Consider the following 55,941-nt stretch of genomic DNA (forward strand, 5'->3'; position numbering starts at 1 on the left):
AGGGTCGCGCCGTAGGACGACGTGGCGATCCTGGAGCAGATCAACCAGACCACCGCGGTCAGAAGCACCGTGATCGCCAGGCGCACATAGGGATAGCCGTCGATGGTGAACTGGAACTCGAACGGCTTGACGATCGTCGTGAGGCCGAACGTGCCGCCGGTGATGTCGCGCCGGATGATGATGATCTGGCGCAGGATCTCCGCGAACGCGAAGGTGGTGATCAGAAAGTACTCACCGCGCAGCCGCAGTGCGGGCCAGCCGATCACGATTGCGACCGCGGCGGTGATGAGCCCCGCCCCGAGCATTCCCAGCGGCCACGCCAGCCCCAGCCCGGGCACCAGCGCGTCCGCCGAGGTGGTCAGCAGCACATACGAGTACGCGCCGACCCCGATCAGCCCTGCGATACCGAGATCCCACATACCGCCCCAGGCGGCTTCGAGATTCAGCAATTGGGCGGCCATCGCGAACACGAAGGCCAAGGTCGCGATGGTGACGAGGAACTCGACCGAGATCATGCCGCCGCCTCCTTACGGGACTGGAACGAGAACAGGCCCTGCGGGCGGATCAGCAGCACGCCGATCAGGATCGCGAACGCGACGATCGGCCGGTAGGCGGTGTCGATCACCAGCGAGCTCATGTCCATCACGATGCCGAGCACCAGTGCCGCGGCGATGACGCCGAGGATGTTGCCGGTGCCGCCGAGCACGGCCGCGGCGAGGACCAGAAGAATGTAGCCCCAACCGGATTCGGTGGACACCGAGCCGAGAATTCCGGTCATGATGCCTGCCACGGCGGCCAGCGCACCGGAGATCGCCCACACGGTGGTGCTCACCCGGCCGATCGCCACGCCACGGATCTGGGCCAGCTCCCGGTTGGACGCCACCGCGCGGATGTCGCGGCCCACCCCCGTGCGGCCGAGCAGCAGCCAGAGCCCACCGATCACGATGACGGCCACCAACAGCATCACGATCTCGCCGGGTGCGACGTTGAACGGCCCGACCTGGCGGGCGGCGCCGAGTTCGATCGAGAAGACCCGAAGGTCGGTGCCGAACACCGCGATCATGGCTCCGTACGTGACGAACGCCAGACCCACCGAGGTGAACAGCAGGACGTTGCCGCCCCGGTGCTTCACGGGGTCGAAGAACACCTTGCCCGACACGACGGCCAGTGCGGAGGTGATCGCGATCGCCGCGGCGATGCCGCCGACGACCCCGAGGGCTTCGCCGAGCGCGACCGCGAGCAGGGCGCCGAGGGCCATGAACTGTCCGTGCGCGATGTGCAGGAAGCGCTCGGTGTTGCGCAGCAGCGCGAAACCCGAGGTCGCCACCGCCAGCATGCTGCCGGTCAGTAACCCGAATAGCAGGTTGTCCAACGAATTACCTTTCCAACGGAGGACGGAGCCGGGGCGGTTGGGGGTGGGGGCACCGCCCCGGCGCCGTGGTCATTCTGGGCGGGTCATTCCGGGCGCAGCGCCGGATCGACCTCGACCTGCTCACCCGGTGTCCACACGCCGTCCTTGACCTTCAGGACCGCGAGGATCGGCGACTCCAGGTTGCCGAACTCGTTCATGTCGAGAGTGCTTGAGGCACCGTCGAAGTCGATCTCCTCACCGTTGGCGAGGGCTTCCTTGCCCTCGGCGAACGAGTACACCTTCTTGCCTGGGGCGCTGGCCACGTCGACGATACGGGCGGCGACGTCGGCGCCGTTGGTGCTCTGCGCGGCCTCCATCGCCAGCGCGAACAGCACGTACTGGTCGTAGTTGTTCGCGTCGTACATACCGGGTTCCGGGTCTCCGCCGGTCGCGGCACGGAACCGCTCCGCGTAGGACTTGTAGGCAGGGCTGTCGACGTCGAACGCCGTCAGCGCGGCGGTCAGCTGCCCGGCGTTGGGCAGCGCGGCGACCTCGTCGGTGATCAGGTCGGGTGAGACATAGATCGGGATGTCGTAGCCGCGCCGGTTGATCTCACGCAGGATAGGGATACCCGCTTCCACGCCGGCGGCCAGATACAGTGCGTCCGGCTGGGATTCGAGCGCCTTGGCCACCTCGCTGTTGTACGACGAGGCGCCTGGTTCGATGGTCACCGAGTTCACGGTGCCGCCCGCCTTCTCGAAGGCCTCGGTCGCGACCTCGGCGGGGCCGGACGCGCCTTCGGTGTTTTGCACGATCATCGCGAGCTTCTTGACCCCCGCATCGCGCGCCACCTGGGCGACGATGATGCCGGCATCGCTGTCGGAAGCGGTGACACGGAAGGAGAACTTGCCGCCGCGATCGTCGAGGAAGGTGGTGCCGCAAGAGGAGCAGATGTTGGGCAGTTGACGCTGCTGGATCTGGTCGAAAAGCGCGACCTGTCCGTCGGATTCGAGGCTGCCCATCACCATCGCCTTGTCGACGGTGGTCAGCTTCGAGAAGCCGGCGACGGCTCCGTCGACGGTCGAGCGGTTGTCCTCGGTGACGAGCACGACTTTGCGGTCCATCACCCCGCCCGCGTCGTTGATCTCGTCGACGGCGATCTTCGCGGCAGAGATCGCCGGCGGGGTGAACGGCGCATAGTCACCCGTGACGCCGATGAGCTGCCCGAAGACGATGTCACCGCTGGAGGATCCGCCAGAGGACTGGCCACCGCGGTCGTCTCCGTCGGCACAGGAAGTCAGGACGAGGCTCAACGCGGCCCCGACTCCGATGACGCGACAGCAAGATTTCAACTTCACTTCATGACCTCCGACGCTGGTTCGTGGAACACGGCTGGTCCGAACACGGCCCGCTGTGATGTCGCTGAGCGTACAATGGGATTGAAACTCACGCAGGATTTCGCGCATCTTTCGGTCCGAAGAACGGGTGACTTGCACACCTATAACTTCAAGTTGGTTGAAAGAATAGGTCAGTGTGACGCAGATCGCAAGGCTCTGCGGGCGGCGCGTCGGCCTGCCGTTTTGGCAGGTGACCGGCACTCACCGGACGTCGATCGCCAGGCGTTCGCGGCATGCACACGCGGGTGACGTCCCACGCCGATCGTCCGCGTTCGACTTCATCCGAACTGAAATGGTTACACATTTTTTACGTCGAGTGGGGCCTGCGGCACCACCGGGACGATCGAGGTACGCCGCCGGACTCCGGCAACCCTGCCGGTCAGCGGTCCGTACACCTCGATACCGGTGAAATCGACGGGGAACAGCCCTCACAGAAAGTCTCTGGTCGCGGCTCACCGCGTTCCTCGCAGCTGCGGCACAGGCCCGGGCCTACGGTTGCCGAGCGTCACGGCCTGCCATGCCGGACCGACTGGCGGATTGAGCCGGACTGAAGGTGGTGCGGCCCGCGCCACCGGCTCCGGTGTCCGACCGCCGACACCGGTCGAGCGCGCGCCGCAATGGCGACGAACGGCGCGCGCCGGCGTATCCGATGGTCCCGGGGTCCCGGGCATCGGCGGGTAGCGGGACTGCACTGCCACTGAAGGACCCGGGAGTGGGCAGGATGGGCACCGACATCAGTGCTGTTGAATCTTCTGGCGCGATCGCCGTATGTGAAGTGTCCGCGAAAACCACCGCCAGGCCATCGCGCCGACACAGCGACAGCACAAGCGATTGTCAGTTACAGTGAAACTCTCTTAGATAAGTTCAGCCTCGGTAAACAGCACGGGAGACATATGAGCGTGCCTGACGAGAGCCCGTTCCTCGATATCCAGGCCGCCTCGGAAATGACGAACCGCCGCCTGGGTGCCGAAATCCGGCGTATCCGGATGGAATCGGGTCTCACGCTGGTGGACATCGCAGCGGCGACGGGTTTGAGCGCATCGATGCTGTCGATGCTCGAACGGGGCAAGACCGGTGTGTCCGTCGGTTCGCTCGTCGCGGTGGCCTCGGCACTCGACGTGGCGATCGGGGACCTCTTCCATCCGGCCAGAGGTCCGGAGCTGTCGCTGGTACGCCATGCCGATCAACAGGAGCTCACCCTCGGACCCGGGGTCACGCGGCGGGTGATCCAGCGCAGCAGGAAGCACGGCCTCGAGGTGGCATCGTTGAAGCTCGCCGTCGGTGCGCACACCGGTACCGAACTCGTCCGGCACGAAGGCCAGGAGATCGTGGTGGTCCAGGCTGGACGCCTGACCGTGCAGAGCGGTACCGCGTCCCACGACCTGGACGCCGGCGATTCGATCCGGCTCGACGCCGACTGCCCGCACCGGTTCGCCAACGACGGCGCCGAACCCGCGGAAGCGCTGTTGATCGCGCAGGTGTCGGTGCCGAACAGTCACGGCCATTGACCGGCCGATCCGTTTCATTCAGTGGAGAGGTATGAGATGACTCAGACAGTGCGTGGTGTGATTTCGCGGGCCAAGGGCCAGCCGGTCGAGGTGGTCGACATCGTCATCCCCGATCCCGGACCCGGCGAAGTGGTCGTGGCCGTCCAGGCCTGCGGGGTCTGCCACACCGACCTGACCTACCGCGACGGCGGCATCAACGACGAGTTCCCGTTCCTGCTCGGCCACGAAGCCGCCGGCATCGTCGAAACCGTGGGCGAGGGCGTCACCAACGTCGCACCCGGCGACTTCGTCATCCTCAACTGGCGCGCCGTCTGCGGACAATGCCGCGCCTGCAAACGCGGCCGCCCCCAGCTGTGCTTCGACACCCACAACGCCACCCAGAAGATGACCCTGACCGACGGCACCGAACTGACCCCCGCCCTGGGCATCGGCGCCTTCGCCGACAAAACCCTCGTCCACCAAGGCCAATGCACCAAAGTCGATCCCGCCGCCGACCCCGCCGCCGCCGGCCTACTCGGCTGCGGCGTGATGGCCGGCCTCGGCGCAGCCATCAACACCGGCGCACTCACCCGCGACGACACCGTCGCGATCATCGGCTGCGGCGGCGTCGGTGACGCCGCCATCGCCGGCGCCGCACTGGTCGGGGCCAAAAAGATCATCGCCGTCGACACCGACAACCGGAAACTCGACTGGGCCCGCCACTTCGGCGCCACCCACACCATCAACGCCCGCGACCTCGACCCGGTTGCCACGATCCAGGATCTCACCGACGGGTTCGGCGCCGACGTCGTCATCGACGCCGTCGGACGCCCCGAAACCTGGAAACAAGCCTTCTACGCCCGCGACCTCGCCGGCACCGTCGTCCTGGTCGGCGTACCCACCCCCGACATGACCCTCGACATGCCCCTGATCGACTTCTTCTCCCGCGGCGGAGCACTCAAATCCTCCTGGTACGGCGACTGCCTCCCCGAACGCGACTTCCCCACCCTCATCGACCTCTACCTCCAAGGCCGCTTCCCCCTCGACAAATTCGTCTCCGAACGCATCGGACTCGACCACATCGAAGACGCCTTCCACAAAATGCACGCCGGCGACGACGACGCAGTGCTGCGCTCGGTTGTCGTATGGTGAAGCGCGCGTTCGGATGACCTCGCGGCTGGCCCGCCGTCACACCGCGCTGACCGCGACTCCCCTGCTGCTGATGGGCGTCGCACTGGCGGCGTTCAATCTGCGCCCGGCGGTCACCAGCATCGCGTCCGTGCTGGGCGAGGTCCAGGGCGACCTCGGCGCGTCGGTGGTCTGGGCGAGCGTGCTGACCGCTGTTCCCGCAGTGTGTTTCGGCCTCGCCGCGATCGCGGCACCGTGGTTGAACCGCCGGTTCGGACTCGCCAGGGCCATCGGTCTGGCCCTGGCGGTCCTGACCGCAGGGCTCGCGCTGCGCGTCGTCGGCGGGCCGTGGCTGGTGCTCGGCGGCACGTTCATCGCGACGTCGGGCATCGCGATCGGCAATGTGCTGATTCCGGTGGTCGTCAAGCAGTCCTTCCCCGATGCCGTCGGACGGGTGACCGGCATGTACACCGCGGCGCTGGCAGCCGGAGGCGGGATCGCCGCCGCCGCGACACCGGCCCTCGATTCGCTGCTCGGCGGCTGGCGGCCCGCGGTCGGGTCCTGGGCGATGTTGTCTGCGGCAGCGCTGATCCTGTGGAGCATCGGGGTCCGCCACGGTGAGGTGCCCGACCACACGGTTCCCACCGACGGTCCCCGCCGTTCGCTGCTCCGAAACCCGGTGGCCTGGGCGGTCGCCGGCTTCTTCGGTATGCAGTCGTGCTCGGCCTACATCCTGATGGGATGGCTGGTGGAATTCTTCGTGTCTCACGGAATTCCGCGGCCCGAGGCCGGACTCATGCTGGCGCTGATGAACCTGATGGGCATTCCGCTGAACCTCGTCGTCCCGATGTTCGCGCTGCGCAGGCCCTCCCAGTCCGGGTGGATCCTGGCCGTCACGTCGGCGACGATGATCGCGACCGTCGGGCTGTGGGTCGCACCGACCGCGGCGCCGTGGCTGTGGACGGTGTTGTTCGGCGTCGGGACCGCCACCTTGCCGATCGCGCTTGGCGTGGTCGCGCTCCGTGCCCGGGCCACCGCCGAGACCGCCGCGCTGTCGGCGATGTCGCAGGGTTTCGGCTACCTCATCGCGGCGACGGGTCCCCTGGCCTTCGGTGTGCTGCACGCGGTCTCGGCCGGCTGGAGGCTCCCGATCCTGCTGCTCGGCGCGGTCACGCTGATCCAGGGTGCTCTGGGGTGGGTGGCGGGCCGGCCACGGTCGGTGTGAGATCCCTTGGCGCACAGCACGAAGCGTTGCGGGGTTACTTCGCCGACTTGTCCGACTTCGCCGCCTTGTCCGACTTCACCGCCTTGTCCGACTTCGCCGCCTTGTCCGACGCGGTGTCGGTGCGGGACGTTCGGGCGCCGTCACGGTCCCTGGTCGGCTTCTTCGACGTCTGCGTCGCGGTGGTCTCGTCATCGGCACCGCTGAGCTTGTCGGCCGCGGCGTCGAGGGCCGCACCGACCGTGCTCGAACTGGGCATCGCCGCGCCCGGGGTGGCCTCGTCGACGGTGCGCTCCGTGGCCGCGATCTGCTCCCCGAGGCTGCGCTGTCCGTCCATCTCGGGGCCCGCCCCCGCGTCGATCTCAGCCTGCTGTTGCGCGGCGGCGGTCAGACCCAGGTTCACCCCGCCCGCGTCCTGGTCGCCCGCGTCGCGGGTGACGATGTCACGGATGCGCTGCGGCACATCAGGCCCGCCGAGGCGGGCCGCGACGTTGGCGGGATCGTTGCGACTGTAGGCGCGGTCAACCTGCGCGCGCAGCTCGGCTTCGCGCGGCGCCAGCCGCGGATTGGCCTGCACCAGGGGCAGAGTTTCGGCCGGGACCAGGTAACGAACCGTGGTGCCGCCCAGTGCATTCTCGGTGACGGTGGTGTTCTGCTTCGGCACGTCGGACAGGTCGGAGAACATCGTCTGAACGTGTCGCAGCACCGAACCCGTGATCGCGTTCGAGATCGCGGTCAGGTTGAAGCGATCCGGGAAGTCGGCCATACCGTCGTATTCGCCGGTCACCTCGACGGTGTCGTACACCGTGGCAGGAGGCCGCCGATAGGTGTAGTCATACTGCGGGTTATAGGTTTCCGTGTCGTCGATGATCTCCTGCCTGCTGGAGTCCGCGACGACGACGAAGTTGATCTCCTCGGCGGCTGGGTCGGCTTCACCGTCGTTCTGCCATCCGCGCAGGGTTTCGGTGACCACCAGTGACCCTGCCGACAACCCCACGACAGTCACCTGTTCCCCGTCGAGCAGGTTGCCGTCGGCGTCTCGCTCCAATTGCGCCAGCGCCTGGTCGATCTGCGCGTTCAGGTTCGCACGCCCGATTTCGATGGACTGGCCCAGCGTCCGGGTCTGACTGGCTTCGGCCGGCCAGTTGACGCTGACCCGCCGGTCGTAGTCCTGCAACGCCCCGCCCAGGAGCTGGGACATCACGACCTCGTGCAGGCTCGGTGTTCCGAGACCTCCGACGACCAGCGCGGTACTGGCCGCCCACCCCGACGCCGCGGTCGATACGGCTAGTGCCACCGACGCCGCGGCAGCGCCGCATGCAATGCCCGTGTCACGTGCTCCGCGTTTAGTGAATCGCATGAAGATTCCCCCATTGATCAGTAGATTTCGTCACATGTGCGCCGCGACCGGCGCGAATAAGGGATGTTCGTGGAACGAATAGACCAAACCAGCAATTCTCATCAACGCGCATGAGGCAAACGGCAGGGCCTTTAAGTCGATTTATCTCGCGGTGCATCGCCATGGCTTTCACCACCACGAGAGGCGGAGACCTGTCCACGCTCCGACATTGCTCTCACACGCGGTAGCTAATAATAATCTCCAATCATCGACACTGTCGTGAACTGGGAGCGGGTAATCGGATGCGGCGGCCGGCGCGGTCACTCGGCGCCCTCGGCCCGCGATGACCAGCACAGGATCCTCGCGATGATCTTGGTGGACGGGCGTTTGGATTTGACGAAGCGGGCAATACCACTGGCGCCAGCGTCACCCACCTACGCGATTGGAACTGACATGATCATCCTCGGAATCATCCTTCTGCTGATCGGCTACTTCACGCACCTGTCGATCCTCTACACGATCGGCGGCATCCTCGTGGTCGTCGGTGTGGTGCTCTGGATCCTGGGCGCGGTCGGACGTCCTGTCGGCGGTCGCAAAGTCTGGTTCTAGCGGCACCCAGCCGCTTCTGACGCACACTGAAAGCCCCTGTCCACAGGGGCTTTCAGTGTGCCAGGGGCCCTCTTCGCGCAGGTTTGCCCACCATTGCGCGCATCGGGCCAGCCGATTAACATCGTTGAAATGAGTTCAACTGTGCTCAACAGCGGTGTGGGCGGCGCCGCGTTCACTCCGGCGCAGCTGGGGCCGCTGCTGCTGCCGAACCGCTTCATCCGCGCGGGCACGGGCGAGTCGATGGCCGACAAGGACGGCCGGATCGGGCCGGGATATGCGGTGTTACACGAGAATTTGGCCCGCGGCGGCGTCGGGCTGGCGTTCACCGGGCACATCTTCTGCCATCCCCGGGGCAGATACGGGGAACTGCAGGCGGGACTGCACGACGACGACGCCATCCCGCAGTTCCGTGCGGTGACCGACGCGGTACACCGTCGCGGCGGGCGCATCGTCGCCCAGATCGCGCACGCCGGAAGCCAGTCCATGATCGCGGGGAACGACCCGCTGGCGCCTTCTGCGGTCGACAACGTGATGACGGGCAGGAAAGTGCGCGCAGCGCGCGTCGACGAGATCGAAGACGTCATCGATGCTTTCGCGCAGGCGGCGCGCCGCGCCGTCGAGGCCGGCTTCGACGGTATCCACCTGCACGGCGCCAACGGGTACCTGATCAGCCAGTTCCGTTCGCCGCTGACGAACCGGCGCGACGACGAATGGGGCGGCAGCCGGCAGCGCCGGGACCGGCTCGCGGTGGAGATCATCCGCGCGATTCGCGCCCAGCTTCCTCCCGGACGGTCGTTCACGATGAAGGTCGGCGTCGCCGACCTGGTCGACGAACCCGGCGGGTTGAACGTCACCGACGCGGTCGAAGGCATCGGGACGTTCGTCGACGCGGGCCTCGACGGGGTCGAGATCTCGTCGAATCTGATGAGCGACTACGTCAGTGCGTCGATCAGACCGTATGTCGCGGTCACCCGTCGCCGTGCGCTCGCCGACATACTCGTGCACCGACTCCACAAGTCACCCGAACCCGAGGCCTATTTCCTCGATTTCGCCGATGCGGTCCGCGCCCGGGTGGACACGAAGATCATCCTCGTCGGCGGTATCCGCCGCCTCGACACGGTAGAGCGCCTGATCGCAGGCGGCCGTGCGGATTTCGTGTCGATGGCCCGCCCGTTCATCCGGGAGCCCGACCTGGTCAACCGACTCGCCGCCGGTGCACAGACCTCACCGGCGTGCGTATCGTGCAACATCTGCCTGATGCACGACGAGCACCATCCGCTGAAGTGCTGGCGCATCCCACGCATGAACCTGCTGCGGCACGCCCGTTACCGGTTCACAGGCGGATTCGGGACCAAAGGGTCCGGCCGTAAGCCCTCGGCCGCCGAACTCTGAGATCCCCGACGCAGTGACACCGCGGCCACGACCCCGGCGCCGCCGAGCGTCACGACCACCAGGGGCCAGAACAGCAACTGCGCGAACGCGATCCGGCGTTGCACCTTCGCGCCGCGACGTGCCAGCGACCGCGAACTGCGGATCACACCCACGGAAGACTCCCCTGTGTCGGACGGACCTGCCTCGGACGGACAGCGGCTTTCGAGCGAACGGTACCCGTGCGCCTGATGGATGAAACCGTCACGCGCGCCTACCCCGGGACCGCCGCAACAGCCGGCCGCTCAACCGCGTCTTGTGCTCCTTGTCCCGGTTCTTCTCGATGACGCTGGTGTCCCGCAGCGGCAGTTGGAGGGTGTCCTCGGCTTTGATGCCGGCCTGCAGCTGCCGCCCGCGTTCGAGTTCGGCGTCGATCTCCGCGCCGAACAACAGCGCCAGGTTGGTCAGCCACAGCCAGAGGAGGAAGACGATGACACCGGCGAGGGCCCCGAACGTCTCGTTGTAGTTGCCGAAATTGGCGACATAGAGCCCGAATCCGAGGGACGCGACCACCCACGTCACGATCGCGATCGCCGCGCCGACGCTGATCCAGCGGAACTTCGGCTGCCGCACATTCGGACTGAAGTAGTAGAGCATCGCGACGCCGAGGATGACGAGGACCAGCAGACCCGGCCAGCGCGCGATGTTCCACACCGTCAGCCCGGTGGCACCGACGCCCAGGTATCCGCCGATCGCCTCGGCCACCGGCCCGCTCAGGGCCAGCGCGAGGGCGACGACCGCGGCGACCAACAACCCGACCAATGTCAGGACCAGCTGCTGCAGACGAAGTTTCCACCCCGGCCTGCCCTCGTCGACCTCGTAGATCCGGTTCATCGCGCGCCCGAACGCACCGACGAACCCGGACGCCGACCACAGCGCGCCGATGATGCCCACCACCAACGTGAACCCGGCCGAGGGGGCGTCGACGAGCTGCTGGATCGGGTCACGCAGGACGTCGACGGCGGCCCCGGGACTGATGTCGTCGACGATCTGCAGGATCGCGTCCGCGGTGCGTTCGCCTTGTCCGATCACCCCGAGCAGCGACATCACCACGACCAGTGCGGGAAACAGCGACAGCACCGCGTAGTAGGTCAGCGCGGCCGCCAGATCGGTGCACTGATCGCGGCTGAACTCATCGGCGGTCTTGCGCAGCACGAACATCATCGACGGCCGCGTGAGGTCGGTCGGTGAATCGGGCTTACCCGGATCGTCGGCCGGCGGCGCATCCTGCTGGGGCGACTCGGGCGGTTCGGATACGGGCGGCGCGCCGCCCTGACCGGTGTCCTCCCAGGGGCCCTCGCCGAGGTCCTCCCCGACGGCCGGTTCCCGCTTGGACCGCGTCAGCGCGCCGGTCGCCAACCCCGCGGCGAAGGCACCGGCGATCGCCGCGGGGCGCGCGACACTCACCTGCTACACGCGTGGCTGGGTGGTGCGGCGGCCGGTGACGGCGACGTATATGGCGATCAGCACCACGGCCACGACGATGCCCACCAGGAACGGAATGATCTCGAAGCCGCCGTTGGAGTTCGAGTAACCCAACTGATAGCACAGCCACGTGCCCAGGAACGAACCCAGCGCTCCGAGAACGATGGTCATGAGTACACCGATGTTCTGCTTGCCGGGCATGACGAGCCTGGCCAGAGCGCCGATGATGAGTCCGACGACGATTGCGCCGATGATGGTTCCGATCATGATCTGCTCCCTCACTTGGTCCCGACCCGGCACGGGTAACCGGGAAGCAGCAAACTAAACGCGGGATGGTCTTCGACCGGTTCGGCGTTGTCACCTGTCATGGCTGTTGACGACCTGTTCCAACCTCTGACCGTGCGCTCGCTGACGGTGCCCAATCGGTTCGCGATGGCGCCGATGACGCGCCAGGGCTCGCCGGGCGGGATTCCCGGCGCCGACGTCGCCGAGTACTACCGCAGGCGCGCTGCCGGCGGCGTCGGGCTGATCATCACCGAAGGGGTGCGCCTGCCCGACCCCGCCGCGGGGTATCCGTTCACGATCCCGACGATCACCGGTGACGAGGTTCTGACCGGGTGGAGGCGCGTCGTCGACGCGGTTCACGCCGAGGGGGCGACGATCGCCGCGCAACTGTGGCATCAGGGCGCCGAACGCGACGACGCCGACGGCGTGGTGACGGTGAGCCCGTCCGGCGTCGACGGGCTCGGCAACCCGAAGGGACGCGCGTTGCGCCGTGATGAACTCCCCTCGGTCGCAGCGCAGTTCGCGCAGGCGGCGGCGACCGCGCGCGAGCTCGGTTTCGATGCGGTCGAACTACACGGTGCGCACGGCTATTTGCTCGACCAATTCCTTTGGGAGAAGACGAATCTGCGCGAGGACGACTACGGCGGCGACCTGCAGGGGCGAACCCGGTTCCCCGCCGAGGTGGTCTCCGCGGTACGCGCCGCGGTGGGCTCGGACTACACGATCATCTTCCGCTTCTCCCAGTGGAAGGGCACCGATTACGGCGCGTCGCTGGCCGAAGATCCGGCCCAGCTCACGCAGCTGCTCACACCGCTGACCGCTGCCGGCGTCGACATCTTCCATCCCTCGACGCGCAGACATTACGTGCCCGCTTACCCCGCCGCCGACCCGGTGCGCAGCCTCGCGGGCTGGACCAAGGCCGTGACCGGATCCCCCGTCATCGCCGTCGGATCGGTCGGGTTGCAGACCCAGTTCCGCAGCGAAAAGCCCGGGCAGCTCATCGAACCCGAGTCTGCGGAGCGACTGGTCGCCCAGTTCGACGCGGGCGAGTTCGACATCGCCGCACTCGGGCGCGCACTGCTGGCAGACCCGGCATGGGTGAACCGACTGCGGGACGGGACACTCGACGGCTTCCAGGGTTACGACCCCGAGAAGGCGCTCTCGAAGCTGGCCTGAGCCTGTCGTTCACCCAATCACGTTGCATTTCAGCAATAACGGCGCCGTGCGATACGAGTGACGTGGAACGTCAAATCGCATGTCCGCGGCCTTTCCTGAGGGTTTAGTGAGACCTTGGGGCGCCTTCGAGGACAGAACACGAAGCACCGGCGACAAAAGCCCTGATCATGACATTCTCCCGGCTGATCTGGGCGGACGCCGTCCGAGGGCACCTCCTGGCTGAGGTTGCTTTCGGGGTGAGACGACGTATGGTCGTAATCAGGTGCAAAACGTGTGTCATCGCCGTGGTGACAACCCCCCGGGGGGCCGAACCCCACCCATGCCACGGCGAACAAATACTGCCGCAGCAAGCGCATGTCGAGAATCCGGCGTGATCCTTGGTCAGACGCCAATCGCAAGCCAGCGGCCCACGACGTACGCGACCGCTTGCCGCCGTCGAAGGCCCTGCCTGCTGAGGAGCAGAAGAATACGGGCCGTCGGTCTGAATGAGCTGACGACACCAGCGCTCATCAACCGAGTGCAAGCAACGCGAAACGTCTACGACACGGAAGCCGTGATCCCAAGTGCAAACCCAGACTCTTTCGCCCCGCGAAACCCCCACCCCCGCGCGCAGGCGCGATAGCTACCACGACGTGCTGGACATGTTCCGCGAGATGGGCGTCCTCGATCCCGAATCCGCCGCCTACCGGCGGCAGCGCGAAGCGATCATCGCACGCTGCCTGCCGCTGGCCGACCACATCGCCCGCCGTTTCCGCGGCCGCGGCGAAACCCACGAAGACCTGATCCAGGTCGCGCGCGTCGGCCTGCTCAACGCCGTCAACCGCTTCGACGTCGACAGCGCCAACGACTTCCTCGCGTTCGCGGTCCCGACGATGATGGGCGAAGTCCGCCGGTACTTCCGCGACCACGGATGGTCGTTGAAGGTGCCGCGCCGGCTCAAAGAACTCAACGTCCGGCTGAATTCCGCCCGCGCGGAGTTGACCCAACAGCTCAACAGGGCCCCCACTCCCAGCGAACTCGCCGAGTACCTCGGTGTGGACCGCGAAGAGGTCGTCGAAGGTCTGGTCGCCGCGAACGCGTACTCGACCCGCTCCACCGAACAGCCGACGCACGTCGGCAACGACGGCGAAGGACTGTCGTTGCAGGACACCTTCGGTGCGCCCGACGACAACATCCAGAAGGTCATCGACGTCAACACCGTGCAGCCACTGCTCGCGGCGCTGCCCGAGCGGGACCGGCTGGTGCTGAAGCTGAGATTCTTCGACGACCGGACCCAGAGCCAGATCGCCGAGCAGATCGGCGTCTCCCAGATGCACGTGTCCCGGCTGCTGGCCCGGGCGCTGGCTACGCTGCGCGATCAGGTCGGCTACGACGCCGACGGCATCGCGCGCTGAGTCGGGCAGGTTTGTCCACCGCTCTGTCGGGGTAAACCGCGCTACCTGGTTCAGGGACGAGCCGTAGTCGACCGATAGAGGAGCTGTTGAGTTGTCTGAGGCCCGCCGCGAGTACGCCGATGTGCCGAACATGATCCGTGAACTGCGTCAGTTGGACAGCACGTCGGCCGCATACCGCAGACTTCACGAAGACATCATCGCGCTGACCCTTCCACTCGCTGATCACACCGCCCGGCGCTTCCGCGGCCGCGGACAGTCGCACGACGACCTGTTCCAGGTCGCCAGCGTCGGGCTGGTGAACGCCGTCAAGCGCTTCGATCCGGACAGCGGATCGGACTTTCTGGCGTTCGCGGTCCCGACCATCATGGGTGAGGTCCGCCGCTATTTCCGCGACTGCGGCTGGGCGGTCAAGGTTCCGCGCCGGCTCAAGGACCTCAACGGCCAATTGGTCCGTGCGCGTGCGGAGTTGACACAGACACACGGTCGCGCGCCGACGGCCACCGAGGTCGCGGCCCATCTCGGCATCGACCGCGAAGAGGTCGTGCAGGCGACCATCGCCAGCAGCAACTACTCGACGCTGTCCACCGACAGCACGACGGGTCCCGATGGGGATTTCGTGGCACTGCGCGAAACGCTCGGCGAACCCGACGCCCGGCTGGACACCGTGCTCGACATGGAGACCATCCGGCCGCTGATCGAGAAGTTGCCGCCGCGCGAGCAGGCGGTGTTGAAGCTGCGCTTCTTCGACGAGATGACGCAGACCCAGATCGCCGAACGCATGGGTTATTCACAGATGCACGTGAGCCGGTTGCTGGCCAAGGCGCTGGGCACGTTGCGCAGCCAAGCGGTCAATGACGGTACGGCCGCCGAGCTGACGGCGACGCGCCGAAGCCAGGTCGCCTAGCGCGCCGTCGCGCCGCGGGTTCCCGACCCGTCAGCGCGTTTTGAACGCCCGCGCGCGGGTACGCAGGCTCGGCGTTCGCCTTCCGGACAGTACCGCGGTGTAGATCACAGCCGCCCTCCCGGAAAGGCCTTTACCGCAGAGGAGTCGTCGTTGCTGCGTGTCGCTTCCGTGCCCGCGTCGCACATCTACGTCCGTCACCTGTCCGATCCTTCGGTCGCAGACGTGGTCCGATTGGCCGACCCGGTGCCCGCCGACGGCCGCAAGGTACCCGGCGGGTGGTGGCCGCCGCTGATGCTCGAACCCGGATGGGTCAGTGAGAACCACGACCGTTTCGACGTGTTCCATATCCATTTCGGTTTCGACGCCGTCGACGCCGCCACGCTGACCGCGGTGATGCAGGAACTCAAGGCGCACGCCAAACCGCTCGTCTACACCGTCCACGATCTGCGCAATCCCCATCATCCCGACCCCGAACCGCACATCCTGCAGCAGGATGTTCTCGTCGCCGCCGCCGACGCGCTGATCACGCTGACACCCGGTGCCGCACAGGAGATCCGACGCCGATGGGACAGAGACGCCCAGGTACTCCCGCACCCGCATGTGCTCGACCGGGACCGGATCGAGGCACCCCGTGCTGCGACAGACACCTTCACCGTCGGTGTGCACGTCAAAAGTATCCGCGCGAACATGGATCCGCTGCCGGTGCTGGAGGCGCTGACCGAGACCGTCTCCGGACTGCCCGCCGCCGAATTGGTCGTCAACATCCACGACGAAGTCTTCTTCCCCGACAACCACTGGTACGCACCGGATATCGGGGATGCCATCCGCTCCTTCGGACGCCACGAGCACGTCCGTGTCGTCGAGCATCCGTACTTCTGCGAGGACGAGCTCTGGGATTACCTGTCCTCGCTGGCGGTCTCGGTGCTGCCATACCGGTTCGGCACCCACTCCGGATGGCTGGAAGCCTGCTATGACCTGGGCACCGCCGTCGTGGCACCCTCGTGCGGCTTCTACGCCCAGCAGCGGCCGTGCCGCGAGTTCACGTTCACCGACGATGCGTTCGACGCCGACTCCCTGCACACCGCGGTGGAAGAGGCGTACTCCGACTGGCTCGGCGGCGTCGCCGCGCCGCGGGCCACATGGCGGCAGCGGCACAGCGAACGCGCGATGCTGGCCGAGGCACACCGCGGCATCTACGAACAGGTGCTCAGATGAGCGGCCCGCTGCGGATCGCGCTGATCGGATCGTCTCGCTTCCCCATCCGCCAGCCGTTCGCGGGCGGGCTGGAGGCCCACGTGTGGCACCTGGCCCGTGCCCTCGCTCGGCAGGGGCACAACGTATCCCTTTACGCCGCACCCGGTTCCGAAGTCGGCCTGGACTGCGCTTCGCTGACCGTGCGCCGCCTCGAACTGTCCGACGCCGCGCGCGCCGACGTGTCCATGCCCGCCGCGGACTTCATGTCCGAGCACCACGCCTATCTCGCGCTGATGCTGCAGCTGGCCGGGCCCGACGCCGACAGTTTCGACGTCGTGCACAACCACAGCCTGCACTACCTGCCGGTCGCGATGGCCTCGACACTGTCCACCCCGATGCTCACCACGGTGCACACCCCACCGACGCCGTGGCTGGAATCGGCGATCCAGGCCTGCGGTGGACACGGAACCCGCTTCGCCGCCGTCTCCGAGCACACCGCCACGACGTGGGCGGCTGCCGGCGTCCCGTTCACCGTGGTGCCCAACGGAATCGACGCCCGCGGCTGGCCGCTGGGGCCGGGCGGCGACTCGGTCGTCTGGTTCGGCCGCCTCACCCCGGAGAAGGCGCCGCATCTGGCCATCGATGCCGCCCGGATCGCCCGACGACCCATCACGCTGGCCGGACCGATCTCCGATCGGGCGTACTTCGCCGATCAGGTCGAACCCCGCCTCGGGCCCGACGCGCGTTACGCCGGCCATCTCACGCACCGGGATCTGGCCCGTCTGGTCGGCGCCGCGGCCGTCGCGCTCGTCACCCCGGTGTGGGACGAACCGTACGGCCTCGTGGTGGCCGAGGCGATGAGCTGCGGCACGCCGGTGGTCGCGTTCGACCGCGGCGGGATCCCCGAACTGCTGTCCGAGGAATCCGGGCGGCTGGTACCGCCGGACGACGTGCACGCGCTGGCCGCCGCGATCCCCGAGGCGGCACGGCTGGCGCGGCCCGGGGTGCGGGCACACGCGCTGCGCCGCTGCTCGGCCGGCGCGATGGTCGGCGCCTACCTGTCCCTCTACCGGCAGATGATCGCTGCCAGGAGCGAAAACGCAGATGATCGGCTACTACATCCACCATCATGGCTTCGGGCATCTGGCCCGGGCCGTCAGCATCAGCGCGCACCTGCGAAGGCCCGTCACGGCACTGACGTCTCGACCTGTGCCCCAACCACATCCGTTCTCCGCGATCGTCAACCTTCCCCGTGACGACGACGCCGATCGCGTCCACGAACCGACCGCGCACGGTGGGCTGCACTGGGCACCGCACCACGATCCGGGATACAGCGCCCGCATGCACACCCTCGCCCGGTGGGTGGCCGAGGCCCGCCCCGACGTGTGCGTGGTCGACGTGTCGGTCGAGGTCGCGATCTTTCTGCGGTTGCTCGGTGTCCCGGTCGTCGTCGTGACCCAGCCCGGCGAGCGCACCGACCCGCCCCACGACGTCGTCTATCGGATCGCCGACCACATCGTCGCGTCGTGGCCGCGGGAACTGAACACACCGCACTGGCTGCGCCCGCACGCCGGCAAGACATCCTTCGTCGGCGGGATCAGCCGCTTCGAGGGGCGCCGCCGAATCGATGACCACCACCGCGGGCCCGGCGATCTCGACGTGCTGCTGCTCGGCGGGGCGGGCGGCGGCTTCGACGCGCCGGCCCCGGAATCCGGTGCGTGCCATATCACCTGGCGGAGCCTGGGCGGCGGTTCCGGAAGCTGGGTCGAGGATCCCTGGGAGGCGATCTGCACCGCCGACGTCGTGGTCACGCACGCCGGCCAGAACAGCGTCGCCGACGTCGCTGCCGCGCGGCGCCCGGCCGTCGTGATCCCGCAGGCCCGCCCGTTCGACGAACAGCATGCCACCGCCGAGGTCCTGACCCGCCACCGGCTGGCCGTCACCGCCTCGGCGTGGCCCGCCGACGACGAGTGGCCGCGGCTGCTCGCCCGCGCCCGGGAGACGGACCCGTCCCGGTGGGAGCGATGGCAGGTCGACGGGGCCGCCGCTCGCGCCGCGGCGGCTATCGAGTCCACCGCGAAGCGCTGCCGAGGGCAGACATCATGAGAACCGCGGTGGTGACGATCGCGCACGGCAGGCACGACCACCTCAGCGGCCAGCTCCGGGGTCTGAGGTCAGGCACGAACCACCCCGACCTGCACGTCGTCGTCGCCCTCGACGATCCCGCGATCGCCGGGGTCATACGCGCGCACCCCGGGTACGCCACAGGGCACGCCACCGTGATCGAATGTCCTGCCGGCGCGCATCTGCCGCTCGCCAGAGCCCGCAATATCGGCGCCGCGCACGCCCTCGAGGCGGGCGCGGACATGATCGTCTTCCTCGACGTGGACTGCATCCCGTCCCCGACGCTGGTGGCGCGCTACCGCGCCGTCGCCGCCGACCCGCGGCACCAGGACGCGCTGCTGTGCGGGCCGGTCACCTACCTGCCACCGGCCGGACCGTCGGGGTATGACCTGGGCAGGCTCGCCGAGGCCGTCGACCCGCACCCGGCCCGGCCGTGCCCGCCCGACGACGCCGTCCACGACACCGGTGACTATGCGCTGTTCTGGTCGCTGTCGTTCGCGCTGACCGCGCCCACCTGGCACACCGTCGGCGGATTCTGTGAGGACTACGAGGGTTACGGCGGGGAGGACACCGATTTCGCCCGCTGTGCCGAGGCCCGCGGCGTGCCGATGCGGTGGGTCGGCGGCGCGCACGCTTTCCACCAGCACCACGACGTGCAGAAGCCGCCGGTGGATCACCTCGACGACATCGTGCGCAATGCCTACGTGTTCCACCGGCGCTGGGGCCGGTGGCCGATGGAGGGCTGGCTGTCGGCGTTCGAGGAGCGCGGGCTGATCACCCGCGGTCCCGACGGGACACCGCGCCTGGTTCAGCTGAGCGGCTCCAACTGATCGTCGTCGAGGAATACCAACTGGCCGTCGTCGAGCGCGACCGCCCAGCGCCGGGAGCGCACGGTGTTCTGGGCATCGACGACCACTGGTGTGCCCGCCAGGTCTCCGAAGTCCTCGACGATCTCGCCCGTTGCCGGATCGTCTCCGACGGTGCGGACCCGACAACCGACGGCCAGGCCCGTCGTGTCGTCGCCGTTCACTTGTGCCATTTCTGCACTCTATCGCCGACGGGCCCCGTTGCGGGCAAATCTGTCGGCCGCGTCCGCGCAGGCCGCGTGGCTGCCACACTGGACGCGTGACGGAGATCGGCCCCTCGCCAGGGCTGCGGGAACGCAAGAAGGCGGCCACTCGGCTCGCCATCCGGCGGGAGGCGTTCCGGCTGTTCGAGATCCAGGGCTACGCCCACACCACCGTCGAGCAGATCGCCGAGGCCGCCGAGGTCTCGGCCAGCACGTTCTACCGGTACTTCCCGGTCAAGGAAGCCGTCCTGATCTCCGACGACCACACCCAGCCGATCGTCGACGCGTTCGTGGCCGCCCCCGCGGAGCTCAGCCCGGTCGCGGCGTACCGATACGCGGTCGGGCAGGTATTCGGTGGGCTCTCGGATGCCGAGCGGGAGAACGCGATCGTCGGTCAGCGGTTGCTCTACACGGTGCCCGATGCCCGGGGGCTGATCTACAGCGAGTACACCCGGCTGATCGATCTGGTCACCGACGCGTTGGTGCACCGGCTGGCCGCACCCACCGGCCGCACCGAACGCAGGGTGATCGCCGCCGCGATCGTCGGCGTGTTGATCGCGATGTCGGACAACAGCCCGCTACCGGGTGCGGACCTCGACCGCGCGCTGACGATTCTGGATAGCAGATTCGCTTAACGGATCGCGGCGGTTCCGATCTGTGCGAGAATGAGCACCCACTGAACCAGGTTCCGTGTTCGAGGGTTCCGGTTCGGGTTGTCGTTCAGCATTCAGCGCCAACACCACTGACATCGTCGCGCTCGCGCGACAGAAGGCATCGTCGCGCCCGCGCGAAAGAAGGCACTGAAGGGATCCTCATGACAGCCCCCACCCGATCGGTCGATGTCCTGCTCGTCGAAGACGACGCCGGCGATGAGCTGATCACCCGAGAAGCGTTCGAGCAGAACAAGATAGCCAACACCCTGCACGTGGCCCGCGACGGCCAGGAGGGACTGGACTTCCTGTACCGGCGCGGCGCGCACGAGACCGCGCCGCGGCCCGACCTGGTGTTGCTCGACCTGAACCTGCCCAAGTACGACGGGCGCCAGCTGCTCGAACAGATCAAGTCCGATCCGGAGCTGTGCGACATCCCGATCGTCGTGCTCACCACCTCCTCCGCCGAGGAAGACGTGCTGCGCAGCTACAAATTGCACGCGAACGCGTACGTGACCAAGCCCGTGGACCTCGATCAGTTCATGAGCGCCGTACGCCAGATCGACGAGTTCTTCGTCCAGGTGGTGCGCCTGCCCGGCCACTGAGGGCTACGGAATCCGTCGCGCTCGCGGCCAAGGATTGACGTAGGCGTCATTTAGAACACTGCCGGATATCCGAAAAGTCCGGTTAGAGCCGAGTTTCGGCAATTTGTCCCAAGTGTTTCGCATGCTTCGGATTTCGTACTACTCTGGATTCCGGTTGAGCTGCCAGCCAGCGGAAGCGCCATTCGGCGCGCCCTCCTGGCGGTAGACGACCTGCGAGGCTCCTTTCCGCACTGACCGTGAAAGTGAGAATGGTAGCCATCAAGACGGAACGGATCTTCAGCTCCCCCATCTCGGCCGACGACGACCAAATGCGTTGCGGCGCAGCAGTTTTCTCGGCCCGTTCGTGTTCCGATCACCGCCTCGCGGTGGCGGTGCAGGGCGAGGTGGACGCGGTCAACGGCCGAGATCTCGCACGCTACGTCGAACGGCACGCCCGGATCTCGCGGCAACTGGTGCTCGACCTGCGCGCCGTCGACTTCTTCGGAAGCCAGGGTTTCACCGCGCTGTTCTACATCAGCGTGCACTGCGCCCGCAGCGACGTGGACTGGGCGATCGTGGCCAGCCCGCCCGTGCGACGGCTGCTGGCGATCTGTGATCCGCAGTCAGAACTGCCGTTGGCCGACGATCTCGCGTCGGCGCTGGAGCGACTGGACCGGCTCGCGCATCGCCGCGCCCCGCTGGTGTGGTCGGGACGGTCGGGCTGGCGCACCGGCTGATCTTGTTTGCCGGAACCTGGTTTGGATGCGGCACCGGCTGGGCAACAAGTATCCCCATGACGCACGCGAAAGTTTTTCTGATGTCAGCGGTGGCGGCGATGGCTGTGCTCAGCGGCTGCTCCCAGGTCACGAACGATGGTGGCGACACCACGTGCGCCGACTTCGCCGGGGCCGACGAGAAGAAGCAGAACGAAGCCATCACCAAGATGCTCACCGACGAAGGCAAGAACGAGCCGGCCAACGCCGAGCTGACCGGAACCCGCCTGTCGATCACCGCGTTCTGCCAGACCGTCGGCAAGCAGGACAGCACCATCAAGGAAGCCCCCCACCTGTAGATGACGTCCGTCACAACCCGTGGGCCCCGGCGGGGTGAGCGGGTATTGGACGGTCAGCTCGAAAACCACCCACATGGCGAAAGGAAATCCGATGGGCGACAGCGGACCTGAGAATGCAGTCGAAGGCGTCGTCGAAGACGTCAAGGGCAAGGCGAAGGAAGTCATCGGCATCGTGACCGACAACGACGGCCTGCGCGAAGAAGGCCGCGCCCAGCAGGACAAGGCGGAGGCCGAACGCGACGTCGCGAAGAAGGAAGCCGAAGCCGAGGCGGCCCGCGCAGCGGCGAGTGCCGCGGAGGCCCGTCAGGAAAGCGCCGAGAGCGCCAAGTAGCACAGCACCGCGAATCGGGCCTCACCCTCATGGGTGGGGCCCGAGTTCGTCGGTCCCGGACTCCGGGGTGCAGCGCGCATCGGTTAAGGTCACCGTGGCCGGTCGGCCCGACCGGCCCCGATGAGCAGGCAGGAAGCCGGTGTGAATCCGGCACGGTCCCGCCACTGTGACCGGGGAGCGAACCCCGCCACGACCACGGCGCACAGCTGGAAGGTCGGGGTGAGCGCTGATCCGGGAGTCAGGATACTGCTCTCGTCGGCCCTCTTACTGGGACGTGGAAATCCCGGATGGAGCCGATATCGTGCTGTCTCGACCCTTTCGACTGACGGCAGCCCTGCTGTGTCTCATCTTCTTCGGCGCGGCGCTGACCGGGTGCGGTGCACCCGCCGGCGACGCGCCGCCCGCGGCCGCCGCGGACAACTGCGGCCGCGCGGTACACCTCGACGCCCCACCCGAGCGGGCGGTCGGCTACTTCCAGCACCCCGTCGAGTTGATGCTCGCGCTCGGCCTGCAGGACTCGATCGTGGCGACCGTCTACCCGGACAACCCGCCGCTGCCACGCTATGCCGAGGCCTACCAAACGATTCCACAGCTTTCCGACAAGGACGCGTCCTTCGAGCAGATCCTCTCGACGGCACCGGATTTCGTCTACGGCGGCTACGGCAGCGCGTTCGACGACACCGCGGGACGGTCACGACAGGCCTTCGACGACGCCGGGATCGCCACCTACCTGAATCCGGAGTACTGCGCCACGGGCCCCATCACGATGGACCATGTGTACGCCGAGATCACGACGATCGCAGGCCTTTTCGGCGTGCCGCACCGTGCCGACGGGCTGATCCAGGAGATGCGTGCCGCGGTCGAGGCGGGGCGGGCCCCGGTCGACGGGGTCGAGCCGGCCCGGGTGTTCGTCTACGACAGCGGAGAGGACACCGCGTTCACCGCGGGCCGGCAGGGTATCGGCGACCAGATCATCCGCCTCGCAGGAGGAACCAACGTCTTCTCCGACGTCGAGGACACCTTCGCCGACGTCTCCTGGGAACAGGTGGTACAGCGCGATCCTGAGGTCATCGTGATCTACGACTACTTCGGTACCCCGTCGATCGAGGACAAGAAGGCATTCCTGCGCAGCCGCCCCGAACTCGCGGACGTGGCGGCGATCCGCGACGACCGTTTCGCGGTGCTGACGCTGCAGGACGCGGTCCTCGGCGTGCGGGCGCCGTACGCGGTCGAAACCCTGGCCCGGCAGCTGCATCCGGACCGCTTCGCGTGACCGCGCCCGTTTCCTCCGGCGCCGACCGGGCACGGCGCGCGCTGAAGAAGGTCGGCATGATCGGCTCCTACTTCAGTGTCGGCGTGGGCGCCTGCGACGGCTTCGTGGTGGTCGACGAGTTCTGCGCGGCCGGGCATCTCGACGCCGCGCTCGCGGCTGTCGCGCATCGGATCGGCAGCGACGAGGCCCGGGTCGCCGCGTCATCGCTGCAATACGAATTCGCCGAACGGCTGTGGTCGATAAGCCTCGGGTGCTGGCATCTCGACGAGGTGGTCCCCGATCTGCGCTCGCTGGTCTGTCAGGCCGCGCCCAACGGCCGGATCAGGTTCCGGATCGCCGAACCCGACGGTGTCGAGCAGGCCGGCCCGGAACCCGCCCGCATCGCGAGGTCGATCGCCGCTCAGGTGATCCCGCACCTGAACACGGTGCATCACAGGCTGCGCGCGACCACCCGCGTGGCGGACGGGCTGCTGTGGGGCAACGCGGCCACCGGGGCCGCCCTGGCCACCCGGACCCTGACGGCGCGCGACGGCGACCGGCGGGTGGGAGAGGTGGCGAAGATGTTGCTGGCCTCGCCGCCGATGGCGGGTCACCTGCACGACAGCGAGATCCTCCGGCGGCGCACCTGTTGTCTGTACTACCGCACCGCGGCGCGCCGCACCTGTGGGGACTGTCCGCTCGCCGGATCCGTCGCCGCCAGCAGGCGCGCGCGCCGGTGAGCGTACGCCTGAGATACCCGGCCATCATCGCGGGACTGGCTGCGCTGCTGGTGATCTCGATGATCGCGGGCCTGGCCGTCGGCTCGATCGCGATTCCGCCCGGCGATGTCGCGCGCATCCTCGCGCATCAGATCGCCCCGGGCCTGGTGGATGCGAGCGGCCCGGCGCACTACCAGACCGTCGTCGCGCAGGTACGCGGGCCGCGGGTGCTGCTCGGCGCAACCGTGGGCGCCGGGCTGGCCGTGATCGGCATGACGTTGCAGGCGCTGGTGCGCAATCCGCTCGCCGACCCGTACCTGCTCGGCGTGTCCTCGGGCGCCTCCGTCGGGGCCGTCGGCGTCATCGTCTTCGGCGCGGCCCTCGCCGGAACGGTGACGACGTCCGTCGCGGCATTCGCGGGATCGCTGACGGCGCTGCTGCTGGTGTACGGGCTGTCGCGCTCCGGGGGCCGGATCACCACCACGCGGTTGGTGCTGGCCGGGGTGGCCGTCGCGTACGTGCTGTCGGCCGTGACCAGCCTGCTGCTGCTCACGGCCCGCACCGGAGACCAGGCGCGGCAGGTGCTGACGTGGCTGCTCGGCGGGCTGGGCGGGGCGCGGTGGGACACGCTGTGGCTGCCCGTCCTCGTCGTCGGTGTCGGCCTCGCGCTGCTGCTCGCGCACGGCCGGACCCTGAACGTGCTGTTGGCCGGCGACGATGCGGCGACGACGATGGGCGTTGACATCCAACGGTTTCGGGCCCGTTCGTTCGTGCTGACGTCGCTGCTGACCGGTGTGCTGGTGGCGGCCAGCGGGCCGATCGGCTTCGTCGGGCTGATCCTCCCCCATGCCGTGCGACTGCTCGTCGGCAGCGACCACCGCCGCGCCCTGCCCGCGGCCGCGCTGGCCGGCGCGAGCTTCCTGGTGGTGGCCGACATCGCCGCGCGCACACTGGCTTCGCCCCAGGAGATCCCGGTGGGGGTGCTGACAGCGTTGTGCGGCGGGCCGTTCTTCCTGTGGCTGCTGCGCCGCGACGCCCGCCGCGCCGCCACGGGCGGCCCGGCATGACGCCGGCCGGCCTGCGCGCCTCGCAGCTCTGCGTCGATCTGGGTGGCCGTCGCATCATCGACGATGTGTCGCTGGACGCGGCGCCCGGTGCGGTGGTCGGCGTCGTCGGACCCAACGGATGCGGTAAGTCGACCCTGGTGCGCACTCTCGGCCGGATCCTGCGCCCGACGTCGGGGACGGTGCACCTCGACGGCACCGACATCGCGTCGATGAGTGCGCGTCGCGTCGCGCAGACCGTTGCCGCCGTACTGCAGGACTCCACCGGTGATTTCGACCTTCGGGTGCGTGACGTCGTCGCGATGGGACGGGCACCGCACAAGCGGATGTTCGACGGCGACAACGCATCTGACGCACGCATCGTCGCCGAATCGCTGGCCGCGGTCGACGCCACCCACCTGGCCGAGCGACCGTTCGCGCTGATGTCGGGAGGTGAGCGACAGCGGGTGCTGGTGGCCCGCGCCCTCGCTCAACAGCCGCGGCTGCTGCTCATGGACGAGCCGACCAATCACCTCGACGTCCGGCACATCTTCGACGTGCTGGCATTGCCGGCGGCGATCGGCGTCACCGCCGTCATCGCCCTGCACGACCTGAACCTGGCCGCGCACTACTGCGACGTCATCCACGTGTTGTGCGAGGGCAAGCAGATCGCGGCCGGACCGCCGGCGGAGGTGTTCACCGGTGAGCTGATCGCCGATGTCTGGAACGTGAGCGCGACCGTGGTCGCGCACCCGGGGACCGGCAGGCCGCACATCTACTTCGACCCGGGGGCTGTACCGGTGCGGCCGTGAGAGCCGAAGACACCCCCTTTTTCTAACGAGAGCGTCATTTCTCTTTCGCGGGACCGGCAGGGACTGCATCCTGAAGGTGCCGCCGATGCCGAAACCGAGGTGGGGGTTCACTGATGCGCTCCGCGACCTCGTTGATCGTGTTTCCCCTCGTCTACGCCCTGTCGGTAGCCGCTGGGCGGGCGACCCGACTAGGTGGCGGCGAGGTTGCGCTGTTGTGGCCGGCGGCGGCGGTCGGAGTGATCTGGCTGCTGTCGGCGAGACAACGCGGCAGGCGGGCGTGGGTGGTGCACGTCGCCCTTCTGGCTGTCGCTGCGTTCATGACGAACCTGGCAACAGGAGCGTCGGTACCCCTGAGCCTGTGGTTCGTCCTTGTCAACGTTGTGTTGTCCGTCGTCACCGTCGAGACACTGGCTGCCGGCCGAGGAGAAGTCGAGCTTCGCGACCCTGCCGACTTCGCCCACCTCGTCGCCGCCGTGGCGGCAGGTACCTGTGCGGCCGCGGTGCTGGCGACGGGGTACTTCGTGGTCGCCTTCGAGGCACCGGTGTGGGAGACATTCGCCCTCTTCGCTGTGCGCAACGGCGCGACGGCGCTTCTCGGACTGTCGATCTGGCTGATTTTGCGCAACAGACCGCTACGACCGCGACGCTATAGTGCGGCATCGGTCAGCGAGGCGCTTCTGGTCAGCTGTGGGCTGGCTGTCGTGTTCTTCTGGACGTACTGGCTGAATTACGGCCAACCCATAGCTTTCATCTCGTTGGTGCCCGCCATGTGGGTCGCGCTGCGGTACAGCACGCCGGTCAGCACGGTGTTCCTGCTGGCTGCAGGCGCGTGGATCGTTTACACGACGCTGTCCGACAGGGGATTCACCGTCGACGATGTTCAGATGCGCGCGCTGCTGGCACAAGGGATGGTCTGCAGTCTGACTCTGGTCGTGCTGACACTGTCGCTCTACCGCGACTCGCGCGCACGACTGATCGCCGAACTCGAACAGGCGCGCGACAGGGCGGATCATCTCGCGTCGCATGACCCACTGACCGGATTGGCCAATCGCGCACTGTTCACTGAGCGGGTTGAGCGCGCCCTAGAGCGAGCACGGGAAGGCGTTTCGGGTGGCGTGGGTCTGATCCTCCTCGACCTCGACGGCTTCAAGGCAGTCAACGACACATGGGGACATGCCGAAGGCGACGACGTGCTTCTCGAAGTATCAGCGCGGGTGGCAGCGGCGATCGAACCGACCGACACCGCGGCCCGACTGGGGGGTGACGAGTTCGCGGTGTTGTGTCCTGCAACGTGCGACATTGCGCAAGTAGAGGTGATCGCAGAGCGGCTTCGAGCAGATCTTCGTCGACCCATCACACTCAGCGCCGGAGATAGCTACGACCAACTTTCGGTCAGCGTCGGCGTCGTGATAGGGCACGGCCAGTGTGACGCCCAGACCCTGCTGCGGCAGGCAGATACGTTGATGTATCACGCCAAACGAAGCGGCAAAGATTGCGTGAGTATCGGCTTTTCACCGCAGAAATGAACTTGCCCGTTGTGGCCCACATCGCGGGGCTACCGCGATGGTGTGTGGTGGTCCCGGCTGGGTTCGAACCAGCGACCTTCCGCGTGTGAGGCGGACGCTCTCCCACTGAGCTACGAGACCGGGTATTCGACAGAGCCGAACGAGGCAGAAGACTAACACGCGGCGGTTCCGTCCCGGGAATCCGCTGGGCGCGACCCGTCTTCGGCCGTATACGCCTCACAGGGTGTGGCTGGATTCCCGCAGCTGCGCCGGCGAACCCGCCGGCATACGGTTGTCGTACTCCGACGGGTACGGCTTCCTCCTCGCCCGCGAGGCATGCCAGCTGTTTTGACCAGGAGTTTCGGGCTGCGGCGCGCCGTGCGAACAAGGGATTTGTATATGCCGAGCTGCGTGGACTAATGTCGTGCATCGCGACGGACGACGAACTCGCCCGTAGCACGCGGATGTAGCGCAGTTGGTAGCGCATCACCTTGCCAAGGTGAGGGTCGCGGGTTCGAATCCCGTCATCCGCTCGAGGATGCGTGGCATCAATCCCAGCGGTGGAGTGGCCGAGTGGTGAGGCAACGGCCTGCAAAGCCGTGCACACGGGTTCGATTCCCGTCTCCACCTCCGAAGACGTCCCGGCGCGATTAGCTCAGCGGGAGAGCGCTTCCCTGACACGGAAGAGGTCACTGGTTCAATCCCAGTATCGCGCACCAGTATCGCCGCAGGTCAAACTATATATATAGTTTATCTAATTTGATCCATACCAGATGCCATACCAGATGTGGGTCAAAGTCACGGTGCATTACTCCCATCACCGCAGGTCAATGCCTGCGATACTGGGAGATTCCCAGTATCGCAATTTCAAGGGTTTCCCAGCAAAGTTTGCTGGGAAACCCTTACGGCCATGCGCAGCCTTCCGATGCTCTACACCATGCGGTCGTGACCGCGCGATACCGCCCGACTTTGACTACTACGGAACCAGACGTAGTGAATATCACAGTTACTTCCTCTGCGCGCGGAGTCGCGATGCACTCCAGGAGAGCGACGGACGGCCCCCACTCGATCCTGATCTCATGCCCAGGTGGTCCCTGTTCGCGCCAGACGAGCCGTATGACTGTCCAGGTGACTCACTGGTGGTTTACGGGCGTGTCATTGCTCTACAGCCTGCGTAGCGACCGCTCAGCGATCACTAGTCTTCCAAACTAGCTACGCGGGTTCGATTCCCGTCGCCCACTCCACCAGGACCAGCGCATGGCCGGTCGAACTCGGTTTCGACCGCCCATGCGGTCCCGCATCCGTCCCGTACACCGGGGCCGTTGCCGCTCCGCGACGCTGCGTTGTTGTTGGGATCAAAGAGCCTGTTGAGACCTGTGTGACGCATGTTGCGCCGACGTCAAATCCGGCGCGCAATGCAGCGGCGTGTCGTCTTGCCTGCGCAACCTCTACTCGTAACGTGATTCTCAGCCGAGCACAGGAAGGGAGGTCGGCAGCTGTGGACGTGGCAAAGGTGCTGAAAGACGCATGGCAGGCCGTCGAGGATTCCGGCGTCCCGAAGGAAATGCAAGAGATCGCCTTCAATCGCGCCGTCGACCTCTATGGGTACGCACCGTCCGTAGCGCAGCCGCCAATCACTGCACCTTCACCCGATGTGGCGTCGAACGGCTCGGGCAATACGACGGGTTCGGGTGCATCGACCGGCACCATCAAGTCGGAGTCAGCCTTCTACGAGTCAATGTGCAAGGCGACTGGCATTAGCGAAGACGCCCTATTAAGGCTCATCGACATCCATGAGGGCGCACCGCGCATCGCGCTGAAGGCATCCCAACTTCCGAACGCGGCCGCCAAGGCGCAGAAGGTTGTTTCTCTATTGATCATCCTCGCCAGGCATTACTACAACGACGAGAACGAAGTAGCGCTCTCCTACTGTTTGGCGGAATGCAAGCGCCTAAGTTGCCTCAACGACAACTTCAAGCGCGACGTTGGCCGCATCGACGACCTACTGCTCACCGGGACGGGCACCGATACCAAGGCGAAGGTGCGCGAGCCGCTTGTGAAGTCAGCGAAGGAATCGTTGAAGAAGCTCGGGGTTAGCGTCGAGTGAGTGCGGCTGGCAATCTTGCTGCAGTTGAGGCGGGATTCCTCGCAGCAGGACTGCCGGCAGCCGTTGTGACTGACCTGTTGGACGCCTACACCGAGGCAAAACGTCGTTTTCATCTTGACGATCTACGACCGAGCGCTGTTGAGGGAGGGCGCTTTTCAGAGGCGGCATTCCGCATCCTGCAATGGCAGACAACGGGAGCTTTCACCCCGTTAGGTGCGACGCTCACAAAAGTACCAACGCTTGTAAACCAACTGGAGAATCAGACGCATGCGCCCGACAGTGTTCGATTCCACATTCCCCGCACGCTTCGCGCGATTTATGACATCCGCAACAAGCGCAACATCGCTCACCTCGCGGATGGGATCGACCCGAACCGTCAGGACGCGACTTTCATAATCCACTCGATGGACTGGGTGCTAGCCGAACTGGTACGGCTGTACCACAGCGTAACCGCCGACGTGGCTCAGACCCTCATCGAAGATCTTGTCGCTAAAGAGATTCCAGCGATGCAGATGTTCGACGGTTTTCCCGTCTTCCTGAAGGACATGAGCCAACCCGACCAAGTGATGACGTTGCTCTATTGGCGCGGTGCCACGGGCGCGAGTCGGCCCGAACTGCTGGACTGGATGAGCGCGAAGAGCGCGAAGTCAAACATGTCTTCTACGTTGACTCGCCTCAAGCAAAAACACTACTTGCACGACGACGGTTCGCTGATCCGCATCACCATTGCCGGTGAGCAGTACGTCGAAACCAAGAAACTAATCGAGCCCACTTAACCCCAGAGCGGCACCACATTCGGGCCGTAGTTCGGTTCGGCCTCCATTGCTCCACGCGCGGCCATCGCGTCGCCGTGGTCGTCCTCGTACAAGTGGGGGTAGACGCCGAGCTTCGTGGTGACCTTCGCGTGGCCCATGAACCGCGCAACCTCCAACGGTCGCCGTCCCGCCGCGATCATCAGGCTCGCGTAGGTGTGCGGAGTCCGTGCCAGGTAGGCCCCGGGGGTAGCGCTCCGGCCTTGTCGCCACACATCGCCACGGCCCGAGTTGAGCCAGTACCGCAGCGCCTGCCGATTCGTTCGTCAATTGCGAGGTCAGCATCGGCGAGTCGCATCGTCCGGACTCCCGTGACACGGACTGACGGATTCCAGCAGGCTACTGTCGACTGCTGCGCCGGGGGCGGGCGCGAGTCACCCCCAGAATCTTCGGTTGCGCAGTTTGCTCTCCCGCGTCAAACGTGTCGGCCGTACCGCGCCACGGCGGTCGCGTGGGGTGGCAGTTTCATACCAGATACATACCAGATGAGAGTAGCGTTATTGGTAGCCATGTCCACTCCCGCGCGAGGAACTATTTCTTGAAATTGCAGCTAGAGACCTGTTTTCGCAGGTGAAACCAGTATTTTCTTGTTTGCTGCCGCCTGGTTCAATCCCAGTATCGCGCACCATATCTACGCACTTCAGGCCCGGTTTCCACCGGGCCTGAGTCGGTTCCGGACACCCCTCGCCCCAGCCCACGCTTCGAACATATGATCGAACAGTGGGAATGCAGGAGATCGGCCACGGCGGGCAACCGCTGCGCACGGTGTTCCGCCGCGTCCACCCGGCCCGGCCGGTGCTGATCGACCTGGTCGCCCTGTTTCCGCGCGAGCCGCACTGCGACGGGCGCTACCACCCCAAGGGTCTGCAGATGGACGTGATCGTCGAGGGCACGCTCAGCTGCTGGGGGCTGAGCGAACAGGGCCGCTGGTGGGGCCTGGTGACCTACCCGATCCGGCACGGCGGCGAGAAAGACCGCGTCACGCACTGGGTGCCCGCATCGGTCCTGCGGCTCAAGCGCCCCTGACGGCGCAAAACGACGGCCAAGAGCACGCAACTTTTCGCATGCAGACCCTAAGTGGCTATCAGGCCACTCTCAGGTTGGGCCCCTAATTTCAGTGGTGTCCGGTTGAAAGACCGAACTGAGAAACCAACCCCGATCGCTCGGCCCGCCACCATCCCCCCAGGTGGCGGGCCGAGATCTTTTTGCAGAGTCTCCACGGCACGGTTGCCGACCCGAAAGCTTCCAGCTCCCCCACCCCAGCGACTAATGTCGCAAGACGCCGGTTCGGCTGTCGACGACGTAGGGGTGGAACATGATCCGCAAGACTCTGCTGGCGACCTCGTTCGCCGTCGCCCTGTGCGGCGCCCCCGCCGCGACCGCCGAACCCGGACCGATGTACTGGGACGATCCCGGGCACTACGCCACCGACGTCCCGGGCATGAACTACGACGCCCACCTCACCGGCCCGTGCACCAACATGGACCGCTTCACCTTCGGCCGCGGGCCCGGCGGCGAAGCGCTGCAGTGCCGGTGGATCCCGAACCAGTGGCCGCCGATCTACACCGGCTTCTGGCAGACCAGCTACGAACTGGTCGGCGTCCGCGATATCGGCAGCCCGTGCCCCAAACCGCAGTCCGCCGCCCAGGCTCCGGACGGGCGGCCGCTGGTCTGCATGGGCGCCCAGGGCTGGCAGGCCGGCAAGTACAACGGTGTCGGCTTCACGCCGATGTGATCGGCCGATCGTCTAGGAGCTCCGCAACGTGCGGCTCGGCTCGGTGCCGAACACCTGTTTGTAGGCGCTGCTGAACCTGCCCGGGTGACTGAACCCGCAACGGCCCGCGATCGACGTCACCGTGTCGAACGCCGGATCGGCCGACAACAACTCGCGGTGGGCGCGCTCAAGCCTGATCCGCCGCAGATATTCCAGCGGCGTGGTGTTCAGATGCTCGCGGAACGCGTACTGGATCGCCCGTGGTGTCACGTCGGACGCCGAGGCGATGTCGCGAATCGTGATGTCGTAGTGCGAGTTGTCGTGGATGAAGTCCAGCGCGCGCCGCAGCATCCGTGGCTGCTGCGCTGTGGTCTTGTCGTTGCCCCGCATCATGCGGTTGAGTTCCCTGAGCGACTGCCCGACAAAACAGATCAGTGACTTATTCCACTGCATGACACCATCGACCCATGACCGACCGCATCGAGGTGTCCCGCATCATCGCCGCTCCCGCCGCCGACATCTTCGCCGTGCTGTGCGACCCCCAGGGGCACGTCGCGATCGACGCCACCGGGATGTTGCAGGACGCCGACGGTGACCCCGTACGCGGCGCCGGGGACTCGTTCGTCGTGCACATGGACCGCGAGGCCCTCAACGACTTCCCCGAACTGGGCCGCTACGACGTGACGGTGCAGATCACCGACTACGAGCAGGACCGCCTCATCGCGTGGACGATCCTCGGGCAGATCCGCCCGCAGATCGGGCACGTCTACGGTTACCGGCTCGGACCGGCCGACACGGGCACGCTGGTGACCTCGTTCTACGACTGGTCCGGCATCGACGAGCATTGGCGCGCGCTCGGCATCTTCCCTGTCGTCTCCGAGCTCGCGCTGCGCGGCACGCTCGGCATCCTCGACCGCACCGTCCGCCGCGGCTACCCCCAAGCGTCAACCCAGGGTTGACGCTTCGAGTTCGTCAACCTACGGTTGACGCATGGGCGATACACAGAAGATCCGCCACCCGGTCCGGCTCGACGACCTCATCGACGTCATCACCCAGGTGCACGACGAACCTCTCGACCAGCTGACCGATGCCGTGCTGGCCGCCGAAGCGCTAGGCGAGGTGGCAGACCACCTGATCGGTCACTTCGTCGACCAGGCACGCCGCTCCGGCGCATCCTGGACCGAGATCGGCAAATGCATGGGCGTCACCAAACAGGCCGCGCAGAAACGGTTCGTGCCCAAGACGCCCAGCGACACCGGGGCACTGGATCCGAACGCCGGGTTCAGCCGGTTCACCGACCGCGCACGCAGCGTCGTCGTCCAGGCGCAGAACGTCGCACACGAGGCCGGCAACACCGAGATCCGGCCCGCGCACCTGATCATCGGGCTCTTCGCCGACCCGACGGGGCTGGCCGCCCGACTGATCGCCGGGCAGGGCATCGACGTCACCGCGGTCGCCGACCGCATCACGTTGCCGCCCCGGGCCGAGCAGGTGCCCGCCCTGATCCCGTTCGACGCGCGCGCGAAGAAGGCGCTCGAGCTGACCTTCCGGCAGGCACTTCGCTTGGGGCACAACTTCATCGGCACCGAGCATCTGCTGCTGGCGCTGTACGAGGAAGAGGACGACGACGGGGTGCTGCACGGTCTGGGTATCGACATCGACCGCTTCGAGCGGGAACTGCGCGAGGCCCTCGACGCGCTCGCCGGGATGTGATCTCACATCCTGGCGCGCGGTGACGTCTTCATGATGTGAAGGTGCGCCCGTTCGAAGAAGTCGTCGCCCGCCACGGCGCCACGGTGCTGCGGGTGTGTCGCGCGGTGGTCGGCGCGTCCGACGCCGAGGACGCGTGGTCGGAGACGTTCCTGTCGGCGCTGCGCGGCTATCCCGACCTGCCCGAGGACGCGAACGTCGAGGCCTGGCTGGTGACGATCGCGCACCGGCGGGCACTCGATGTGGGACGGGCCCGATCCCGCCGCGCGGTACCGACCGCGACGGTGCCCGACCGCCACGACGAACGCGCCGACCCCGCCGCCCGCGACCCGGACCTGTGGGCCGCGTTGCAGCGCCTGCCGCTCAAACAGCGCCACGCGGTGGCCTACCACCACATCGCGGGCCTGCCGTTCGCCGAGATCGCCGTCATCCTCGGCAACTCCCCCGACGCCGCCCGCCGTGCCGCCGCCGACGGCATCAAGGCGCTACGCACGCACTACCGCAAGGACGAAGCCTCATGACCGACATCGCTTTCGACGCCCCCGACGAGGACGCGACGCTGCGGCGGCTGCACGACCGGCTGGCGGCCTCGGCGGAACCATCCGGGCTGCTCGACGTCGCGTACCGCACCGTCGACACCCCGGTCGGCACGCTGCTGCTGGCCGCCACCCCGGCCGGCCTGGTCCGGGTGGCCTACGACATCGAGGGCCACGACATCGTGCTGGCCCGCCTTGCCGAGGCGCTGAGCCCGCGCATCCTGCACGCACCGGCCCGCCTGGACGCCGTCGCACGACAAATCGACGAGTATTTCGCCAAGCGCCGCACCAGCTTTGACGTGACCGTCGACCTCAGCCTGACCCGCGGGTTCGGCCGCAGCGTCGTCGAAGCACTGCGGCGGATCGACTACGGGCGGCGGCTGAGTTACGCCGAGGTGGCCACCGCCGTCGGGAGCCCGCGCGCGGTGCGCGCCGTCGGCTCGGCGTGTGCCCGCAATCCGTTGCCGGTGGTCATCCCGTGCCACCGGGTGGTGCGCTCGGACGGCACCAGCGGGCAGTACGTCGGCGGACCGCGGGCCAAGACCGCACTGCTGGAGCTGGAAGCCGGCCGGGAATGAAAGTCCTCACCCAGCCGTAGAACGTGGCATGAAACTCAACGACGCCGCCCGTGACCTCATCGGCAACGGCGCAGACGCCACGCTCGTCACGCTCAATCCCGATGGCAGTCCCCAGGTCACGCTCGTCTGGGTGGCGTTGCAGTCCACCCCCGACGGCGACGAGCTGGTCACCGCGCACCTGAGCGAACACCAGAAGGTCCGCAACGTGCGCCGCGATCCGCGGGTGGCGCTGACGATCCTGTCACCCGGCGCGGTCGGCAAGGTGATGCGCCCGTACCTGTCGATCACCGGGACCGCGCGGATCGTCGAAGGCGGCGCGCCGGAACTGCTCGCCCAGCTGGCTCAGACGCTGGCCGCGCCGGACTCCGGCTTCCCGCCGCCCGACGCGCCCCCCGGTTACCTGACTCGGATCCGGATCGACAAGGTCGGCGGCGTCGGGCCCTGGCAGGACTGAGCCCTAAGACCATCCAGGGGCCGGCGGCGGTGTGCGATCATGCCAAGCATGCGTCGCTGGCTTGTGCTCCTGACCGTCACCCTGGCCACCCTCGCCGGGGTCGTCGCGTCCCCGGCGTCGGCGGCGGTCATCCCGATCGGTCGCCTCGGCGATGTGCTGCGCGTCGAATACGAGGGGCTGGTGGCCGACGTGTCGGTCAACAACATCGTCCCGACGCCCCCGCCGCCTGGGTTCGGTTATCCCCCGCGCGCGCCGCGCTACCAGGTGTACCGGGCCGATGTGACGATCACGCCGGTACAGGTGCCGACCCCGTACGCGATGGGCATCACGTTCGCGTTCCGCGGCGTGACACCGACCGGTGACGCCTACGAACCCCGCAACAGCGACGCCCCCGACGCGCTGCAGACGATGATGTTCACCGCCCAGCCCGGGCAGACGTTCACCGGCGGCGTGTGGTGGGACTGCTACCGCGATCTGGTCTCCAACGTGGTGCTGCTCGACAAGATCTCCGGAATCCGCCTGGCCCAATGGAACGTCGCCTAGACATCCAGCCCGCCGCACCGGATCAGCTGGCCGAACTCACCGACGTCGCCGCCCGCACCTTCCCGCTGGCCTGCCCGCCCGCGGTCGGGCCCGACGACGTCGCGGCGTTCATCGCCGAGAACCTTTCGCGCGAACGCTTCACCGACTACCTCGCCGACCCCGACCGCACCGTCCTGGTGGCCGTCGAGGGCGGCCGAATACTCGGTTACGCCATGATGATTCGCGGTGTCCCCGACGACCCCGACGTCACCGCGGCCGTCACCGCGCTGCCCACGGTCGAAGTGTCGAAGATGTACGTACTCCCCGAATCCCACGGCAGCGGCACCGCCGCGGCGCTGATGACCGCGGCGCTGCAACACGCGCACACCCTCGGTGTCGCGTCGGTATGGCTGGGCGTCAACCAGCGCAACGAACGGGCCCAGCGCTTCTACGCCAAGCACGGTTTCGGCGTGGCCGGCACCAAACGGTTCCGCCTCGGCGACCACTGGGAGCAGGACTACGTGATGGTGCGCCCGGCCTGACCGGCGGCGGTCAGGGCCAGCAGCCGCGAGGTCGCCCGCAGGTACTTCTTCCGGAACCCGCCGGCGAGCATCTCCTCGCTGAAGATGGTGTCCAGCTTGGTGCCTGACGCGATCACCGGGACGCCCGCGTCGTAGAGCCGGTCGGTCAGCGACACCAGCCGCAGCGCGACGTTCTGGTCGTCGATCGGGTGCACGCCGGTGATGAACACCTGCGAGACGCCCTCGATCAACGTCAGATACCGCGACGGGTGCATGGTGGCCAGATGCGCGCACAGCGCGTCGAAATCGTCGAGCGTCGCACCGTCGACCTCGGACGCCCACCGGGCCACCTCGTCGTCTCCGGGCGGCTCCGGCGCCGGCGGCAGGTCGCGGTGCCGGTAGTCCGGACCCTCAATGCGCACCGTGGTGAACATCGACGCCAGCGTGTTGATCTCACGCAGGAAGTCCTGGGCGGCGAAGCGCCCCTCGCCCAGCTGCTCGGGCAGCGTGTTCGAGGTCGCCGCCACCGACACGCCGCGCTCGACCAGCGCCGACAACAAGCGCGAGATCAGGGTGGTGTTGCCCGGATCGTCGAGTTCGAACTCGTCGATGCACAGCAGCACGTAGTCCGACAGCAGCTCGATGCACTCCATGAACCCGAACACACCCGCGAGTTGGGTGAGTTCGCCGAACGTCGCGAACGCCCGCTTGTAGTCCGACGACTCACCGACCGCGTAGTACGACGACGCCAGCAGGTGGGTCTTGCCGACACCGAACCCACCGTCGAGGTACACCCCGACGCCGGGCAGCACCTCACGCTTGCCGAACAGCTTCTTCTTGCCGGCGCGGCGCGCCACGGCCTGTTCGGTGAACTGGCGGCACGTCTGCACGGCCGCGGCCTGCGACGGCTCCCCCGGGTCGGGGCGGTAGGTGTCGAAGCTGACGTCGGCGAACGTCGGCGGCGGAACCAGCTGGGCGATCAGCCGTTCCGGTGTGACGCTGGGATGTCGATCGACCAGATGCCCGACATCGCTGGACCCGTGCATGCAGGCACCATAACGGCGTGCTGTGATTTCCCGTATGTCCGGCGACGGTGACGGGACGCACTTCACACTTCTGGGATCGGCCGGCGTGCTCGGCATCGACGACCTCGCCGACCGCTACCGGTATCCGGACGATCTGCGTTCGTGCTGGGTGCGCGCGAACATGATCGCCTCGGCCGACGGCGGCGCGACCAGCGCGGGCACGTCCGGCGCGCTCGGTGGCGACGGGGACCGCGCGGTGTTCGCGACACTGCGGGCGCTGTGCGACGTGATCGTCGTCGGCGCGCAGACCGTGCGGGTGGAGAACTACTCCGGTGTGCACTTCGGCGCCGCCGAGCGGCAGGCGCGGCAGCGCCGCGGCCAGGCCGAGGTGCCACCGATCGCGGTGCTCACCCGCACCGGGCAACTCGACCACACCGCGAAACTGTTCGCCGACACCGAGGTGCCGCCGCTGATCCTGACCTCGGCGCAGGCCGTCGAGGACACCCGCACCCGGCTGGGATCCTCGGCCGAGGTGATCGACTGCTCCGGCGCGGCATCCGATTCGGTGGACCCGCAGACCGCGCTCGCGCGGCTGGCCGAGCGCGGTCTGACCCGGGTGCTGACCGAGGGCGGTCCCGGGATCCTGGGCCTGCTCACCGCCGCCGGACTGCTCGACGAGTTGTGCCTGACGGTCGCGCCGCTGCTGCTCGGCGGCGCGGGCGGCCGCATCGTCGCCGGGGCCGGCGAGGCGCACACGGCGATGTCCCTCGAGCAGGCCCTGCGCGACGATCACGGCTACCTGTACCTGCGTTATGTCCGTCGGCGGGGCGGCGGGGCGGGGTGACCGCCATCAGTACTGTGGTGCCCATGCGTCGTGTGGTGCAGGCTGTCGTTCTGTCGCTGGCCGTCGTGCTCCCGGTGTCGGCGTGCTCGCCGGGCCTGGCCGCCAATCCGCGCTATGCGACCGACTCCGGCGCCCGCCCCCAGGGCGAACCGCCGAACACCGACCAGCCCCCGGGCCCGCCCGCCGTCGAGGTCCCGAAGAACGATCTGTCCTGGCGCGACTGCACCTCGCGGGTGTTCGCCTCGGCGGCCGTGCAGGCCATCCCCGGCGTGAAACTCGACTGCGCCAGCTACGACGCCGACCTGGACCCGATCAACGGCGCCAACGGCACCGTCAGCATCGGCGTCGTCCGGGCCACGTCCCAGCAGACCCCCGCCGACGCCGGCCCACTGGTGATGACCACCGGATCCGACCTGCCCTCCTCGGTGCAGTTGCCGGTCTGGCTGTCGCGCGCCGGCGCCGACCTGCTCAAGAGCAACCCGATCGTGACGGTGGACCGCCGCGGCATCGGCATGTCGGGTGCGCTGGACTGCCGCGATCTGTTCGACCGGCAGGAGATGTTCGAGCAGGCGCAGTTCCAGGCCGGCGACGACCCCGTCGCCAACCTCGGCGCCATCACGATGACGGCGACCACCAGCTGCACCGACACCATCGCCCCCGGTGACTCGGCCTACGACAACGCCCACGCCGCCGAGGACATCGAACGGCTGCGCACCACGTGGGACGTGCCCGCGCTCGCACTCCTCGGCATCGGCAACGGCGCCCAGGTGGCGCTGGCGTACGCCGGGTCGCATCCGAACAAGGTGGCCCGGCTGGTGCTCGATTCGCCTCTGCCGCTCGGTATCTCCGCCGAAGCGGCCACCGAGCAGCGCGTCAAGGGCGAGCAGGCGGCCCTCGACGCGTGGGCCACCCAGTGCGCGGCCACAGGCTGCCCGCTCGGCCCCGATCCGAAGGCCGCGGTCGACGAGCTGCTGTCCGCCGCCCGGGCCGGGCGCGGACCCGGCGGCGCGTCGGTGGCCGCGGTGGCCGACGCGATCTCGACCGCACTGGGGTATCCGCGCGGCGGCCGGGTCGACTCGGGCAACGAGCTGGCGCTCGCGGTCGCCGACGCCCGCTCCGGTGACACCAACCGGCTCAACAACCTGATCAACCAGGCCGAGACGCTGCGCCAGACCGACGGGCAGTTCGTCAACAGCTGCAGCGACGCGCTGAACCGGCCCACCCCGGACCGGGTCCGCGAGCTCGTCGTCGCCTGGGGCAAGCTCTACCCGCAGTTCGGCGCGGTCGGCGCGCTGGACATGGTGAAGTGCCTGAACTGGCCCAGCGGCAGTGCGCCGAAGGAGCCCGCCGGGTTGGAGATCCCGACCCTGCTGCTCGGTGTCGCCAACAACCCGATCGTCGGCAACGAAGGGGTGGCCGCGGTGGCCGCCACCGCGATCAACGCCGGTTCGACCAACCGGCGGGTGATGTGGCAGGGCATCGGGCACGGCGCGACCATCTACTCGCCGTGCGCGCTGCCCCCGGTGATCGAGTACGTCAAGACCGGTGAGCTGCCGGCCACCGACACGTACTGCCCGGCCTGACAGTTTCCGGGTGCGGCTGAGGTACGGTGCCTGGCGTGCGTGATCTTGTGCTGAGCGCGTTCCGGCCTCGCACCTCCCCCCCGACGACGGCGTCCGTGCTCCGGTCGATCCTGTGGCCACTGGCGATCATGGCGGTGATCCACCGCAGCTACGTGCTGGTGTTCAACCGCTACATCACCGACGATTTCGCGCCCGTCTACCGCGCGGTGATCAACTTCAAATTCGGCTGGGACATCTACAACGAGCACTTCGACCACGTCGACCCGCACTACCTGTATCCGCCCGGCGGCACCCTGATCATCGCGCCGTTCGGCTACCTGCCCGAGGTCGCGTCGCGCAACTGGTTCATCTTCTTCAACACCGTCGCGATCATCCTCGCCGGCTATTTCCTGCTGCGGCTGTTCGGTTACACGCTGTCCTCGGTGGCCGCGCCCGCCCTGCTGCTGGCGATGTTCTGCACCGAAAGCGTCACCAACACACTGGTCTTCGGCAACATCAACGGCGTCCTGTTGCTGCTGGAGGTGTTGTTCTTCCGGTGGCTGCTGGACGGCAACCGCAGCCACGAATGGCTGGCCGGAATCAGCATCGGGCTCACCCTGGTGGTCAAACCACTGCTGGCGCCGTTACTTCTCCTCCCTCTGCTCAACCGGCAGTGGCGGGCGCTGGTGGCCGCGTTCGTGGTGCCGGTCGTGTTCAACGCCGCCGCGTGGCCGCTGATCGCCGACCCGATGAACTTCGTCACCCGCACGGTGCCGTACATCCTGTCCACCCGCGACTACTTCAACAGCTCGATCCTGGGCAACGGCCTCTACTACGGCCTGCCGATGTGGCTGATCATGGCGCTGCGGATCGCGTTCATCGTGCTCGGCGCGGTGTCGCTGTGGCTGCTGTACCGCTACTACCGCGAGCGCGACCCGTTCTTCTGGATGCTGACGTCGTCGGGCGTGCTGCTGACGACGTCGTGGCTGGCGCTCTCGCTCGGGCAGGGCTACTACTCGATCGCGCTGTTCCCGTTCCTGATGACCGTGGTGCTACCCAACTCGGTGATCCGCAGCTGGGTGGCCTGGCTGGCCGCCTACGGCTTCCTGACGATGGACCGGTGGCTGCTGTGGCAGCTGCCCAGCACCGGACGCGCGCTGGAATACCTCAAGATCACCTACGGCTGGTCGCTGATGATGGTGGTGGTGTTCGCGGTGTTGCTGTTCCGCTATCTCGACGCCAAGCGGGACGGGCGCCTCGACGGCGGCATCGACCCCGTGTGGATGAAGCAGCTGACGCCGGCGGCCAAGCCGTCCGAGTAGCCTGGCGTGCATGACTGCTCCGAAGCTGGTGCTCAGCGACGACCAGTGGCGCGAACGCCTCACCCCGCAGGAATTCGCGGTGCTGCGCCAGGCCGGCACCGAACGTCCGTTCACCGGTGAGTACACCGACACCAAGACCCCGGGGATCTACCAGTGCCGCGCCTGCGGCGCCGAATTGTTCCGCAGCACCGAGAAGTTCGAATCGCACTGCGGGTGGCCGTCGTTCTTCGATCCCGCCGACTCCGACGCGGTGATCCTGCGGCCCGACGACTCGCTGGGCATGCGGCGCGTGGAGGTGCTGTGCGCGAACTGCCACAGCCATCTGGGCCACGTATTCGAGGGTGAGGGATATCCGACCCCGACGGACCAGCGCTACTGCATCAACTCGATCTCGCTGCGGCTGGTGCCGTCGGACTGACCGGCGGCAGCTACGGCAGCGTCGTCAGGAGCTGTTCCACCGAGACCCGCGGGCCGGTGAAGAACGGCGTCTCCTCACGCACGTGCTTGCGCGCGTCGGTGGCGCGCAGGTCACGCATCAGGTCGACGATGCGGTACAGCTCCGGCGCCTCGAAGGCCAGCAGCCATTCGTAGTCGCCCAGCGCGAACGACGGCACCGTGTTGGCCCGCACGTCCTTGTAGCCGCGGGCGGCCATCCCGTGCTCGGCCAGCATCCGGCGGCGTTCCTCGTCGGGCAGCAGGTACCAGTCCAGGGACCGCACGAACGGATACACGCAGATGTAGGCGCCGGGCTCCTCCCCCGCCAGGAACGCGGGGATGTGGCTCTTGTTGAACTCGGCGGGACGGTGCAGCGCGACGTTGCTCCACACCGGGGTGGACGCCCGGCCCAGCGCCGTGGTGCGGCGGAAGTCCTTGTAGGTGGACTGGAGCGCCTCGACCGTCTCGGCGTGCGTCCAGATCATGAAGTCCGCGTCCGCGCGCATCCCGGCGACGTCGTAGAGACCGCGCACGACGACACCCTTGTCCTCCTGCTGTTTGAGGAACGTCGCGGTCTCGTCGGCGAGCGCCGCGCGCGCGTCGCCGTCGGCAGCGAGTGCCCCCGGCGTCACCGCGAAGACCGAGAACATCAGGTAGCGGATCGTGGAGTTCAGTTCGTCGTAATCGAGCTTGGCCATACGGTCATCCTCCCACCGCGAGCAGCGCGGCCACCGCCCTGGTCGCCGACGCCACACATGCGGGCACCCCGATGCCGTCCAGGTACGCACCCGCCACCGCGAGCCCACGCGGAAGCCCGTCGCGCAGCTCCGCGACCAGTGCGGCGTGACCGGGCCCGTACTGCGGCATCGCGTCGATCCAGCGGACCACCCGGCTGTCCACCGGCTCCTCGCTGACCTCGAACAGGGTCTGCAGATCCTCGGCCGCCCAGCTGAGCAGATCCTCGTCGCCGGTACTGCGCGCCAGTTCGTCACCGAAACGCCCGTAGGACAGCCGGACCAGCTCGACGTTGCCGCGCCGTCCCCACTTGCGCGAGGACAGCGTCACCGCCTTGGTGTGCAGCCGCCCGCGGCCCGCGACCAGCACCCCGGACTGCTCGGGCAGCGGTGTGCCGCCCGGCAGCGCCAGCGCCACCACCGCGGCCGAGGCCACCGGGATCCGGCGCGCGGCGGCCGCGGTGCGCGGAGCCAGCGGTTCGACCAGCGCGGGCAGCCGGGGCGCCGGGACGGCCAGCACCACCGCGTCGGCGGGCCAGCGACCTTCCTCGTCGTCGACCAGTTCCCAGCCGCCCGCCACCTGGTGCACGCTGCGCACGGACACCTGCGCCCACCGCAGACCGGAGCGGTGCATCAGCTCGTCGAGCAGCACCTGGTAGCCGCCGTCGATCGCGCCGAAGACCGAGCCGGCGCGCGGCGGTGGCAGGGCCGCGGCCACCGCGGCGGTCAGGCTCGGGGCGCCGTCGTCGAGCGCCGCGGCCACCGTCGGCGCGGCGGCCCGTAGACCGATCGTCGCGGCCGAACCGGCGTACACCCCGGCCAGCAGCGGGTCGACGGAGCGGACCACGACCTGCTCACCGAACCGGTCACCGACCAGTTCGGCCACCGACGGGTCCGCACCCCGGCGCCAGCTCAGCGGGCGCCGCGGCTCGTCGAGCATGCGGCGCACGGTCGCGTCGTCGACCAGCCCGGCCAGCTCCGAAGGCCGCGACGGGATGCCGTTGACGGTGTCCTTCGGCAACTGGTGCAGGCGGCCCTCGCTGTAGATCAGCGGACGCGCTCCGGTGGTGGTGATCTGCTTACCCGACAGCCCCAGCTCGCCCAGCAGCGCGGGCATCTCGGGCCGGCGCGCGACGAACGCCTCGGCGCCGACGTCGATCAACTGCCCGCCGAGGCGCTCGGTGCGCAGGATCCCGCCGAGCCGGTCGGCGGGATCGAGCACGGTGATCGACGCGTCCGGGCCCGCCGCGACCCGCAACCGGTAGGCGGCGACCAGACCGGAGATACCGCCTCCGACGACGCAGTACCGGGGCGCGCCGCTCACAGCTCGTGCACCAGCGCCACCGCGTCGGTGATGATGGCCGGGTCGGTGGCGGGAAGCACGCCGTGACCCAGGTTGAAGATGTGCCCGACGGCGCCCGCGTCGACCGCGCGGCGGCCGTCCTCGACGACCGCGCGCACCGCCCGATCCACCACCGGCCAGCCGGCCAGCAGCACCACCGGGTCGAGGTTGCCCTGCAGCGCGCTGCCGCGCCGCACCCGCGCGGCGGCGTCGGTCAGCGAGGTGCGCCAGTCGACGCCGACGACGGCGGGCACTCCGTGGCCGGTGACCGCTTCCGACATCGCGCCGAGCAGTTCGGCGGTGCCGACACCGAAGTGCGTCATAGGCACGCCGTAGCCGGCCAGCGACGCGAACACCCGGGCGCTGTGTGGCAGCACGTAGGCGCGGTAGTCGGCCAGCGACAGCGTCCCGGCCCAGGAGTCGAACACCTGGATCGCGTCGACCCCGGCCTCGAGCTGCACGCGCAGGAACTCGATCGTGACGTCGGTCAGCGCCGTCATCAACGCGTGCCAGGTCTCGGTGTCGCCGAGCATCATCGCCTTGGTGCGTTCGTGATGGCGGCTCGGTCCGCCCTCGACCAGGTAGGACGCCAGCGTGAACGGCGCCCCGGCGAAGCCGATCAGCGGGACCTCGCCGAGCGCGGCGGTCAGCTGGCCGATCGCGGTGGCCACCGCGCCGACCTGGTCGTGTTGCAGTGGGGCGACCGCGCGGACGTCGTCGGCGGTGCGGATCGGGTGCGCGATGACCGGGCCGACGTCGGGGACGATGTCGAGGTCGATACCGGCGGCACGTAACGGCACCACGATGTCGGAGAACAGGATCGCCGCGTCCACATCGTGCCTGCGCACCGGCTGCAACGTGATCTCGGTGATCAGGTCGGCGTCGAAGCAGGCCTGCATCATGGTGTTCTTGGCCCGCAGTTCGCGGTACTCCGGCAGGGACCGACCGGCCTGACGCATCATCCACACCGGTACCCGGTGGGGTTTGCGACCGGCGGCGGCAGCCAGGTACGGAGATTCGGGCAGCTCGCGGCGCGTGTTCATCGCTCCCTATGCTGCCATGCCGCTATCGGCGCGCCTGCCGACAGACCTGCCCAAATGGACTACCGTCAAACGCCGTGACCACCGCCGAACCGGCTCCGTTCCGTGAAGCGGTGGCGGCGATGAATGCCACCACCGTCCGACCCGAGATCGAGCTCGGGCCCATCCGGCCACCGCAGCGCCTGGCGCCCTACAGCTATGCGCTGGGCGCCGAGGTCAAGCACGCCGAGGCCGCGATCGTGCCCGAGCGCTCCGAAGGGGATGCGTTCGGGCGGCTCATCCTGCTGCACGACCCCGAGGGCGCCGAGGCGTGGGACGGCACCATGCGGCTGGTCGCCTACATCCAGGCCGACCTCGATTCCACCGAGGCCGTCGACCCGCTGCTGCCCGAGGTGGCGTGGAGCTGGCTCGTCGACGCGCTGGAGCAGCGTGCCGAACAGCAGGTGACGGCCCTGGGCGGCACCGTCACCGCGACCACGTCGGTGCGCTACGGCGACATCTCCGGGCCGCCGCGCGCCCACCAGTTGGAGCTGCGCGCATCGTGGACCGCGACATCGCTGGACCTCGGCCCGCATGTGCAGGCGTTCTGTGAGGTGCTCGAGCACGCCGCCGGCCTGCCGCCGGCCGGGGTGACCGACCTGAGTTCGCGCACCCGCGCCTGAGGCCGATGTCCGAAGCTGAGAACACCGGCTCCCCCGTGGACGCCGATCCGGTCGAATCCGAGCTGCCCGAAGCCGAGCCGCTGCTGACACCACGCGACGGCGTGCCGGAGGTGTCGTCGAGCCGCGGCGAGATCGCCAGGGCCGCCGACCTGTTGGCGTCCGGAACCGGGCCGTTCGCGGTGGATGCCGAGCGGGCGTCGGGTTTCCGATACTCCAACCGGGCGTATCTGGTTCAGATCCGGCGCGCGGGCGCCGGCACCGTGCTGATCGACCCGGTCAGCCACGGCGGCGACCCGCTGCAGGTGCTGGCTCCGGTCGCCGAGGTACTGGCCACCGACGAATGGGTGCTGCACGCCGCGGACCAGGACCTGCCCTGCCTGGCCGAGATCGGCATGCGGCCCCCCGCCCTGTACGACACCGAGCTGGCGGGCCGGCTGGCCAACTACGACCGGGTCAACCTGGCCGCGATGGTGCAGCGGCTGCTCGGGCTGCAGCTGACCAAGGGCCACGGCGCCGCCGACTGGTCGAAACGCCCACTGCCGCACGACTGGCTCAACTACGCGGCCCTGGACGTCGAGGTCCTGCTGGAGCTGCGTGACGCCGTCGCCGCGGTGCTCGAGGAACAGGGCAAGTCCGAGTGGGCCCGCCAGGAGTTCGAATATCTGCGCACGTTCGAGGCGCCACCGACCCGGCGGGACCGCTGGCGGCGCACCTCCGGCATCCACAAGGTGCGGGACCCGCGAGCGCTGGCCGCGGTGCGGGAGCTGTGGGTCACCCGGGACCAGATCGCCCGCCGCCGAGACATCGCACCCGGGCGCATCCTGCCCGACAGCGCCATCATCAGTGCCGCGACCTCCAACCCCGACACACTCGAAAAGCTCACCGCACTACCGGTTTTCAGCGGTTCGAAGCAGCGGCGCAGCGCACAGGTGTGGTTGGACGCGCTGGCTCGGGCCCGCACCAGCGAGCCACCTGAGGCACAGGAGCCGTCCAACGGGCCGCCGCCGGCGTCGCGGTGGTCTCGGCGCAAGCCCGAGGCCGCGGTGCGGCTTGAGGCCGCCCGCGCCGAGTTGAGCGCGCTGGCCGAACAGGTTTCGGTGCCGATGGAGAACCTGCTGTCCCCCGACACGGTCCGCAGGCTGTGCTGGGACTGGCAGCCCGTCGAGGACGGGGAGGCGACCGCAGCCGCCGTCGACGCGTTCCTGCGCACCACCACCGCCCGGCAGTGGCAGCGCGATCTCACGGTGCCCGCGCTGGCGCGGGCGTTGGCTACTCCGGAGCGGTGACCCGGTCGATGTGGTCGGTGAAATGCCGCCACACCGCGTCGGGATCCTCCAGTTGGGGCCAGTGCCCGATACTTTCAAGCATGACCACGTCGGCGTCCGGGATCACCTCGCGGTAGCGCCGCGCCATGTGCGCGCCCGAGTTGGGGTCGAGCGCGCCGTCGATCAGGCGCATCGGCACCCGCGCCTCCCGCATCGCCCGCACCCAGCGGTTGCGATGCCGGTAACGGTCCTCGACGAACCGGCCGACCTTGTGCAGCACTGCTTTTCCGTCGTTGTACTCCAGGATCTGGTGGAACAGGTCCATCATGTGCGGCGTCGGCTGGGTGTCGGGGCCGAACATCTCCCTGATCGTCGGTTCCAGGAGCCGCCGCGAGACTCGGCTGCCCTGCAGCGGACTGAGGATGTCCCCCAACGGTGTCGCGGACATCAGCTTCTGCAGCAGCCGCGGCGTGTAGGACTCGTTGAACATCCCGCCGTTGAGCCAGGTGACCGACTCGATCCGCGGCGCGCCGTAGGCATGCTCGGACCACACCTGCCGGGCCAGCAGTTCCTGGCCGACCGAGTCCCCGAGATCGTGGGCGAGCACGTGCACGGTCTGCACACCGAGGTGCGCGAGCAACGCCTCGTGCACATCCGCGTGGTCGTGCACGCTGTAGCCGTACGCCTTCGGCTTCGCCGAGAAACCCATCCCGATCATGTCGGGCGCGATCACGGTGAACCGCGCGGTGAGCCTGCTCCACAACGGCTGCCAGTCGAAGGTGTTGAACGGATAGCCGTGGATCAGCAGCAGGTGCGGACCCTGCCCCTCACAGCGGTAGAAGATGTCGAAACCGAGGTAGTCGAAATACTGCCCGGCGTCGCGCCAGCGCTGAAGTTCGGCATCCACTCCGCCGACCCTAGGCGCTCAGCTGAAGGCGCGCGCCAGGAACTCGGTGGAATCCGGCATCGACACCAGCACGGTGCCGCTGTGGTCGGCCTCCGGGTACACCTTAAGGGTCACCTGCTGGCCGTTCGCGGTCAGCTGGTCGGCGAAGCGCAGCGTCAGATTCGGCGGCACGTCGCGATCGGCCATCCCGACGCCGAGGAACACCGGCCGGTCGTAACCCGACGGCGGGATGCCCATGTATGCGTCGATCGCCTCGACGGCACCCGGGATCGACGCGACCGGCGCGGTGAAGAACTCCGGGACCCGCAGCCCGGTCAGTGCGCCGGCCAGGTCTGCGGCACACAGGGTTTCGGCCTGATCGGCAGCTGCCCGGCCGGCAGGCGTCAACACCTGGTCCAGGTCGAGATCCGGACGGGCCTCACGCAGCGCGGCGACGATGTAGGCGGTGTAGGCACTGCCCATCGGCCCGAGTTCGGGCGGTACCACCATCTGCGGGCCGGCCTGCTTGACGATGGACTCGACCCCGGCGGGCGTGCCGGTGGCGACCACCCCGCGGTAGTCGAGGCCGGACCCCGCGGAGAACTCGGTGGCCCACCGCGCGGTGGCGACGGCCGCTCCCCCGCCCTGGGACTGACCGACCACCGCCCACTTCGGGGACAGATCGAGATCCATCTCGTGGGCGGCGATGACGGAGTCCACCACCCCGTGTGCGGTGGTGACGCTGTTCAGGTAGCTCATCAACCCGGGGGTGCCGAGGCCCGCGTAATCGGTGCCGACCACCACATAACCCTGGTCCAGCCAGTGCGAGAGGTACTCGTCGTCGCGGTCGCTGCGGCTCCTGGCCGACGGCGTGCAATCGTCACCGAGCCCGACGGTGCCGTGTGCCCACGCCGCCACCGGCCAACCGCCCGGTGGCGCAGGCGTTTTCGGCACGAACACCGCCGCGGTGCTGACCGCGGGCCGGTCGTGCTGGTCGACCGTCGAGTACAGGATGCGATAGGCACGGGCAGCCGCCGTCACCGACAGCGCCGGATCCAGCGCCACCGCGTCGATCAGCGTGCCCGGCGCCGGAACGGGTCCGTCGTAGGTCCGCGCGTCCAGGCCCGACCAGACCGGGACACTCGCCGTCGCGGCCGGTGCGACGCCCACCAGGGCGGCCAGCACCATCACGAGGGCGGTGAGAAATCCGCCGATACGTCTCATGGTGTCAGTCGACGCGCTCACTGACCTCGCGCTCACCGGCGGAGGCGCCGAGCGCGGCGATCCAGCCGGTGATCCGGCGGGCGAGATTCTGCTCGGTCAGCCCGACCTCGGCGAGCACCTCACCACGCGAGGCGTGTGCGAAGAACTCCTGTGGCAGTGCGGCGTCGCGGCACGGCACGTCGATCTCGGCGCCGCGCAACGCCGCCGACACCGCGGAGCCGACCCCGCCGTGCCCGCCGTTGTCCTCGAGCGTGACGACGAGCTTGTGCGCGGTGGCGAGTTCGCCGATCTGGGACGGAACCGGCAGCACCCAGCGCGGGTCCACCACCGTCACGCCGATGCCCTGATTGCGCAGCCGCTCGGCGACGCCGATCGCCATCGGCGCGAACGCACCGACCGACACGATCAGGACATCCTCGGAGAGCCCGTCGGCCGGGACCGCGAGCACGTCGACCCCGTCGCGCCGTTCCAGCGCCGGAATGTCGGCTCCCACATCCCCCTTCGGGAACCGGATGGCCGTCGGCCCGTCCTTGATCTCGACCGCCTCGGCGAGCTCCTCGCGGAGCCGCGCGCCGTCGCGGGGTGCGGCGACCCGCATGCCGGGCACGATGCCCAGGATCGACAGGTCCCACATCCCGTTGTGGCTCGCGCCGTCGGGGCCGGTGACGCCCGAGCGGTCCAGCACGACCGTCACCGGAAGGTTGTGCAGCGCAACGTCCATCAGCATCTGGTCGAATGCCCGGTTCAGGAACGTCGAGTAGATCGCGACGACCGGGTGCATCCCGCCCATCGCGAGTCCAGCCGCCGACGTCATCGCGTGCTGTTCGGCGATGCCGACATCGAAGAACCGGTCCGGGAACCGTTTACGGAACGCCGAGAGCCCGGTCGGACCCGGCATCGCGGCGGTGATCGCGACGATGTCGCGGCGCTTGCCGGCCAGGTCGATCAGCGTCTCGGAGAACGCCGACGTCCAGCCCGGACCGGGAACCGAAGTGGCCAGGCCGGTTTCGGGGTCGATGACGCCGCAGGCGTGCATCTGGTCGTCGACGTCGTTCTCCGCGGGTGCGTATCCCATGCCCTTGCGGGTCACGACATGCACGACGACCGGCGCGTTGAATGCGCGGGCGTGCCGCAGCGCGCCCTCCACGGCGGACTCGTCGTGTCCGTCGATCGGCCCGACGTACTTCAGGCCCAGATCGGTGAACATCACCTGCGGCGAGAGCGCGTCCTTGATGCCCGCCTTGATCGAATGCATGCACTGGTAGCAGAACTCGCCGATGACCGGGACGCCGCGCACCGCCTTGCGGCCCTCTTCGAGGACCCGCTCGTAGCCGGGCTGCAGCCGCAGCGCGGCCAGGTGCTCGGCGAAACCGCCGATCGTCGGGGCGTAGCTGCGCCCGTTGTCGTTGACGATGATCACCACCGGCCGCTTGGACGCGGCGATGTTGTTCAGCGCCTCCCAGCACATACCGCCGGTCAGCGCGCCGTCACCGACGACGGCCACCACGTGGCGGTTGCGGTGCCCGGACAGCTCGAACGCCTTCGCCAGGCCGTCGGCGTAGGACAGCGCCGAGCTGGCATGGCTGGACTCGACCCAGTCGTGCTCGCTCTCGCTGCGAGACGGATAGCCCGACAGGCCGTCCTTCTTACGCAGCGTCTCGAAGTCCTGGCAACGGCCGGTGAGCATCTTGTGCACATAGGCCTGATGACCGGTGTCGAACAGGATCGGATCATGCGGGGAGTCGAAGACGCGGTGCAGCGCAAGCGTCAACTCGACGACGCCGAGGTTGGGTCCCAGATGTCCACCCGTCGCCGCGACCTTGTGGATCAGGAAATCGCGGATCTCCGTGGCGAGCTCGTCGAGCTGCGCATGGGACAGGTGTGCCAGATCAGCGGGACCGCGGATCTGTTCAAGCATCAGGCCAGTCTACGCACCGCTATTGGGATCGGTCCTGTCGAGTCTGGTACACGTCGGGCACCCCGTCGCGGTCCTCATCCACCGTCTCTTCGAGGTGAATGCGCCGGTAGGCGGCATTTCTGGTGAGCAGCAGCACCGAAGCGAGCACCGCCGCCAACAGTGATCCGCACAACACGCCGACCTTGACGAATTCGTGACGTGCCGAATCGGGGCCGTACGACAGATCACCGATCAGCAAAGAGACGGTGAATCCTATACCCGCCAGCATCGCGACGCCGAGCACGTCGACCCAGCGCAGCGACGAATCGAGGTTCGCGCGGGTGAACGCGGCAAGCAACCTGGTGGTCACGAAGATTCCGATCGGTTTGCCGAGCACCAGGCCCAGCACGATGCCGAGGGTGATCGGATCGCTCAGCGCGCGCCCGAGCCCGTCGAGGCCGCCGAAACTCACTCCGGCAGCGAAGAACGCGAAGACCGGGATCGCGATCCCGGTCGACAGCGGACGGGTGCGGTGCTCGAAATGTTCGGCCATCCCGGCGTCGACCTCGACTCCTCCGCGTGTCGCCGATCGGCGAACCGGGACCGCGAACCCGAGCAGCACACCGGCCACCGTCGCGTGCACCCCGGACTCGTGCATCAGCACCCAGGTCAGCACACCGAGCGGGATCAGCACCCACCACGCCTGCACCCCGCGCTGCACGGCGACGGTGAACACCGCCAGTACCGCCAATGCCCCGCCCAGTGCCGCGACGTTGATCTCGTCGGTGTAGAACACCGCGATCACCAGCACCGCCAGCAGGTCGTCGACGACGGCCAGCGTCAGCAGGAAGGTGCGCAACGCCGAGGGCAGGTGGGTCGAGATGACCGCGAGCACCGCGACCGCGAACGCGATGTCGGTCGCGGTCGGGATCGCCCACCCGCGCAACGCACCGTCACCGGCCCGCGCGGCGACCGCGACGAAGATCACCGCGGGCACCACCATGCCGCCGACAGCGGCCGCGATCGGCAGCGCGGCCTGGCGCGGATCACGCAGATCGCCGGCGACGAACTCCCGTTTCAGCTCCAGCCCGACCACCAGGAAGAAGATGGCCAGCAGTCCGTCAGCGGCCCAGTGTCCGATCGACAATGACAGGTGCAGACCAAATGGACTGCCGCCGATCTCGGTGTCCCGCAGCGCGAAGTAGGCCTGCGACCAGGGCGAGTTCGCCCACACCAGCGCGGCGGTCGCGGCGATCAGCAGGATCACCCCGCCGACGGTCTCCTTGCGCAGGATCTCGCTGATCCGGCTGGTCTCCGACCAGGAGCCGCGGGAGAACAGTGCGGGCCGCAAGCCCCCAGGAGAGTCTGACGGCGGGGTGGGGGTCATGTCCTGCCTCGGGTCGGGGTCGACGATTCACCGCCGACCAGACTTCCCGGCACACCTGTGGTCATCCTAGGCGTCCGCGGGCCGCTGCAGCACGGCGACGCATTCGACGTGGTGCGTCAGTGGGAACGAGTCGTATACCCGCAGTTCCTCGACGTCATACCCGTGTTTGCGGTAAAGGCCCACGTCGCGTGCGAAAGAGGCAGCCTCACAACCGATGTGGATGATGCGCGGGACACCGGCGGCGGACAGCAGATCGATCACCTCGCGGCCTGCACCGGTGCGGGGCGGATCGAGCACCGCGACGTCGGCGCGGGCGGGCTGGGCCGCCAGCGCGCGGCGCACCGAATCGGTGCGCACCGACACGTTGTCCAGATCGGCCAGCGCGGCGCGCGCCGAGCGCGACGCCCCCCGGGAGGTGTCCACGGTCAGCACCCGCCCGCCGGGGCCGACGCCGCGTGCCAGAGCGGCGGCGAAAACGCCTGCGCCGCCGTAGAGGTCCCACGCCGTCATCCCGGCCTGCAGGTGCGCCCATTCGGTGATCAGCGCACTGTAGAGCGCGGGGGCGTCGCGGTGGGCCTGCCAGAACGCCGTCGCCGGCACCTGCCAGGTGCGGTCTCCGACGCGCTGCACCGCCTCGTAGTCGCCCTCGACGGCGGTCGTGCGTTGCCCGCTGCCCTGCGCGCCGGCGACCACGACGTGCCGGTGGCCGTCGTCGTCGAGCACGACGTGCACCGCCGAGTGCGGGTGCCAGCGCCGCTCGGCCAGGCCGTCGACCATTCCGGGCGGAAGCTGCGCACAGTCGAGCCGGTGCACCAGGTCGGCGCTGTGGTAGCGGTGGAAGCCGGCCCGGCCGTCGGCGGAGGTGTCCAGCCGCACCCGGGTTCGCCAGCCGGTCGCACCCTGTTCGCCGACCGGCTCGGCGGCGGCGTCGGCTTCCTCGCGCCAGCGGTAACCGCCAAGGCGGGCAAGCTGGTTGGCGACCACCGCACCCTTGATCCGGCGCACCGCGGCGGGGTCGGCGAAGGCTAGATCGCAGCAGCCCGCGCCGTCGACACCCGCGATCGGGCACAGCGAATCGATACGGTCCGCAGACGGCTCGAGGATCTCGACGGCATCGGCGTTCCAGTAGGAGCCACGGTCGCCGACCAGCCGGGCCCGCACCGTCTCCCCGGGCAGCGCGTAGCGGACGAACACCACCCGCCCGTCGTGGCGGGCGATGCAGCTGCCCCCGTTGGCAGGGGCCACCGTCGTCAACGTCAGTTCGTCGGCCAGTTCGTCGCCGCTCATTCGAGAAATCCTCTACGTGCGTCACCCGGCGCGGACTGCGGCGCCAGTTTCTTGAGTCGTTCCGACGACGACAGCTGCCACGGGACGGAGGTCACCATCACATTGGGCTCGAACAACAGCCGGCCCTTGAGCCGCAGCGCGCTCTGATTGTGCAGCAGCTGTTCCCACCAGTGACCCACCACGTACTCCGGGATGAACACCGTCACCACGGTGCGCGGGGAATCCTTGATCAGGCGCTTGACGTAGCCGAGTACCGGACGGGTGATCTCGCGGTATGGCGAGGCGATGACTTTCAACGGCACGCTGATGTCGCTGTGCTCCCATTTGTGCACCAGCTGGCGGGTCTCCGCATCGTCGACGCTGACCGTGATCGCCTCCAGCACGTCCGGCCGGGTGGCCCGGGCGTAGGCAAGCGCGCGCAGTGTCGGCATGTGGACGTTGGAGACCAACACGATCGCGTGGTTGCGGCTGGGCAGGACGAGGTCGTCGATCTCCTCCGCACGCGCCTCCAGTTCCGCGCTGACCGATGCGTAGTGGCGGTGGATCAGCTTCATGATCCCGAACAGCGCGGCCATCGCCAGGATCGCGATCCACGCGCCGACGACGAACTTGGTCACCACGACGATCACCAGAACAGTTCCGGTGCAGACGAATCCGATGGTGTTTGTCACCCTGGCCCGGACCATCCGGCGCCGGGCGCCCGGGTCGGTCTCGGTGCGCAGCAGCCTGGTCCAGTGCCGCACCATGCCGATCTGGCTCAGCGTGAACGACACGAACACCCCGACGATGTAGAGCTGGATCAGCGCGGTCACCTCGGCCTGGAACGCCACCACGAACGCGATCGCACCGAACGCCAGGAACAGGATCCCGTTGGAGAACGCGAGCCGGTCCCCGCGGGTGTGCAGCTGGCGCGGCAGGTAACGGTCTTGGGCGAGAATCGATCCCAGCACCGGGAATCCGTTGAAGGCGGTGTTGGCGGCCAGCACCAGGATCAGCGCGGTGACACCGGCGATCAGATACAGCCCGACCGGGAAGTCGTGGAACACCGCATCGGCCAGCTGCGCGATCAGCGTGCGCTGATGGTAGTCGGCCGGCGCCCCGCCGAGTTGTTCGAGCGGGCGTTCGGCGATCTGCACCCCGGTCGCCTTGGCCAGCATGATGATGCCCATGAACAGCGAGATCGAGATCGCGCCGAGCATCAGCAGCGTGGTGGCGGCGTTGCGGGACTTCGGTTTCCGGAACGCCGGCACGCCGTTGCTGATCGCCTCGACACCCGTGAGCGCGGCGCTGCCCGACGAGAACGCCCGCGCGACGAGGAACACCAGCGCGAACCCGAGGATGTCGCCGTGCTCGGAGTGCATCTCGAAATCGGCGGACTCGGCGCGCAGCGGCGTGCCGAGTGCGTAGATCTGGAAGAACCCCCAGCCCAGCATGATGAACATGCCGATCATGAACGCGTATGTCGGGATCGCGAAAGCGGTTCCGGATTCCCGTATACCGCGCATGTTCAGCGCCGCCAGCACCAGGATCGCGATGATCGCGAACCACACCTTGTGCTGGTTGACGAACGGCACCGCCGAGCCGATGTTCGACATCGCCGACGACATCGACACCGCGACGGTCAGCACGTAGTCGACCAGCAGCGCGCTGGCCACGGTCAGCCCCGCGGTGGGACCGAGGTTGGTGGTCACCACCTCGTAGTCGCCGCCGCCGGACGGGTAGGCGTGCACGTTCTGCCGGTAGCTGGCGATCACGACCAGCATCACCCCGGCGACGGCCAGCCCGATCCACGGCGCCATCGAGTAGGCGGCCAGGCCGGCCACCGACAGCACCAGGAAGATCTCCTCGGGTGCGTAGGCGACCGAGGAGAGGGCATCAGAGGCGAAGACCGGCAGCGCTATCCGCTTCGGGAGCAGCGTGTGCGACAACCTGTCGCTGCGGAACGGCCGGCCCAACAGCAACCGCCGGGTGACGGTCGAAAGCTTGGACACGACTGCCAAGAGTAAGCCTGACGGCCACCGGCCGTCGGAAAGCGGTAGCGTTCGGGTGCACTGGTTTGCAGCAGGCCCGGTCGGAAAGGACCCACAGAGTGCGCGTAGTGGTGATGGGGTGCGGCCGCGTGGGCGCGTCCCTGTCTGACAGCCTGGCCAGGATCGGGCACGACGTCGCGGTGATCGACCGCGACAGCACCGCGTTTCACCGGCTCTCCCCCGACTTCTCGGGCGAACGCGTGCTCGGTATGGGATTCGACCGGGATGTGCTGATCCGAGCCGGCATCGAGGACGCGGCCGCGTTCGCCGCAGTGTCCTCGGGCGACAACTCCAACATCATCTCGGCGCGGGTGGCGCGGGAGACGTTCGGCGTGCAGCGGGTGGTGGCCCGCATCTACGACGCCAAACGCGCCGCGGTCTACGAACGGCTCGGCATCCCGACCGTGGCCACGGTGCCGTGGACCACCGACCGACTGCTCAACGTGCTGACCCGCGAGACCGAGACCACCAAATGGCGCGACCCCACCGGCAACGTCGGGGTGACCGAGCTGGCGCTGCACGAGGACTGGGTCGGCAGACGCATC

59 protein-coding genes, 4 tRNA genes and 1 riboswitch (2 of these 64 running past the window's edge) are annotated in these 55,941 nt (G+C 68.1%); of the genes, 43 read left to right on the forward strand and 20 right to left on the reverse strand.

The genetic code is table 11. From position 1 onward, the window contains the following. From NTM_RS23385 to NTM_RS23395, 3 genes are all read right to left on the reverse strand, one after another. Positions 1-515, reverse strand: the 5' portion of a protein-coding gene (locus NTM_RS23385) for a branched-chain amino acid ABC transporter permease (RefSeq protein WP_163768287.1). 514 nt of this gene lie to the left of the window's left edge; only the first 515 of its 1,029 coding nucleotides appear in the window; it begins with the start codon at positions 513-515; its stop codon lies beyond the left edge, outside the window. After that, positions 512-1,372, reverse strand: coding sequence for a branched-chain amino acid ABC transporter permease (locus NTM_RS23390; RefSeq protein WP_104865574.1), 861 nt, complete (start codon positions 1,370-1,372; stop codon positions 512-514). Before NTM_RS23390 ends, NTM_RS23385 begins: the two co-directional genes overlap by 4 nt. Positions 1,373-1,455: 83 nt before the next feature. Next, positions 1,456-2,709, reverse strand: a complete 1,254-nt coding sequence (locus NTM_RS23395) for an ABC transporter substrate-binding protein (RefSeq protein WP_163768290.1) — start codon at positions 2,707-2,709, stop codon at positions 1,456-1,458. A gap of 932 nt (positions 2,710-3,641) precedes the next feature. Here NTM_RS23395 and NTM_RS23400 point away from each other — a divergent pair. The 3 genes from NTM_RS23400 to NTM_RS23410 are packed head-to-tail and all read left to right on the forward strand — an operon-like array spanning position 3,642 to position 6,588. Next, positions 3,642-4,256, forward strand: a complete 615-nt coding sequence (locus NTM_RS23400; protein WP_163768293.1) for a helix-turn-helix domain-containing protein — start codon at positions 3,642-3,644, stop codon at positions 4,254-4,256. Between the two features lie 36 nt (positions 4,257-4,292). Then, positions 4,293-5,387 carry an S-(hydroxymethyl)mycothiol dehydrogenase gene (locus tag NTM_RS23405; protein ID WP_163768296.1) on the forward strand — a complete coding sequence of 365 codons (1,095 nt, stop codon included), beginning with the start codon at positions 4,293-4,295 and terminating at the stop codon, positions 5,385-5,387. A gap of 13 nt (positions 5,388-5,400) precedes the next feature. Next, positions 5,401-6,588, forward strand: a complete 1,188-nt coding sequence (locus NTM_RS23410) for an MFS transporter (RefSeq protein ID WP_163768299.1) — start codon at positions 5,401-5,403, stop codon at positions 6,586-6,588. A gap of 34 nt (positions 6,589-6,622) precedes the next feature. Here NTM_RS23410 and NTM_RS23415 read toward each other — a convergent pair whose 3' ends face one another. Then, positions 6,623-7,882 carry a PE-PPE domain-containing protein gene (locus tag NTM_RS23415; protein ID WP_232079820.1) on the reverse strand — a complete coding sequence of 420 codons (1,260 nt, stop codon included), beginning with the start codon at positions 7,880-7,882 and terminating at the stop codon, positions 6,623-6,625. A 495-nt stretch (positions 7,883-8,377) separates the two neighbouring features. On the opposite strand from NTM_RS23415, the gene NTM_RS28630 reads away from it, so the two are divergent. Both NTM_RS28630 and NTM_RS23420 read left to right on the forward strand, forming a co-directional pair. After that, a complete protein-coding gene (locus NTM_RS28630; RefSeq protein WP_110781975.1) occupies positions 8,378-8,533 on the forward strand; it encodes a hypothetical protein in 156 nt (51 codons plus the stop codon). Between the two features lie 129 nt (positions 8,534-8,662). Continuing rightward, positions 8,663-9,925 carry an oxidoreductase gene (locus tag NTM_RS23420; RefSeq protein WP_163768306.1) on the forward strand — a complete coding sequence of 421 codons (1,263 nt, stop codon included), beginning with the start codon at positions 8,663-8,665 and terminating at the stop codon, positions 9,923-9,925. A gap of 240 nt (positions 9,926-10,165) precedes the next feature. Here the strand turns inward: NTM_RS23420 and NTM_RS23425 are convergent, their stop codons facing one another. Next, complete coding sequence (locus tag NTM_RS23425; protein WP_163768309.1) at positions 10,166-11,368, reverse strand: YihY/virulence factor BrkB family protein; 1,203 nt, start codon at positions 11,366-11,368, stop codon at positions 10,166-10,168. 3 nt (positions 11,369-11,371) lie between these two features. Continuing rightward, positions 11,372-11,653 carry a GlsB/YeaQ/YmgE family stress response membrane protein gene (locus NTM_RS23430; protein WP_104861588.1) on the reverse strand — a complete coding sequence of 94 codons (282 nt, stop codon included), beginning with the start codon at positions 11,651-11,653 and terminating at the stop codon, positions 11,372-11,374. A gap of 99 nt (positions 11,654-11,752) precedes the next feature. Between NTM_RS23430 and NTM_RS23435 the strand changes: the two genes are divergently transcribed. From NTM_RS23435 to NTM_RS23465, 7 genes are all read left to right on the forward strand, one after another. Then, on the forward strand, positions 11,753-12,847 hold the full coding sequence (locus NTM_RS23435) for an NADH:flavin oxidoreductase (RefSeq protein WP_104861470.1): 1,095 nt from the start codon (positions 11,753-11,755) through the stop codon (positions 12,845-12,847). Between the two features lie 641 nt (positions 12,848-13,488). Further along, on the forward strand, positions 13,489-14,241 hold the full coding sequence (locus NTM_RS23440; protein ID WP_104861587.1) for a SigB/SigF/SigG family RNA polymerase sigma factor: 753 nt from the start codon (positions 13,489-13,491) through the stop codon (positions 14,239-14,241). Between the two features lie 91 nt (positions 14,242-14,332). After that, positions 14,333-15,145 carry a SigB/SigF/SigG family RNA polymerase sigma factor gene (locus NTM_RS23445; protein WP_163768312.1) on the forward strand — a complete coding sequence of 271 codons (813 nt, stop codon included), beginning with the start codon at positions 14,333-14,335 and terminating at the stop codon, positions 15,143-15,145. Positions 15,146-15,295: 150 nt separating this feature from the next. Continuing rightward, a complete protein-coding gene (locus NTM_RS23450; protein WP_163768314.1) occupies positions 15,296-16,360 on the forward strand; it encodes a glycosyltransferase family protein in 1,065 nt (354 codons plus the stop codon). Further along, on the forward strand, positions 16,357-17,595 hold the full coding sequence (locus NTM_RS23455; protein ID WP_163768318.1) for a glycosyltransferase: 1,239 nt from the start codon (positions 16,357-16,359) through the stop codon (positions 17,593-17,595). Before NTM_RS23450 ends, NTM_RS23455 begins: the two co-directional genes overlap by 4 nt. Continuing rightward, entirely contained in the window at positions 17,549-18,445 is an 897-nt protein-coding gene (locus tag NTM_RS23460) for a glycosyltransferase (protein ID WP_163768320.1), read from the forward strand. Before NTM_RS23455 ends, NTM_RS23460 begins: the two co-directional genes overlap by 47 nt. Further along, entirely contained in the window at positions 18,442-19,293 is an 852-nt protein-coding gene (locus NTM_RS23465; RefSeq protein ID WP_163768323.1) for a glycosyltransferase family 2 protein, read from the forward strand. Before NTM_RS23460 ends, NTM_RS23465 begins: the two co-directional genes overlap by 4 nt. Here NTM_RS23465 and NTM_RS23470 read toward each other — a convergent pair. Then, a complete protein-coding gene (locus NTM_RS23470) occupies positions 19,272-19,502 on the reverse strand; it encodes a hypothetical protein (protein ID WP_104861586.1) in 231 nt (76 codons plus the stop codon). The two genes, NTM_RS23465 and NTM_RS23470, sit on opposite strands and share 22 nt — an antisense overlap. An 86-nt stretch (positions 19,503-19,588) precedes the next feature. Here NTM_RS23470 and NTM_RS23475 point away from each other — a divergent pair, with 86 nt between their 5' ends. The 10 genes from NTM_RS23475 to NTM_RS23520 all read left to right on the forward strand — a co-directional run bounded on the left by NTM_RS23475 (position 19,589) and on the right by NTM_RS23520 (position 27,521). Further along, entirely contained in the window at positions 19,589-20,167 is a 579-nt protein-coding gene (locus NTM_RS23475; protein ID WP_232079821.1) for a TetR/AcrR family transcriptional regulator, read from the forward strand. Between the two features lie 179 nt (positions 20,168-20,346). Continuing rightward, positions 20,347-20,787: a response regulator gene (locus tag NTM_RS23480; protein WP_104861463.1), complete on the forward strand. Its 441-nt coding sequence runs from the start codon at positions 20,347-20,349 to the stop codon at positions 20,785-20,787. Between the two features lie 248 nt (positions 20,788-21,035). Then, positions 21,036-21,503 carry an STAS domain-containing protein gene (locus tag NTM_RS23485; RefSeq protein ID WP_104861462.1) on the forward strand — a complete coding sequence of 156 codons (468 nt, stop codon included), beginning with the start codon at positions 21,036-21,038 and terminating at the stop codon, positions 21,501-21,503. Between the two features lie 80 nt (positions 21,504-21,583). Then, positions 21,584-21,838, forward strand: a complete 255-nt coding sequence (locus NTM_RS23490) for a hypothetical protein (RefSeq protein ID WP_232079822.1) — start codon at positions 21,584-21,586, stop codon at positions 21,836-21,838. A gap of 91 nt (positions 21,839-21,929) precedes the next feature. Further along, positions 21,930-22,169: a microaggregate-binding protein 1 gene (gene mbp1, locus NTM_RS23495; protein WP_104861461.1), complete on the forward strand. Its 240-nt coding sequence runs from the start codon at positions 21,930-21,932 to the stop codon at positions 22,167-22,169. A 129-nt stretch (positions 22,170-22,298) separates the two neighbouring features. After that, positions 22,299-22,418: riboswitch (cobalamin riboswitch) on the forward strand. 52 nt (positions 22,419-22,470) lie between these two features. Beyond that, complete coding sequence (locus NTM_RS23500) at positions 22,471-23,442, forward strand: ABC transporter substrate-binding protein (protein ID WP_232079823.1); 972 nt, start codon at positions 22,471-22,473, stop codon at positions 23,440-23,442. Then, positions 23,439-24,161, forward strand: a complete 723-nt coding sequence (locus NTM_RS23505) for a (2Fe-2S)-binding protein (RefSeq protein ID WP_104861460.1) — start codon at positions 23,439-23,441, stop codon at positions 24,159-24,161. Before NTM_RS23500 ends, NTM_RS23505 begins: the two co-directional genes overlap by 4 nt. Further along, positions 24,158-25,207, forward strand: a complete 1,050-nt coding sequence (locus NTM_RS23510) for a FecCD family ABC transporter permease (RefSeq protein ID WP_272955240.1) — start codon at positions 24,158-24,160, stop codon at positions 25,205-25,207. Before NTM_RS23505 ends, NTM_RS23510 begins: the two co-directional genes overlap by 4 nt. Then, complete coding sequence (locus NTM_RS23515; RefSeq protein WP_104861584.1) at positions 25,204-25,995, forward strand: ABC transporter ATP-binding protein; 792 nt, start codon at positions 25,204-25,206, stop codon at positions 25,993-25,995. Before NTM_RS23510 ends, NTM_RS23515 begins: the two co-directional genes overlap by 4 nt. A gap of 113 nt (positions 25,996-26,108) precedes the next feature. Beyond that, positions 26,109-27,521 carry a GGDEF domain-containing protein gene (locus NTM_RS23520; RefSeq protein WP_163768338.1) on the forward strand — a complete coding sequence of 471 codons (1,413 nt, stop codon included), beginning with the start codon at positions 26,109-26,111 and terminating at the stop codon, positions 27,519-27,521. Positions 27,522-27,566: 45 nt separating this feature from the next. Here the strand turns inward: NTM_RS23520 and NTM_RS23525 are convergent. Continuing rightward, a tRNA-Val gene (locus tag NTM_RS23525) sits at positions 27,567-27,641 on the reverse strand. A 319-nt stretch (positions 27,642-27,960) separates the two neighbouring features. On the opposite strand from NTM_RS23525, the gene NTM_RS23530 reads away from it, so the two are divergent. The 5 genes from NTM_RS23530 to NTM_RS23550 all read left to right on the forward strand — a co-directional run bounded on the left by NTM_RS23530 (position 27,961) and on the right by NTM_RS23550 (position 30,383). Next, positions 27,961-28,033: transfer RNA gene (locus NTM_RS23530), tRNA-Gly, on the forward strand. Between the two features lie 26 nt (positions 28,034-28,059). Then, positions 28,060-28,130, forward strand: a tRNA-Cys gene (locus tag NTM_RS23535). A 14-nt stretch (positions 28,131-28,144) separates the two neighbouring features. Continuing rightward, positions 28,145-28,219, forward strand: a tRNA-Val gene (locus NTM_RS23540). 785 nt (positions 28,220-29,004) lie between these two features. Continuing rightward, positions 29,005-29,607 (forward strand): hypothetical protein, encoded by a 603-nt coding sequence (locus NTM_RS23545; RefSeq protein ID WP_163768341.1) that lies wholly within the window; start codon positions 29,005-29,007, stop codon positions 29,605-29,607. A 65-nt stretch (positions 29,608-29,672) separates the two neighbouring features. Then, a complete protein-coding gene (locus tag NTM_RS23550; protein WP_163768344.1) occupies positions 29,673-30,383 on the forward strand; it encodes a hypothetical protein in 711 nt (236 codons plus the stop codon). Here the strand turns inward: NTM_RS23550 and NTM_RS23555 are convergent. Further along, a complete protein-coding gene (locus NTM_RS23555; protein WP_163768346.1) occupies positions 30,380-30,562 on the reverse strand; it encodes a hypothetical protein in 183 nt (60 codons plus the stop codon). The genes NTM_RS23550 and NTM_RS23555 overlap by 4 nt on opposite strands. A gap of 583 nt (positions 30,563-31,145) precedes the next feature. On the opposite strand from NTM_RS23555, the gene NTM_RS23560 reads away from it, so the two are divergent. Next, entirely contained in the window at positions 31,146-31,445 is a 300-nt protein-coding gene (locus NTM_RS23560) for a hypothetical protein (protein ID WP_104861458.1), read from the forward strand. Positions 31,446-31,734: 289 nt separating this feature from the next. After that, a complete protein-coding gene (locus NTM_RS23565) occupies positions 31,735-32,154 on the forward strand; it encodes a hypothetical protein (RefSeq protein WP_104861457.1) in 420 nt (139 codons plus the stop codon). 12 nt (positions 32,155-32,166) lie between these two features. Here NTM_RS23565 and NTM_RS23570 read toward each other — a convergent pair whose 3' ends face one another. Further along, on the reverse strand, positions 32,167-32,526 hold the full coding sequence (locus tag NTM_RS23570) for a helix-turn-helix transcriptional regulator (RefSeq protein WP_163768351.1): 360 nt from the start codon (positions 32,524-32,526) through the stop codon (positions 32,167-32,169). A 74-nt stretch (positions 32,527-32,600) separates the two neighbouring features. Here NTM_RS23570 and NTM_RS23575 point away from each other — a divergent pair, with 74 nt between their 5' ends. From NTM_RS23575 to NTM_RS23605, 7 genes are read left to right on the forward strand one after another with little or no spacing between them, the layout of a single operon-like run. Continuing rightward, positions 32,601-33,092, forward strand: coding sequence for an SRPBCC family protein (locus NTM_RS23575; protein ID WP_163768354.1), 492 nt, complete (start codon positions 32,601-32,603; stop codon positions 33,090-33,092). Between the two features lie 31 nt (positions 33,093-33,123). Then, on the forward strand, positions 33,124-33,846 hold the full coding sequence (locus NTM_RS23580) for a Clp protease N-terminal domain-containing protein (RefSeq protein ID WP_163768356.1): 723 nt from the start codon (positions 33,124-33,126) through the stop codon (positions 33,844-33,846). A gap of 35 nt (positions 33,847-33,881) precedes the next feature. After that, positions 33,882-34,364, forward strand: a complete 483-nt coding sequence (locus tag NTM_RS23585) for an RNA polymerase sigma factor (protein WP_179963980.1) — start codon at positions 33,882-33,884, stop codon at positions 34,362-34,364. After that, complete coding sequence (locus NTM_RS23590; RefSeq protein WP_104861454.1) at positions 34,361-34,957, forward strand: methylated-DNA--[protein]-cysteine S-methyltransferase; 597 nt, start codon at positions 34,361-34,363, stop codon at positions 34,955-34,957. Before NTM_RS23585 ends, NTM_RS23590 begins: the two co-directional genes overlap by 4 nt. Positions 34,958-34,985: 28 nt before the next feature. Then, positions 34,986-35,411: a PPOX class F420-dependent oxidoreductase gene (locus NTM_RS23595; RefSeq protein WP_104861453.1), complete on the forward strand. Its 426-nt coding sequence runs from the start codon at positions 34,986-34,988 to the stop codon at positions 35,409-35,411. 48 nt (positions 35,412-35,459) lie between these two features. After that, complete coding sequence (locus tag NTM_RS23600; RefSeq protein WP_179963981.1) at positions 35,460-35,954, forward strand: hypothetical protein; 495 nt, start codon at positions 35,460-35,462, stop codon at positions 35,952-35,954. Then, the gene (locus tag NTM_RS23605) at positions 35,939-36,475 is read left to right on the forward strand and encodes a GNAT family N-acetyltransferase (RefSeq protein WP_104861451.1); all 537 of its coding nucleotides are present in this window, start codon (positions 35,939-35,941) and stop codon (positions 36,473-36,475) included. Before NTM_RS23600 ends, NTM_RS23605 begins: the two co-directional genes overlap by 16 nt. Here the strand turns inward: NTM_RS23605 and zapE are convergent. Continuing rightward, a complete protein-coding gene (gene zapE, locus NTM_RS23610) occupies positions 36,451-37,500 on the reverse strand; it encodes a cell division protein ZapE (RefSeq protein WP_104861450.1) in 1,050 nt (349 codons plus the stop codon). The two genes, NTM_RS23605 and zapE, sit on opposite strands and share 25 nt — an antisense overlap. A gap of 34 nt (positions 37,501-37,534) precedes the next feature. Here zapE and NTM_RS23615 point away from each other — a divergent pair, with 34 nt between their 5' ends. Genes NTM_RS23615 through msrB form a run of 4 tightly spaced genes read left to right on the forward strand, consistent with a single transcriptional unit; the run spans position 37,535 to position 41,625 of the window. After that, positions 37,535-38,323, forward strand: a complete 789-nt coding sequence (locus NTM_RS23615; RefSeq protein ID WP_163768358.1) for a pyrimidine reductase family protein — start codon at positions 37,535-37,537, stop codon at positions 38,321-38,323. 23 nt (positions 38,324-38,346) lie between these two features. Continuing rightward, positions 38,347-39,906 (forward strand): alpha/beta fold hydrolase, encoded by a 1,560-nt coding sequence (locus NTM_RS23620; protein ID WP_163768361.1) that lies wholly within the window; start codon positions 38,347-38,349, stop codon positions 39,904-39,906. 35 nt (positions 39,907-39,941) lie between these two features. Further along, positions 39,942-41,207 carry an arabinofuranan 3-O-arabinosyltransferase gene (aftC, locus tag NTM_RS23625; RefSeq protein WP_163768364.1) on the forward strand — a complete coding sequence of 422 codons (1,266 nt, stop codon included), beginning with the start codon at positions 39,942-39,944 and terminating at the stop codon, positions 41,205-41,207. A 10-nt stretch (positions 41,208-41,217) separates the two neighbouring features. After that, positions 41,218-41,625 carry a peptide-methionine (R)-S-oxide reductase MsrB gene (gene msrB, locus NTM_RS23630; RefSeq protein WP_104861447.1) on the forward strand — a complete coding sequence of 136 codons (408 nt, stop codon included), beginning with the start codon at positions 41,218-41,220 and terminating at the stop codon, positions 41,623-41,625. A 10-nt stretch (positions 41,626-41,635) separates the two neighbouring features. Here msrB and hemQ read toward each other — a convergent pair whose 3' ends face one another. Genes hemQ through hemE form a run of 3 tightly spaced genes read right to left on the reverse strand, consistent with a single transcriptional unit; the run spans position 41,636 to position 44,761 of the window. Beyond that, complete coding sequence (gene hemQ / locus NTM_RS23635) at positions 41,636-42,340, reverse strand: hydrogen peroxide-dependent heme synthase (protein ID WP_163768367.1); 705 nt, start codon at positions 42,338-42,340, stop codon at positions 41,636-41,638. 4 nt (positions 42,341-42,344) lie between these two features. Continuing rightward, complete coding sequence (locus NTM_RS23640; protein ID WP_163768370.1) at positions 42,345-43,700, reverse strand: protoporphyrinogen oxidase; 1,356 nt, start codon at positions 43,698-43,700, stop codon at positions 42,345-42,347. Then, on the reverse strand, positions 43,697-44,761 hold the full coding sequence (gene hemE, locus NTM_RS23645; protein WP_163768373.1) for a uroporphyrinogen decarboxylase: 1,065 nt from the start codon (positions 44,759-44,761) through the stop codon (positions 43,697-43,699). Before hemE ends, NTM_RS23640 begins: the two co-directional genes overlap by 4 nt. Before the next feature lie 74 nt (positions 44,762-44,835). On the opposite strand from hemE, the gene NTM_RS23650 reads away from it, so the two are divergent. Next, the gene (locus NTM_RS23650; protein WP_104861443.1) at positions 44,836-45,420 is read left to right on the forward strand and encodes a DUF3000 domain-containing protein; all 585 of its coding nucleotides are present in this window, start codon (positions 44,836-44,838) and stop codon (positions 45,418-45,420) included. A gap of 5 nt (positions 45,421-45,425) precedes the next feature. Next, the gene (locus tag NTM_RS23655; RefSeq protein WP_163768377.1) at positions 45,426-46,706 is read left to right on the forward strand and encodes an HRDC domain-containing protein; all 1,281 of its coding nucleotides are present in this window, start codon (positions 45,426-45,428) and stop codon (positions 46,704-46,706) included. Here the strand turns inward: NTM_RS23655 and NTM_RS23660 are convergent. The 6 genes from NTM_RS23660 to NTM_RS23685 all read right to left on the reverse strand — a co-directional run bounded on the left by NTM_RS23660 (position 46,690) and on the right by NTM_RS23685 (position 55,366). Beyond that, positions 46,690-47,592 carry an alpha/beta fold hydrolase gene (locus NTM_RS23660; RefSeq protein WP_163768379.1) on the reverse strand — a complete coding sequence of 301 codons (903 nt, stop codon included), beginning with the start codon at positions 47,590-47,592 and terminating at the stop codon, positions 46,690-46,692. The genes NTM_RS23655 and NTM_RS23660 overlap by 17 nt on opposite strands. A gap of 18 nt (positions 47,593-47,610) precedes the next feature. After that, entirely contained in the window at positions 47,611-48,759 is a 1,149-nt protein-coding gene (locus NTM_RS23665) for an alpha/beta hydrolase family protein (RefSeq protein ID WP_163769602.1), read from the reverse strand. A gap of 40 nt (positions 48,760-48,799) precedes the next feature. Continuing rightward, positions 48,800-50,713, reverse strand: coding sequence for a 1-deoxy-D-xylulose-5-phosphate synthase (gene dxs / locus NTM_RS23670; RefSeq protein ID WP_163768382.1), 1,914 nt, complete (start codon positions 50,711-50,713; stop codon positions 48,800-48,802). 19 nt (positions 50,714-50,732) lie between these two features. Continuing rightward, positions 50,733-52,079 (reverse strand): Na+/H+ antiporter NhaA, encoded by a 1,347-nt coding sequence (gene nhaA / locus NTM_RS23675; protein WP_163768386.1) that lies wholly within the window; start codon positions 52,077-52,079, stop codon positions 50,733-50,735. Between the two features lie 66 nt (positions 52,080-52,145). After that, positions 52,146-53,366 (reverse strand): class I SAM-dependent RNA methyltransferase, encoded by a 1,221-nt coding sequence (locus NTM_RS23680; RefSeq protein WP_163768390.1) that lies wholly within the window; start codon positions 53,364-53,366, stop codon positions 52,146-52,148. Next, positions 53,363-55,366 (reverse strand): APC family permease, encoded by a 2,004-nt coding sequence (locus tag NTM_RS23685; protein WP_197746368.1) that lies wholly within the window; start codon positions 55,364-55,366, stop codon positions 53,363-53,365. The genes NTM_RS23680 and NTM_RS23685 overlap by 4 nt, the downstream gene beginning before the upstream one ends. Before the next feature lie 89 nt (positions 55,367-55,455). On the opposite strand from NTM_RS23685, the gene NTM_RS23690 reads away from it, so the two are divergent. Continuing rightward, positions 55,456-55,941, forward strand: the 5' portion of a protein-coding gene (locus tag NTM_RS23690) for an NAD-binding protein (RefSeq protein WP_179963983.1). Its footprint extends 189 nt past the window's final position; the window shows 486 of its 675 coding nt (coding positions 1-486); the start codon lies at positions 55,456-55,458; the stop codon falls past the right edge of the window.

Origin of the sequence: Mycolicibacterium parafortuitum (genome assembly GCF_010725485.1) — a bacterium.
Taxonomy (GTDB): Bacteria; Actinomycetota; Actinomycetes; order Mycobacteriales; family Mycobacteriaceae; genus Mycobacterium.

Coding starts and splice junctions, on each gene's coding strand:
- NTM_RS23485 (WP_104861462.1), top strand. CDS start 21,036: ATGGTAGCCATCAAGACGGAACGGATCTTCAGCTCCCCCATCTCGGCC.
- NTM_RS23595 (WP_104861453.1), top strand. CDS start 34,986: ATGAAACTCAACGACGCCGCCCGTGACCTCATCGGCAACGGCGCAGAC.
- NTM_RS23435 (WP_104861470.1), top strand. CDS start 11,753: ATGGCTGTTGACGACCTGTTCCAACCTCTGACCGTGCGCTCGCTGACG.
- NTM_RS23520 (WP_163768338.1), top strand. CDS start 26,109: ATGCGCTCCGCGACCTCGTTGATCGTGTTTCCCCTCGTCTACGCCCTG.
- NTM_RS28630 (WP_110781975.1), top strand. CDS start 8,378: ATGATCATCCTCGGAATCATCCTTCTGCTGATCGGCTACTTCACGCAC.
- NTM_RS23665 (WP_163769602.1), bottom strand. CDS start 48,759: ATGGTGCTGGCCGCCCTGGTGGGCGTCGCACCGGCCGCGACGGCGAGT.
- NTM_RS23470 (WP_104861586.1), bottom strand. CDS start 19,502: ATGGCACAAGTGAACGGCGACGACACGACGGGCCTGGCCGTCGGTTGT.
- NTM_RS23600 (WP_179963981.1), top strand. CDS start 35,460: ATGCGTCGCTGGCTTGTGCTCCTGACCGTCACCCTGGCCACCCTCGCC.
- NTM_RS23620 (WP_163768361.1), top strand. CDS start 38,347: ATGCGTCGTGTGGTGCAGGCTGTCGTTCTGTCGCTGGCCGTCGTGCTC.
- NTM_RS23490 (WP_232079822.1), top strand. CDS start 21,584: ATGTCAGCGGTGGCGGCGATGGCTGTGCTCAGCGGCTGCTCCCAGGTC.
- NTM_RS23580 (WP_163768356.1), top strand. CDS start 33,124: ATGGGCGATACACAGAAGATCCGCCACCCGGTCCGGCTCGACGACCTC.
- dxs (WP_163768382.1), bottom strand. CDS start 50,713: ATGCTTGAACAGATCCGCGGTCCCGCTGATCTGGCACACCTGTCCCAT.
- NTM_RS23565 (WP_104861457.1), top strand. CDS start 31,735: ATGATCCGCAAGACTCTGCTGGCGACCTCGTTCGCCGTCGCCCTGTGC.
- NTM_RS23405 (WP_163768296.1), top strand. CDS start 4,293: ATGACTCAGACAGTGCGTGGTGTGATTTCGCGGGCCAAGGGCCAGCCG.
- NTM_RS23560 (WP_104861458.1), top strand. CDS start 31,146: ATGCAGGAGATCGGCCACGGCGGGCAACCGCTGCGCACGGTGTTCCGC.
- NTM_RS23480 (WP_104861463.1), top strand. CDS start 20,347: ATGACAGCCCCCACCCGATCGGTCGATGTCCTGCTCGTCGAAGACGAC.
- mbp1 (WP_104861461.1), top strand. CDS start 21,930: ATGGGCGACAGCGGACCTGAGAATGCAGTCGAAGGCGTCGTCGAAGAC.
- NTM_RS23655 (WP_163768377.1), top strand. CDS start 45,426: ATGTCCGAAGCTGAGAACACCGGCTCCCCCGTGGACGCCGATCCGGTC.
- NTM_RS23590 (WP_104861454.1), top strand. CDS start 34,361: ATGACCGACATCGCTTTCGACGCCCCCGACGAGGACGCGACGCTGCGG.
- NTM_RS23400 (WP_163768293.1), top strand. CDS start 3,642: ATGAGCGTGCCTGACGAGAGCCCGTTCCTCGATATCCAGGCCGCCTCG.
- hemE (WP_163768373.1), bottom strand. CDS start 44,761: ATGAACACGCGCCGCGAGCTGCCCGAATCTCCGTACCTGGCTGCCGCC.
- NTM_RS23420 (WP_163768306.1), top strand. CDS start 8,663: ATGAGTTCAACTGTGCTCAACAGCGGTGTGGGCGGCGCCGCGTTCACT.
- zapE (WP_104861450.1), bottom strand. CDS start 37,500: ATGCACGGGTCCAGCGATGTCGGGCATCTGGTCGATCGACATCCCAGC.
- NTM_RS23615 (WP_163768358.1), top strand. CDS start 37,535: ATGTCCGGCGACGGTGACGGGACGCACTTCACACTTCTGGGATCGGCC.
- NTM_RS23570 (WP_163768351.1), bottom strand. CDS start 32,526: ATGATGCGGGGCAACGACAAGACCACAGCGCAGCAGCCACGGATGCTG.
- NTM_RS23575 (WP_163768354.1), top strand. CDS start 32,601: ATGACCGACCGCATCGAGGTGTCCCGCATCATCGCCGCTCCCGCCGCC.
- NTM_RS23440 (WP_104861587.1), top strand. CDS start 13,489: ATGTTCCGCGAGATGGGCGTCCTCGATCCCGAATCCGCCGCCTACCGG.
- NTM_RS23515 (WP_104861584.1), top strand. CDS start 25,204: ATGACGCCGGCCGGCCTGCGCGCCTCGCAGCTCTGCGTCGATCTGGGT.
- NTM_RS23680 (WP_163768390.1), bottom strand. CDS start 53,366: ATGAGCGGCGACGAACTGGCCGACGAACTGACGTTGACGACGGTGGCC.
- NTM_RS23605 (WP_104861451.1), top strand. CDS start 35,939: ATGGAACGTCGCCTAGACATCCAGCCCGCCGCACCGGATCAGCTGGCC.
- NTM_RS23455 (WP_163768318.1), top strand. CDS start 16,357: ATGAGCGGCCCGCTGCGGATCGCGCTGATCGGATCGTCTCGCTTCCCC.
- NTM_RS23410 (WP_163768299.1), top strand. CDS start 5,401: ATGACCTCGCGGCTGGCCCGCCGTCACACCGCGCTGACCGCGACTCCC.
- NTM_RS23555 (WP_163768346.1), bottom strand. CDS start 30,562: ATGATCGCGGCGGGACGGCGACCGTTGGAGGTTGCGCGGTTCATGGGC.
- msrB (WP_104861447.1), top strand. CDS start 41,218: ATGACTGCTCCGAAGCTGGTGCTCAGCGACGACCAGTGGCGCGAACGC.
- NTM_RS23430 (WP_104861588.1), bottom strand. CDS start 11,653: ATGATCGGAACCATCATCGGCGCAATCGTCGTCGGACTCATCATCGGC.
- nhaA (WP_163768386.1), bottom strand. CDS start 52,079: ATGACCCCCACCCCGCCGTCAGACTCTCCTGGGGGCTTGCGGCCCGCA.
- NTM_RS23465 (WP_163768323.1), top strand. CDS start 18,442: ATGAGAACCGCGGTGGTGACGATCGCGCACGGCAGGCACGACCACCTC.
- hemQ (WP_163768367.1), bottom strand. CDS start 42,340: ATGGCCAAGCTCGATTACGACGAACTGAACTCCACGATCCGCTACCTG.